A 54,977-nucleotide genomic window follows, 5' to 3' on the forward strand; every position below is an offset into this window, starting at 1 on the left:
ATGTGTTAAGCACGCCGCCAGCGTTCGTCCTGAGCCAGGATCAAACTCTCCGTGAATGTTTTCCCGTAATCGGGACGACACCACGAGAGCGGAACCAGGAAGAGGAATAATCCTCCCGGTTCACAGCGTCCTCGCTGTGCGCCTGCCCCAGAGGGACAGGACTTTTTCAAAGGAACCTCGTCCCGACCGATCAGCCGGAGACGGGGTATCAACATATCTGGCGTTGATTTTTGGCACGCTGTTGAGTTCTCAAGGAACGGACGCTTCCTTTGTACTCACCCTCTCGGGCTTTCCTCCGGGCGCTTCCCTTCGGTCTTGCGTTTCCGACTCTATCAGACCGTTTCCGTATCCGATTTCCTCGGTGCTTTCCAGGTTTCCGCTTTCGCGTTTCCCTTTCCGGCGAGTCCGACTCTATCAGATCCTTTCGGGCCTGATTCCCAGTCGGTGGGGATTGTCTTTCGGCCTTTGAGTTCTTTAGCTCTCGCGGCCTTTCGACATTCACTACGCTAGCCGATTCCCTCCGCAACTCATAATCGAGCTTCGCGAGTTCGAATTCAGGCATGCGGGCACGCCGAATTCGCCCCCGCTGAGGGGAGGTCGTAGGTAGTGGGTTGGCCACTTCCGGCTGCAGGCTGAACGCCGTACCCGGGTCAAGCGGCTCGGGCTACATTACGGACCCCCCAGAGTCGAGTCAAGTTGAGCGGCGGCGGGGGGTATGGGCCCGATAAGGGCTCACGGTGGGGTCGTTGGCGACCCAGAAGCGCCACGGGTGGACGCCCCCGTCGCCGGCCACTCCGGTGCGTGGACCGTTGCGTACCTGGTCGGAGCTGACGACGGCTCCTGTCAGCAGGGTCAGCGGACCCCCCTCGGGAGCGCAGGCATCGGCTCCGTCGAGGGACCGGTCCACGCCCAGCGCCGTCGCCAGGCGAGCGGGCCCTTTGGCCAGTTCCTTGTCATTACGGGCCGAGAGTCGACGTTTGCGAGCGAGCTCCGCGCCCTCGACGACCTCGCCGCCCCTCAGCAGGACCCCACTGGGTCTGCCCTCGGGACCGCACACCAGGTTCATGCAGAACCACATGCCGTAGGTGAAGTAGACGTACACATGCCCGGGCGGACCGAACATCACGCCGTTGCGGGCCGTGCGGCCGCGATAGGCGTGGGAGCCGGGATCGTCCGGGCCGTCGTACGCCTCGACCTCCGTGAGGCGGAGTTCGATCGGACCGTCCGGTGTGGTGCGCACGAGGACCCGCCCCAGGAGGTCGGGGGCCACCTCCAGCACGGGGCGGTCGAAGAAGTCACGCGTCAGGGGCGTACGGTCAGGGGCCGCGATCATGGCGTCCGAGCGTAGTCCAGTGACAACGGACGCGCGGGACGCGCGGGTGCCGACGGGTGGTCAAGGAGCGTTCCCCTTGCAAGGGTGAGAACGCGGAACCGGCCGCGGTCGGATCGCGTTTGTAGGGATCAGGGATCCAGACGCAGTACTTACTACGGAGCACAGGCGTTGCCTGGGGAGGTTTGAGACATGGGGTTCAAGCGGCTGCTTGCGAGCCTGGGAGCCGGCGGGGCTTCGGTCGAGACGGTGCTGACCGAGGTCAACGTCGTTCCGGGCGGTGTCGTGCAGGGTGAGGTGCGGATCCAGGGCGGATCCGTGAACCAGGCCATCGAGGGGCTGTCGGTGGGGCTCCAGGCCAAGGTCGAGGTCGAGGGGCACGACGACCAGGAGTACAAGCAGAACATCGAGTTCGCGAAGCTGCGGCTCGGCGGGGCCTTCGAACTCCAGGCCGGTGCCGTGCACGCGGTTCCGTTCGGGCTCGACATTCCGTGGGAGACCCCGATCACCACGATCGACGGCCAGAGCCTGCGCGGTATGCACATCGGTGTGACCACGGAGCTGGAGATCGCGCGTGCCGTGGACTCCGGGGACCTGGACCCCATCAACGTGCACCCGCTCCCGGCGCAGCAGGCCATCCTGAACGCCTTCATCCAGCTGGGCTTCCGCTTCAAGAACGCGGACATGGAGCGCGGCCACATCCGGGGCAGCCGGCAGCACCTGCCGTTCTACCAGGAGATCGAGTTCTTCCCGCCGTCGCAGTACCGCGGGCTGAACCAGGTGGAGCTGAGCTTCGTCGCGGACGACCGGGAGATGGACGTCATCCTGGAGATGGACAAGAAGCCGGGCCTCTTCAGCGAGGGCAGCGACTCGTACCGCTCCTTCCAGGTGGGCCTGCACGACTTCCAGAACACGGACTGGGCCGCGTACCTGAACCAGTGGCTGTCCGAGGTCGGCAGCAAGCGCAGCTGGTTCTAGGCTCGGATCGAGAAATTCCGCCGTTCAGGAGGTACTGACGTGACCGAGCTCAAGAGGGCGCCGCTTCCGCACGACTTCCATCCGCCCGTTCCGGCCTTCACGGTCACCAGTGAGGACGTCGCGTCGGGCGCGGTGCTGAAGGACGCCCAGGTCTACGCGGCCGGGAACACGTCGCCGCAGCTGAGCTGGGAGGGTTTCCCCGCCGGGACCAAGAGCTTCGCCGTGACGTGCTTCGACCCGGACGCCCCGACGGGCAGCGGGTTCTGGCACTGGGTGGTGTTCGACATCCCGGCCTCCGTCACCGAGCTGGTGACGGGAGCGGGCACCGGCAAGTTCGAGGGCCTGCCCGACGGCGCGGTCCAGGTGCGCAACGACTACGGGACCAAGGACTTCGGTGGCGCCGCGCCGCCGGCCGGGGACCCCGCGCACCGTTACCTCTTCACGGTGTACGCCGTGGATCAGGAGAAGCTCGGCCCGGACGCTGAGGCGTCGCCGGCCTATGTCGGATTCAATCTGCGGTTCCACACGCTGGCCCGCGCCCATCTGATGGGCGAGTACGCGGCTCCCGCGTAAAGCGTCACAGACGGACGTTCACTGAACGTTTGCCCGCCTCTGGTCTTGGAAGTGATCAGAGGCGGGCATTTTTATTGCGTTGTCCATCTCGGCGTGCCCGGCCAGAGTTGATCCAAGCCCGCCAGGGGGTGGGCCGGTGCGTACGGGAGGTGGGCAGGATGCGGGACACGCTGGTTCTGAACGCGAGCTTCGAGCCGCTGTCGACGGTGACGTTGAACCGAGCCGTCGTTCTGGTGCTCCAGGACAAGGCCGTCGTCGAGCAGGCCCACCCCGAACTGCGTATGCGCGGCGCCGCTCTCGACATACCCGTGCCGCGGGTGATCAGGTTGTGCAGGTATGTCAGGGTGCCTTTCCGAAGACAAGCCCCGTGGTCGAGGCGCGGTGTCCTCGTACGCGACCGCCACCGCTGCGCGTACTGCGGCAGGCGGGCGACGACGGTCGACCACGTGGTACCCCGCGCGCAGGGTGGTCAGGACTCCTGGCTGAACACGGTGGCGTCGTGCGCCGAGGACAACCACCGCAAGGCGGCGCGTACGCCGGAGCAGGCGGGAATGCCGCTGCTCAGGCAGCCGTTCGAGCCGACGCCCGCGGACGCGATGCTGCTGACACTGGACCGTGACGACCTCGACGCGCTGCCGGAGTGGCTGGTGCAGCCCGCGGCCTAGAGCCGGTCGCGTCGGGCGGGTCGTACGGCGAGGGGGACCGTCTCCGGTCGGAGACGGCCCCCCTCGCCGTACGTCGTCATCAGTCGGTGACGGACGGCTTCTCTCGGCGCTCGGAGCCGCCGCTGCCCGAACCGCCGCCCATGGGACCGAAGTTGCCCATGGCACCGCTGAGTCCCTTGAGGGCGTCGCCGATCTCGCTGGGCACGATCCAGAGCTTGTTGGCGTCGCCCTCGGCGATCTTGGGGAGCATCTGGAGGTACTGGTAGGCGAGGAGCTTCTGGTCCGCGTCGCCGGCGTGGATGGACTCGAAGACCGTGCGGATGGCCTGGGCCTCGCCCTCGGCGCGCAGGGCGGCGGCCTTGGCCTCACCCTCGGCGCGCAGGATCGCGGACTGCTTCTCACCCTCTGCGGTGAGGATCTGCGACTGGCGGATGCCCTCGGCGGTGAGGATCGCGGCGCGCTTGTCACGGTCGGCGCGCATCTGCTTCTCCATCGAGTCCTGGATGGAGGTGGGCGGCTCGATCGCCTTGAGCTCCACGCGGTTGACGCGGATGCCCCACTTGCCGGTCGCCTCGTCGAGGACACCGCGCAGGGCCGCGTTGATCTCCTCGCGGGAGGTGAGGGTCCGCTCCAGGTCCATGCCACCGATGATGTTGCGCAGCGTGGTGACGGTGAGCTGTTCGATCGCCTGGATGTAGCTGGCGACCTCGTAGGTCGCGGCGCGGGCGTCGGTGACCTGGTAGTAGATGACCGTGTCGATGTTGACGACCAGGTTGTCCTGGGTGATCACCGGCTGCGGCGGGAAGGGCACGACCTGTTCACGCAGGTCGATGCGGTTGCGGATCGAGTCGATGAACGGGACCACGATGTTCAGGCCCGCGTTGAGGGTTCGCGTGTACCGGCCGAACCGTTCGACGATGGCGGCGCTGGCCTGTGGGATGACCTGGATGGTCTTGATCAGGGCGATGAATACCAGCACCACCAGAATGATCAGGACGATGATGATGGGTGCCATCGATAACTCCCCGTACCCTTCTGCGCCTCGGTGTTTCCGAAAGATCTTATGGTTGTTGAAGATCTTGCTGGACGAGTCTGACAGACCGTCGTCTGCCGCGTGGGGCGTTCGGTTCAGTTGGCGTCGTGCGAGGTCACATGACGATCGCCGTGGCTCCTTCGATGTCCACGACGTCCACCTCCTGGCCCACTTCGTAGGCCTGTCCGCCGTCCAGGGCGCGCGCGGACCAGATCTCTCCGGCGAGCTTGATCCGGCCGTCGCCCGAACCGTCGACCCGCTCCAGGACGACGGCCTGTCTGCCCTTCAACGCCTCGACGCCCGAGACGAGTTGGGGCCGTTGTGAGCGGTGCCGGGTCGCGACGGGGCGTACGACCGCGATGAGCGCGACGGAGACCGCGCAGAAGACGAGCACCTGGAGGACGACACCGCCGCCGAGACCGGCCGTGACCGCGGCAGCCGCGGCGCCAGCGGCGAGCATGCCGAACTCCGGCATCGCGGTCACCACGAGCGGGATGCCCAGCGCGGCCGCGCCGACCAGCCACCACACCCATGCGTTGATGTCGTTCACGCGGTCATGGTAGGTCCGCGGGTCCGTTCGGCGACAGGGCGCAGTCCGGGTGGAGAAGGGGGCTCGTACCGGATCCCGCGGAGCGGGTGCTTCTCACGGGGCGGTTCGGGCCGGCTGATCCGTGCGGGTCAGGCCATCGGGAGTCCCTGCGCGGTCCAGCGCTCGCCGACCTGTTCGACGACGAGGGGGAGGCCGAAGCAGCGGGAGAGGTTGCGGGAGGTGAGTTCGAGCTCGAGGGGGCCCGCGGCGAGCACCTTGCCCTGGCGGATCATCAGGACGTGGGTGAAGCCCGGGGCGATCTCCTCGACATGGTGCGTGACCATGATCATGGACGGGGCGATCGGGTCGCGGGCGAGGCGGCCGAGGCGGCGTACGAGGTCCTCGCGGCCGCCGAGGTCGAGGCCGGCGGCGGGCTCGTCGAGCAGGAGCAGTTCCGGGTCGGTCATCAGGGCGCGGGCGATCAGGGTGCGCTTGCGCTCGCCCTCGGAGAGGGTGCCGAACCTGCGGTCGAGGTAGTCGCTCATGCCGAGGCGGTCGAGGAAGGCGCGGGCGCGCTGCTCGTCGATGTCCTCGTAGTCCTCGTGCCAGCCCGCGGTCATGCCGTAGGCGGCGGTGAGCACGGTCTGTAGAACGGTCTGGCGCTTGGGCAGCTTCTCGGCCATGGCGATACCGGCCACGCCGATGCGCGGGCGCAGCTCGAAGACGTCGACCTTGCCGAGGGTCTCGCCGAGGATGGTGGCGGTGCCCTGGCTGGGGAAGAGGTAGCTGGAGGCGAGGTTGAGGAGGGTCGTCTTGCCGGCGCCGTTCGGGCCGAGGATGACCCAGCGTTCCCCCTCCTTGACCGACCAGGAGACCTGGTCCACCAGAGCCCGGCCCTCGCGGACCACGGACACGTCCTCCAGCTCCAGTACATCGCTCATGAGCGCGTTGTCTCCCATTGCAGTCTCGGCCGTCGCTTACGTCTGTGGACGCAGCCCCCAGGGAAAACCTACGCCACCGGTCGGGCGCTCCTGTCCATCGGCCGGTCCTTAGGGTGGGGGCATGCTCTCGGAACCACGTTCAGGACGCTTGACCGCATGGGGAAATGCCCTTTTGGCCGGTTTTGTATCTCCGGATGACGCGGTCCTCGCCATCGTCGGCGAGGACGCGGTGCACCGGGTCGAGGGGCTGCCGGGCGAGACCGGGCCCGTCGGGCTCACGCTCGCCCTCGGCCGGCTGCGGGCGCTCGGCGTCACCGGGCTGCGGATCGCACTGCCCGCGCCGGGGCACCCGCTCGGGCTGAGCGGGCCGCCGGAATTCAACGCGCGCGCCCTCGACGCCGAGGAGGCGGTCGTCTGCCACGGCGGCGCGCTGGGGCTCGTACCGGAGGTGTACGAGGCCGGGCCCGCCGGTGACGTCCACGTCGAGGTCGTCTGGCACTGCCTCCCGGTGCGGGAGGCGCCGCCCGCCGACGTGCCGTCCCTCGGTGAGGCCGAGCGCGAGCTGGCCGAGGCGCTGCGCGACGCGACGGAGGTCCTGTCGCGGCTGGACGTGGCCGGGTCGGGGCCGGTCGCGGAGGCGGCGGTGGAGGCGTACCGGGCGCGGGCCGAGCGGGGGCGCGAGGTGCTGGCGCCCGGGTATCCGCCGCGTGCGGTACGGGTGTTGGAGCTCGCCCAGCGGGTGGGTCTGCTGATCTCCGTCGCGTACGAGAACGGGCACGGCGGGGCGGTGAGCGCGTCGGAGATGGCGGCTCGGGCGGAGGCGCTGCGGCCGGTGGAGCGGACGGCCCGGCGGGCGCAGGTGGCGGCGTACAACGCGTTCGTGGAGGAGCGCGAGCGGGGCGTGCGCTGAGCACTGCGTGCGCTGGGCAGGGGTGCACTGGGCCGGGGTGCACTGCGTGCGCTGAGCGGGGGGGGCTGCGCAGGGGTGCGCTGGGCACTGCGTGCGCTGGGCACTGCGTGCGCTGGGCACTGCGTGCGCTGGGCGGGGGAAGCGCGTGCGGGTTCGCTTCGCGCGACGCCGATTCGCCCGAAGGGCTCGTCCTCAAACGCCGGACGGGCTGGATATGCGCGCCTGCGCTGGGCGGGGGAAGCGCGTGCGGATTCGGTTCGCGCGACGCCGATTCGCCCGAAGGGCTCGTCCTCAAACGCCGGACGGGCTGGAAATGCGCGCCTGCGCTGGACACTGCCTGCGCTGAGCGGCGGAAGCGCGTGCGGGTTCGCTTCGCGCGACGGGCTGGATATGCGTGCCTGCGCCGGGAACTGCGTGCGCTGGGCGGGGGAAGCGCGTGCGGGTCGGGCTCATGGCGCAGGGCCCCGCGGATGTCCGTGGGGCCCTGCGTGGTGGGGTGCTCAGCCGTTCAGACCCGTGTTGCCGAACGCCGGGTTCAGGAGGCCGACCACGTTCACGCTGTCGCCGACGACGTTGACGGGGACGTGGACCGGGACCTGCACCAGGTTGCCCGAGACGACGCCCGGCGACTGCGCGGCCCCGCCCTGGGCACCCGCGTCGGCCACGGCCGCACCGGCCGAGGCTCCCGCGGCGATACCGGCGACGGTGAGGGCCATGGCGGCCTTCTTGGCGATGTTCATGAGAAACGTTCCTCCTGCGATTGCGGTTCCGACCCGGCCGCGGGTCGTACGTTGAGCAACGCGGGAGGACGCCTCATGGCACGCGCACGCCGGCTGAAGTGACCGTTCGGGCCATTCGAACGATGTACGGATGGCCCGATGGGTGGATAGGCCGACAACACCTGACCGGCCCCTCGGGAGCGCCCGAGAGGCCGGTGGTCATGACGAGTGCGGCACGGTCCTCAGTGGTTGAGGCCGAGGTTGCCGAAGGCCGGGTTCAGAACCCCGATCACGTTCACGCTGTTGCCGACCGCGTTCACGGGGATGTGGATCGGCGCCTGGATGACGTTGCCCGAGACGACACCCGGGGAGCCCGCCGCCTGGCCGCCCGCCCACGAGCCGTCCGTCGCGGAAGCCATACCGGCACCGGCGGCGACCAGGCCGCCCGCCACCATCGCGACAGCCGTGGCCTTCTTCAGGTTCTTCACTTCTGAGCCCTCCCTAGCGATCACCGCGGCAGATCACCGCGGCACGCACTGGAGAACGGCCAGGGTCCCCGGAGGATGCGCCATCCGGGTGACATACACCCGACGGTATGAATCTCATCCCGGAGCGGAACCCTCCGAATTGCCGCGGTCAGCCCGCCGCTCCATGTCGTACGGCCCACAGCGCGGCCTGCGTCCGGTCGGCGAGGTCGAGCTTCATCAGGATGTTCGAGACATGCGTCTTGACGGTCTTCTCGGAGAGGACGAGCGCGCGTGCGATCTCCCGGTTGGACCGGCCGTCGGCGATCAGGCCGAGCACCTCGCGTTCCCGCTCGGTGAGCGAACCTCCCCTTCCCTGACCGGAGTTGGCCTCCTCCTGGGACAGCAGGACGTCCGCCACCTCGGGTTGCAGCAGGATGTGCCCGGCGTGCACGGAGCGGATGGCGCCGGCGAGGGCGTCGGGATCCACGTCCTTGTAGACATAACCCGCGGCGCCCGCGCGAAGGGCCGGGACGACCGTGCGCTGCTCGGTGAAGCTGGTGACGATCAGCACGCGTGCGGGGTTGGCGAGTTCACGGAGTCTGCGCAGTGCGTCGATGCCGTCCAGGCCCGGCATCTTGACGTCCATGAGGACGACGTCCGGCTTCAACTCCTCAGCTCGGGCGACCCCTTCGGCGCCGTCGGACGCCTCTCCCACGACCTCGATGTCGTCCTGCACCTCGAGGAAGGTGCGCAGGCCCCGGCGGACCACCTGGTGGTCGTCGACGAGCAGCACCTTGATTGCTTCAGCCACCAGGGACCTCCATCTCGATCGTGGTGCCCTTTCCGGGCGCCGATTCCACGGTCAGCGTGCCGCCGACCCCGCTCGACCGGTCACGCATGGAGACCAGGCCGAGGTGGCGTCCCGCGGTGCGTATCGCCGTCGGGTCGAAGCCTTCGCCGTCGTCCCTGACGCGCAGCGCGGCGCCCGGTCCGCGCTTCTCCAGGAGGACGTCGACCCGGGCCGCTCCGGAGTGCCGCAGCGCGTTGTGGAGCGCTTCCTGCGCGACCCGCAGGACGGCCTCCTCCTGGGCCGCGGGCAGGGCGCGCACGCCCAGGCCGGTGAACGTCACGCGCGCGGAGTGGGCGCGGTCGAGCACCTGGATCTGGGTGCGCAGCGTGGCCACGAGACCGTCCTCGTCGAGGGCGGCGGGGCGCAACTCGATGACGGCGGCGCGCAGTTCCTCGGTGGCCTCGGCGGCGAGCGCGGCCACCTGGTGCAGTTCGCCCTTGGCGCGCGCGGGGTCGCGGTCGACGAGGGCGGCGGCGGCCTGTGCCGTCAGACGCAGGGAGAACAGCTTCTGGCTGACGGCGTCGTGCAGTTCGTGGGCGAGCCGGGAGCGCTCCTCGGCGATGGTGAGTTCGCGGCTGCGTTCGTACAGGCGGGCGTTGGTGAGGGCGATCGCCGCGTGCTGGGCGAGGATGGTGAGGAGTTCCTCGTCGTCCTCGGTGAAGCCGCATCGGCCGTCGGGCCTGGTGCCGTTCTTGTTGGCGAGGAACAGGGCCGCGATGGTCTCGTCGCCGTCGCGGACGGGCAGGCCGAGGAAGTCGGACATGTCGGGGTGGGCGGCGGGCCAGCCCTCGAAGCGGGGGTCCCTGCGCACGTCGGCGAGACGCTCGGGGCGGGCCTCGTGCAGCATCGCGGCGAGGATGCCGTGCTGGCGCGGGAGCGGGCCGATGGCCTTCCACTGGGCGTCGCTCACGCCGTCGACCACGAACTGGGCGAAGCCGCCGTGGTCGTCCGGGACCCCGAGCGCCGCGTACTGCGCGTCGAGCAGCTCGCGGGCCGAGGCGACGATCGTCTTGAGGACGTCGCGCACCTCCAGGTGCCTGCTCATGGCCAGCAGCGCGGTGCTCACCGCGTACAGACCGGACCGGGGACCTTGGCTCATGACCCCAACGTACCCGTGGGCTGTGACAGTGCGTATCCGACCTGTGGTGGCCGCTCCTGGGCCGCTGGGCCTAGGCCGAAGGGCCCCCGGCCGTCGGGACCCGCGTACGAGGCGGCGGGGGCGGTCCGGTTCCTACGTTGAGGACGCCCGCCGGAAGCGGCGGTGCTGGGACGAGGGGACGGACGTCATGCCGGTAGCGGTCATCACGGGGGCTTCGAAGGGGCTGGGGCGGGCGCTCGGCGCGGCCCTGGCGCGGCGCGGGTGGGATCTGGTGCTCGACGCCAGGACCGCCGATGTTCTTGAGGGGACGGCGAAGGCGCTGTCCGGGTACGGGACCCGGGTGGTGGCGCTGCCCGGGGACGTCACGGACGCCGGGCACCGGGCGGCGCTGGTGGCGGCGGCCCGTGGGCTCGGCGGCGTCGATCTGCTGGTCAACAACGCGAGCGCGCTCGGCGCCGAGCCACTGGTCCCGCTGGAGGATCTGGCCCTGGGCGGGCTGCGGCGGGCTCTGGAGGTCAATGTGGTCGCGGCGCTGGGCCTGGTGCAGGAGGCGCTGCCGCTGCTGCGGGCCGCCGAGGCGGGCGCGGTCGTCGCGGTCAGCTCGGACGCGGCCGCCGAGGCGTACCCGACGTGGGGCGGTTACGGGGCGTCGAAGGCCGCTCTCGACCAGCTCGCGGCCGTGCTCGGTGAGGAGGAGCCCGGCCTGCGGGTCTGGTCCGTGGATCCCGGGGACATGGCCACGGACCTGTACGCGGCGGCCGTGCCGGACGGCGGGGGGCCGCGGCCGGCGCCGGAGGGTGTGGTGCCCGCCTTCCTGAGGCTGCTCGACGAGCGCCCGGCCAGTGGCCGCTACGCGGCGCCGGCGCTTCTGGAGGAGCGGTGAGGACGCTGGGGCGGGTCCCGGAGGAGTTGTCGGCGCGGGTGCCGGCCGAGCAGCGCGGGCCCGGCCGGGACCGGGATTCCGTACGGCTGCTCGTCTCCCGGGGCGGGGAGGTGTCGCATCACACCTTCGCCGAGCTGCCCCGGCAGCTGCGGGCCGGGGACCTCCTCGTCGTGAACACCTCCCCCACGTTGGCCGCCGCGGTCGACGGACGCGTCGGGCACGCGCGCGTGGTGGTCCACTTCTCCACCCGGGGTGACGACGGACGGTGGGCCGTGGAGCTGCGGGATCCCGACGGGAGGGGTACGACGCGTCCGCGGACGGGCGGCCCGGCGGGGGCGGAGGTGCGTCTCGCGGACGGCGTACGTCTCGTACTGGAGGAGCCGCTGACGGCGGGCGGCACGCGGCTGTGGTGGGCGCGGGTGCCGGATCCGGACGTGATCGGGCTGCTGCGGCGGCACGGGCGTCCCATTCGCTACTCCTATACAGAGAGGGACCAGCCGCTCTCCGTCCATCAGACGGTGTTCGCGCTGCCGTCCGCCGACGGCGCGGGGAGCGCCGAGATGCCGAGTGCGGCGCGGCCCTTCACCACGCGTCTGGTGACGGAGCTGGTGAGCCGGGGGGTGGGGTTCGCTCCGATCAGGCTGCACACGGGGGTCTCCTCTGCCGAGGCCCACGAACCGCCCTCCAGGGAGTGGTACGAGGTGCCGGAGGCGTCGGCGCGTCTGATCAACGCGGCGAGGGCGGGGGACGGGCGGATCGTCGCGGTCGGTACGACGGCCGTGCGCGCGGTCGAGTCGGCGGCGGGCCCCGGCGGGGTGGTCCGCGCCCGCCGGGGATGGACGGATCTCGTGGTGACCCCGCGGCGGGGCGTACGGGTGGTCGCCGGGCTGCTGACCGGGCTGCACGAGCCGGAGGCCTCCCATCTGCTGATGCTGGAGGCCGTCGCGGGAAGGTCCGCGGTCGAGCGTGCCTACGCCGCCGCCGTGAGGGGCCTCTACCTGTGGCACGAGTTCGGGGACTCCCACCTCATCCTCCCGGAGGAGAACGCTCACCGTGGGCGTTGCTCCAGCAACTAACGGTGAGAACGATCTAAGGGCCGTGTGAGCCCGCACATAGGGCGCACATCACGTACGAACGGACATAGGAGATAAACGGCCCCTCGATGAGCGGGGCAGACGTGCCACTATGTCCCGATTTGCCCCCTGTGGACCTACTACTCGCCGTCGTACGTCACACCTTTGCCACAGGATTTTGCGGCCGCTAACAATGGCTCCAGTCGCTCAACGCCGCAGGTTCTTACCCGCAGCGTTTGATCCGGAAACGAAGTGTCCCCACCGGACCGAGAGCGGCATCCGCGCTATTCGAAGAGGTCCATCAGTTATGCCCAAGAACATCATCACTCCTGGTCATAGTCCGAAGCTGACCAAGGTCCACAAGCTTTCGATCGCCGGTATCGCCACCCTCGGTGCAGCGACCCTGGCGTTCACCGCGACGCCCAGTGGTGCCCACACCACCACGAACGACGCCGCCGTGTCGCAGGCTCCGGTCGCCTTCGGTCAGCAGCCCATCAAGGACGTCAAGGCCAGCATCACCGACCAGATGGCCGGCGCCAGCCTGAAGGCCCAGAGCATCGCGGCGAAGAAGGCCGCCGACGCGGCCGTCGCCAAGAAGAACGCCGAGCTCGCCCGGAAGACCGCCGCCGCGAAGGCCGCCCAGGAGGCGCGCGTCAAGGAGCAGGCCGCGAGCCGCTCGGTGCAGCGCGTCCAGTTCGAGACGGTCGCCGCCAAGTCGTACACGAACAACCTCGACGGCTGGATCCACGAGTCGCTCGACATCATGAAGAAGCACAAGATCCCCGGCTCGTACCACGGGCTGTACAAGAACATCATGCGGGAGTCGTCCGGCAACCCCCGTGCCATCAACGGCTGGGACATCAACGCCATCAACGGCATACCCTCGAAGGGCCTGCTGCAGGTCATCCCGCCGACCTTCAAGGCCTACCACGTGCCCGGTACCTCGTGGAACATCTACGACCCGGTCGCCAACATCACCGCCGCGTGCAACTACGCGGCCGACAAGTACGGCTCGATGGACAACGTGAACAGCGCGTACTGAGGCAGGGCGCGGACCTCTCCGCCGTACGCCGAAGGGCGGCACCCCCACCGGGGTGCCGCCCTTCGCGCATCTCCGCGCGACTACTTGCGCATGACCTCGGGCTCGTGGCGGCGCAGGAAGCGGGCCACGAAGAACCCGCAGAGCACGCCGAGGGCGATCAGGGCGACCATGTCCATGACCCAGACGCCGGCCGTGTGGTTCCACAGCGGGTCCGTGCTCGTCGGATCGTCCTGGTTCGGGAAGATGTTGTTGAAGTCCAGCGTGGCCCCGGACGCGGCGACGGCCCAGCGGGCCGGCATCAGGTACGAGAACTGGTTGACGCCGATGGTGCCGTTCAGGATGAAGAGGCAGCCGGTGAACACGACCTGGACGATCGCGAACATGACCAGCAGCGGCATCGTCTTCTCGGCGGTCTTCACCAGCGAGGAGATGACCAGGCCGAACATCATCGACGCGAAGCCCAGCGCCATGACCGGCAGGGTCAGCTCGACCTTGGGCAGACTCGTCAGGATCAGGCCCTTGTCCGGGACCGTGCGGCTGCCGAAGCCGATGGCACCGACCAGCGCGCCCTGCAGCAGCGTCACCACGCCGAGGACGATCACCTTGGACATCAGATACGCGGAACGCGACAGCCCCGTCGCGCGCTCCCGTTCGTAGATCACCCGTTCCTTGATCAGCTCACGGACGGAGTTGGCCGCGCCCGCGAAGCACGCGCCGACCGCGAGGATCAGGAGCACCGTCGTCGCCGTGCCGTTCGCCACGTGCACGCCCGATTTGGTGACGATCGGGTTGACCAGCAGGGTCTTGTCCGAGTCGATGAGCAGGCTCACCGAGCCCAGCACCGCCGGCAGGATCACCGTCAGCGCCAGGAAGCCCTTGTCGGACGCGATCACCGAGACGTACCGGCGGATCAGGGTCGTCAGCTGGGAGCCCCAGCTCTGCGGCTTCGGCGGCTTCATCGCCTGCTGCTGCGGCACGTTGACCGACTGCGGGGCGACCGCGTCGATGTCCGCGGCGTACATCTGGTAGTGCTGCGAGCCCTTCCAGCGGCCCGCCCAGTCGTAGTCGCGGTAGTTCTCGAAGGCGGAGAAGACATCGGCCCAGGTCTCGTAGCCGAAGAAGTTCAGCGCCTCCTCGGGCGGGCCGAAGTACGCCACCGAGCCGCCGGGGGCCATCACGAGCAGCTTGTCGCAGATCGCCAGTTCGGCCACGGAGTGCGTGACCACCAGGACCGTACGGCCGTCGTCGGCGAGGCCGCGCAGCAGCTGCATGACGTCGCGGTCCATGCCCGGGTCGAGGCCGGAGGTCGGCTCGTCCAGGAAGATCAGCGACGGCTTGGTCAGCAGCTCCAGGGCCACCGAGACGCGCTTGCGCTGGCCACCGGAGAGGGAGGTGACCTTCTTCTCCTTGTGGATGTCCAGCTTCAGTTCGCGCAGCACCTCGTTTATGCGCGCCTCGCGCTCCTCGCCCGTGGTGTCGGCGGGGAAGCGCAGCTTGGCCGCGTACTTGAGGGCCTTCTTGACGGTCAGCTCCTTGTGCAGGATGTCGTCCTGCGGGACCAGACCGATGCGCTGCCGCAACTCGGCGAACTGCTTGTACAGGTTGCGGTTGTCGTAGAGGACGTCACCCTGGTTGGCCGGGCGGTAGCCCGTGAGCGCCTTCAGGAGCGTCGACTTGCCGGAGCCGGACGGGCCGATGACCGCGATCAGCGACTTCTCGGGCACGCCGAAGGAGACGTCCTTGAGGATCTGCTTGCCGCCGTCGACCGTGACGGTCAGGTGACGGGCGGAGAAGGACACCTCGCCGGTGTCGACGAACTCCTCCAGCCGGTCGCCGACGAGACGGAACGTCGAGTGGCCCACGCCGACGATGTCGTTCGGGCCGAGCAGCGCCGAGCCGCCCTTGGCGATCGGCATGCCGTTGACGTACGTGCCGTTGTGCGAGCCCAGGTCACGGATCTCGAAGCGGCCGTCCGGCGTCGCGTGGAACTCGGCGTGGTGGCGCGAGACTTGGAGGTCGGAGACGACCAGCTCGTTCTCCAGCGCACGGCCGATGCGCATCACCCGGCCGAGGGCCAGCTGGTGGAAGGTCGTCGGGCTGCGGTCTCCGTAGACCGGCGGCGCCCCCGCGGCGCCACCGGTTCCCTGCTGTCTCGGCACCTGCCCCGCGGGCTGCTGCGGCTGGTGGCCCTGCTCGGGCGCCTGCTGCTGCGGCGGTGCCTGCTGGGCCCAGCCGGGGCCCGCGCCCTGTGCGGCGTACGGCTGTTGTGCGGCCGGGGCCGCGGCGCCGGACAGCTTCAGGCCCGGACCGTCGGTCGCGTTGCCCAGGTGCACGGCCGAACCGGGCCCGATCTCCATCTGATGGATCCGCTGCCCCCGCACGAACGTGCCGTTGGTGCTGCCGTGATCCTCGATGACCCAACTGCGGCCGCTCCAGCTGATCGTGGCGTGACGCCAGGACACCCTGGCGTCGTCGAGCACGACGTCCCCCTGCGGATCACGTCCCAGGGTGTAGGACCGGGACGCGTCGAGCGTCCAGGTCCGTCCGTTCAATTCCAGTACGAGTTCCGGCACTCCATGCCCCACTGAGTTGTCCCCCGAGTTACCCCCATCACAGGGAGTCTAGGGATGTCGAACATCGGGGGGAACTATTTCAGGAGCAGCCCCCTGACCGAAAGCCGGGCCCCGCGAAGACCGGGTACGGGTGGGTTGCCCGTTTCCGTTGACGGGGTTGATACCGGACCGGAGAGTGGTAATCCCACGCGAGGGGGACATCCATGGTGGTGGTACCGCGGCGCGGATCGGGGGGTCTGACGATGAGCATCGACACCGTGGGGCGTGGCAGGCGCGTGCCGTGGGGAGATGTGCTGCTGTCCGCGATCGCCTCGGTGAGCTGGGCGCTGATCGCGATGGCGGGCACGGCCGCGCTCGGGCTCCATCTGGTGGGCGCGGACAGGGCCGGCTCGCTCGGGCCGATGACCGCGGCCGTGGTGGCACTGGCGGCGAACGGAGCGGTCGAGCCGTCCGGCAACGTGTCGGCCTTCGGGCTGAAGGGCGCAGAGGCGCACACGGCCATCCAGATCACGCCATTGGGTGTGGCACTGGTCGGCGCGCTCCTGCTCTCCTACTTCTTCCTGCGCTCCTTGCGCGGGGCGGGAGTTGTGATCGCGCCGTCCGAACTCCTGGCGCGCGCGGGCGCGGTGGTCGTCCTGTTCGTGGCCACCCTGGGCGGGCTCGCCTGGGCCGGTCACGACGTCATCACCATCGACGGGAGCGGGCTCGGTCTCGACAGGGTGACGGGCGGGGGCGGGCTGGGGAAGATCACCGACAAGCTCCCGGGCGGGCTCGGCGACCTCGGTGGGCTGCTGCCGGGGAAGATCGACGACCTCGTGGACGCGAAGGCGGCCGTGGGATTCACCGTGGACACGGTGCCCACGCTGCTCGGCGGCGCCGCCTGGGCCGCCGGAATCCTGGTGATCTCCCTGCTGGCCTCCCGGCGCACCCCCCTGCCGCGCGGTTGGGAGGGTGTGCACCGGACGGTACGGCCGGCCGCGTCCGCGCTGGTCACGGTGGCACTCGTGGCGGTCGTCGCGGGGCTCGCGGCGGCGGCGTACGCGGCGATCGGCGACCCCCACCCCAAGCTGATCGCGGGCGCGGCGCTGCTCGGCGCGCCCAACGGGGTGTGGCTCGGTGTGCCGGTCGGTCTCCTCGTCCCCTGGGACGGCCGGGCCACCGGCGAACTCGCCAAGCTGCTGCCCGACCCCCTGGACAGGTTGCTGAGCGTCGACTCCGACCGGCCCGTGACCCTGGGCCGTCTGGCCGAACTCGACGGGCGGGTGTGGCTGTTGGGGGTCGCGGCCGCGCTCATGATGCTCCTCGCGGGCGTACTCGCGGCCACGCGTACGCCATTTGTACGGCGGCGGGGCGCCGCTTCCGGGGGGATCCCGGATACTCCCGACGCACGAGGCGTGGGGACTCTCGGGTTCGCGGGTCGCTGCGCTCTTCGGCTGGGGATCGCGACGGCACTGGCACTGCCGCTGCTGGCGTGGCTGACGGACGTGTCCGTGGACGCCTCGCTGTCGGTGTTCGGCATCGACGCGTTCGGTGCCGGGATCCAGTTGCACGGCCGACTGGGTGTCGCACTGTTGTTCGGCGCGGCGTGGGGCGCGGGCGCGGGGGCGGTGGGTGCGCTGCTGGCGTGCGCGAGCGGGGCCGCGGGACGGCGGGCGGCGCCCCTGGCACTGGGTGACGCCGGCGCCACGGCCGCCCCGCTCCATCCGGACCCGGCGTACGGTCCCGGTCTCCCGCCGCGGCCCGGACCGTACGCGCCCGGCGCGCCGTACCGGCCCGCGAACCCCGACACCAATCCGTATCTGCGGCTGCCGGACGAGCTGCGCGAGCCGCGGGGCGGACATCCGTCCGAACGCGAGCGCTCGCCCGACGACGTGTACGGCGCGCCGACGGTCGCCCGGCCGCTTCCGCAGCCGCCCGGACCGCGCAGGCGGCCACCTGGGCAGAGCGTGCCTCCTCCCCCGCTGGCCCCGCCCGACCAGGGGCAGCCTCCGCCGCCCGGACCGCGGCGGCGTGACTGAGCCCGGGCGCCCGCCGTGCGACGGGACGGCCTCGGCCGGGACAGAGCCATGGCCGCCGGACCCGCCCGCGCGAGCTGGACGTCGGCTCGGGGAAACGCGCGCGACACCACTCCGACACCCAGAGTTCCCTGTCCGCTGGACGGACCGCGGGGGCGGAAGGCACTGGGTGCCGGATACGGTGGAAGCACCATGAGCGCTACGCAGACCCCCGATATCCCCACCCTCCTTGTCAAGATCTTCGGCAAGGACCGGCCGGGCATCACGGCCGGACTCTTCGACACCCTCGCCGCCTTCTCCGTCGACGTGGTCGACATCGAGCAGGTCGTCACCCGTGGCCGGATCGTGCTGTGCGCGCTCGTGACCGAGCCGCCCTCCGGTCTGGAGGGCGATCTGCGGGCCACCGTGCACAGCTGGGCCGACTCGATGAAGATGCAGGCGGAGATCATCTCCGGCCTCGGTGACAACCGGCCGCGTGGCATGGGGCGTTCGCACGTCACCGTGCTCGGGCATCCGCTCACCGCCGAGTCGACGGCCTCGATCGCCGCCCGGATCACCAAGACCGGCGGGAACATCGACCGTATCTTCCGGCTCGCCAAGTACCCGGTGACGGCAGTGGAGTTCGCCGTGTCCGGTGCGGAGACCGAGGCGCTGCGCACCGCGCTGGTGACGGAGGCCGCGGCGCTCGGGGTCGACATCGCCGTGGTCGCGTCGGGGCTGCACCGGCGGGCCCAGCGGCTGGTCGTCATGGACGTGGACTCGACGCTGATCCAGGACGAGGTGATCGAGCTCTTCGCCGCGCACGCCGGGTGCGAGGACGAGGTCGCCGAGGTGACGGCGGCCGCGATGCGCGGGGAGCTGGACTTCGAGGAGTCGCTGCACGCGCGCGTGGCGCTGCTGAAGGGGCTCGACGCCTCGGTGGTGGCCAAGGTGCGCGAGGAGGTACGGCTGACGCCCGGCGCGCGCACCCTGATCCGTACGCTGAAGCGGCTCGGCTTCCAAGTCGGCGTCGTGTCGGGCGGGTTCACCCAGGTCACGGACGACCTGAAGGAGCGGCTGGGGCTCGACTTCGCGCAGGCCAACACGCTGGAGATCGCCGACGGCAAGCTGACCGGCCGGGTCACCGGGGAGATCGTGGACCGCGCGGGCAAGGCACGGCTGCTGCGCCGGTTCGCGGCGGAGGCGGGGGTGCCGCTCGTGCAGACCGTGGCGATCGGCGACGGTGCCAACGACCTCGACATGCTCAACGCGGCGGGTCTTGGTGTCGCGTTCAACGCCAAGCCCGTCGTACGGGAGGCCGCGCACACCGCGGTGAACTTCCCCTTCCTGGACACCGTGCTGTATCTGCTGGGGGTCACCCGCGAAGAGGTCGAGGCGGCGGACATGCATCTGGGCGACCACTGAGAGTGTGTTCCCACAGCGCGGTCGGGAGCGCGCGCTCCTGACCGCCGTCCGGCCTCCGACGCCCACTCCTGACCGGTACGACAGGGGCCCGGCACCGTCGTGACTGTGCCGGGCCCCTGTCGTCCGCGCGGGTGGGTTACTCGGTCGGTGCCCAGTAGTCGATCAGCGTGGTCACGCCGGGCTCCAGGGATTTCCAGGAGCCGTCGAAGGACAGCACGGCGAAGGCGGCGGTGGGGAAGCCGCGCTCGGTCATCCGGGCGCGGGCCTCGCCCTCGGCCTGGCCCGCGAGTACGTCGGCGAGGCCCTGGATGCCGGGATTGTGCCCGATCAGGAGCACGTCCTGCGCGTCGTCCGGGGTTTCGTTGAGTACGGCGATCAGCTCGCCCGGCGAAGCCTCGTAGAGCCGCTCCTCGTAGACCGTTTTCGGCCGGTGCGGGAGCTCATGGACGGCGAGCTTCCAGGTTTCGCGGGTCCGGACCGCGGTGGAGCAGAGGGCCAGATCGAAGGGGATGCCGGTGTCGGCCAGCCTGCGTCCGGCGACGGCCGCGTCCGTGCGGCCCCGGTCAGCGAGCGGCCGCTCGTGATCGGACACCTGCGGCCAGTCGGCTTTCGCATGCCGGAAGAGGACAATCCTGCGGGGTTCTGCGACGCTCATGAGTCCCAGCTTCGCATGAAACACGCCATGTGGCTCAAGGAGTTGACGGGCTCCCTCACCACGGGAATCCCGCCGTTCGGCACGGTGCGCGAGGGGCTCGGCACCGTGCGTGAAGGCGGGTCAGGAAGCCTGGTGCTGGACGGTCTGCTGGAGGCGCTCGAAGAGGTGGGTGAGCGCGGGGTCGCCGGCCGCGGCGTGCGCGTCCGCCGGGTTGAGCAGCAGGAGCAGCAGGGTGGCGAAGGCCAGGGCCGGCAGGGCGAGCGCCCACCAGGGCAGACGGATGTCGACGCGGCCCGGGGTCGCCGGGTGGGGCCGGGTGTGCGTACGGGCCGACATGCCGCCTCCGTGGGTCTTCGCGTGGTCCGTGTTCCGCGTCCTCGCGGCCACATCTCGAAGTTACGGAATCCGGGTGCGTCAACCCATCCGGTGATCCACCCACTTGACCCTGACACTCACCCCCTAGGGGACAGGGGGGCTAGCCCCACCATCGCCGTCCCCGGGGGGCGCGGGCGGGGTCACGGTGACGCGAGGGTCGCGATGACGGCGATGATCACGGTGATGGCGAGGAACGTGCCGAAGACGAGCAGCATCTTCTTCTGGCCGTTCTGGGGGTTCGGATCGAGCACTGGCATGGCCCCAGTCTCGCACCCTTCGACCGGTCTCCCGTGCGTGGGGGCGGCCGTCCAGCGCGAGTCGCCCGGCCGTCGCGTCCCGCCGTCCCGTCCTGCCGTCCGGAGTCCCGCCGCCCGGAGTCCGGTCGGCCGTGCCCGCGCCGCCCGTGCCCGCGCCGCCCGCGTCCGCGCCGCCCGCGGTCCGGTCGGGGCGCCTGGAGCCCCGTACCCCTGACGACGTGCCCGGGGCGGTGTCCCACGACGCCGGGGCGGCCGAGCCGGTAGCCACGACCCCTGGGCGGACCGGTACCCGTGGACACCGCCGGGTCCCCGCCGGCGGCGCCCAGGACCGCCCGTACGGGCACCCGGGGGCCTCGGGGCCGCTCACCCGGGCCTGCCTTCCGCCGGTGTCCCGGGCCTCCTTCTGCCGGTGTCCCGGGGCCCCATGTCCTCAGGCCCGGGCCCCGTGTCCCCTGAGGACACGGTGCCTGGGCCCCATGCCCTCAGAGGCGGAGCGCGGAGGTGGCCTCGTCCTCGACGGTGCGGTCGCGGCCCGCCAGGACACCCACCGCGATCTGCGGGACCATCAGCGCGGCCATCAGCGCGATCGGCAGGCCCCAGCCGCCGCTGTGCTGGTAGAGCACGCCCACGAGCAGGGGGCCCGGGATCGAGAGCAGATATCCGGTGCTCTGCGCGAAGGCCGAGAGCTGGGCGACGCCCGCCCCGGTGCGGGCCCGCATGCCGACCATGGTGAGGGCGAGCGGGAAGGCGCAGTTGGAGACGCCGAGCAGCAGGGCCCAGACCCAGGCGCCGGCGGCCGGGGCGGCGTAGAGACCCGCGTATCCGGCGAGTCCGCAGACGCCGAGCGCGGCCACGATGGGCCCCTGGTGGGGCAGCCGGGTGGCCAGCCGGGGGATGACGAAGGCCAGCGGCACGCCCATCACCATCGTGACGGCCAGGAGCAGTCCCGCGGTGCCCGCGGAGACGCCCGCGTCGCGGAAGATCTGCGGCATCCAGCCCATCGTGATGTAGGCGGCGGTGGCCTGGAGCCCGAAGAAGACGGCCAGGGCCCAGGCGGTACGGCTGCGGGTGATGCGCAGCCCCTCGGGCTCGTGGGGGGCGGCGTCCGCGACGGGCGTGCGCCCACCGCCCGGGGAGCCGGCGTCCCGGGTGCGCACGAGCGCGATCCACGGCAGTACGGCGACCCCGGCGAGGCCCGCCCACACGGCGAGCCCCGAGCGCCAACTGCCGCCCAGGGCGTCGGTCATGGGCACGGTCAGGGCGGCCGCCGCCGCGGTGCCCAGGGCGAGCGCCATCGAGTAGAGGCCGGTCATGGAGCCGACGCGGTCCGGGAACCACCGCTTGACGATCACCGGCATGAGGACGTTGCTGACGGCGATGCCCATGAGCGCGAGGGCGCTGGCGGCCAGGAAGCCGGCCGCGCTGCCGGTGTACGGGCGGATCGCGAGCCCCGCCGTGATGGCGGCCATCCCGGCGCAGACGACCGCGCCGGGCCCGAAGCGGCGGGCGAGCCGCGGCGCCATGACGCCGAAGACGGCGAAGCAGAGCGGTGGCACGGAGGTGAGCAGTCCGGCGACGCTGCCGCTCATGCCGAGTCCGTCGCGCACCTCTTCGAGGAGGGCGCCGAAGCTGGTGATGGCGGGACGCAGGTTGAGGGCCGCGAGGACGATGCCCACGATCACCAGGCGCGTCGTCCACGCCCTCGGGGACGCGTGCGGGGACGCCGTCCCGCCGCTGGACTCCTGAGCCGCGACGTCGCGTATCGGTGGGGGCGTGGTCGTCCGGGATTCCTCGATGGCCATGGCGCCATCATAGAATCATGGGATGATTGGCTGTCCAATCTCGCTGCGTTAATCTCCGGAATCCCCGGCCCCGCGCGACGACGACACCCGGGCCCGTACGTACGAAGGACCGCCATGCCGCTGAGCCACCCCCGCCGTTCGGCGCTGTCCGAGCAGGTCATCGCCGAGCTGCGGAACCAGATCACCTCCGGCGAGTGGCCGGTCGGCTCCCGCATCCCGACCGAACCGGAGCTCGTCGAACAGCTGGGCGTCGCCCGCAACACGGTCCGGGAGGCCGTCCGCGCGCTCGCCCACAACGGTCTGCTGGACATCCGTCAGGGTTCGGGCACCTATGTCGTGGCGACCAGCGAACTCGCGGGCGTGATGCACCGGCGCTTCGCCGACGCCGATCCCCGGCACATCGCCGAACTGCGCTCCACCCTGGAGTCGAGCGCCGCGAAGCTGGCCGCCGAGCGGCGCACCGAGCGCGACCTCAAGCAGCTCGACGCGCTGCTGGCCCGCCGCGAGGACGCCTGGGAGTCCGGTGACACGGAGGCCTTCGTGACCGCCGACGCGACCTTCCACCTGGCGGTGGTGGCCGCGTCCCACAACGACGTCATGACGGCGATGTACGCGGACCTGGGCGAGGTGCTGCGCGACTGGCTGCGCGACGACGTCGGCGAGGAACTGACGCCGGAGACGTACATGGACCACGCACGGCTGGTCGACGCGATCCGCGGGGGTCACGCGGAGGCGGCGGCGGAGGAGGCCGCGGGCTACCCGTTCCAGTGCCGCCCGTGGCTCAGGCGACCCGCTTCCGGTGGCTGACCCACACCGAGCGGACCTCCTTCCAGCACCGGCCCTCCATCCGCACCGTCATCGCGGGTCCCGCCTCGACCGGGACGCTGTCGGTGTCGATGTCCCACCAGCGGTCGCACTCGATGTGCAGACTGACCTGGTCCGTCCCCGGATAGGGGTTGTGACAGTAGGCGACCGCGTGGGAGCCGGCGACCGTCGTGCGGCACGCGGCCCCGAACGGCTGGGGCACGGCGGTGCTCTCGTGCCGCCCTCGCACGTCGGGCATCGCGTCGTACGGCAACGCGACCATCAGGGTGACGGCGGCGAACACCGGGGCAAAACGGCGGGACAGGCGCACAAGGGGGACCTCCTCGGCCGTACGGCTGCGGGGCGGTGCGTACTCCAATCGTGCGTGGTGGGGCGCCCGTGCCGCCCGGCCGGCTGGGCCGAACGGGCGACGCCCCGCTCCCCGCGCGAGGCGGGGAACGGGGCGTCACGGCCGAACGGGACGGTCCTCTTCGTGCGAGGCGCGGGACGGCCGATTTCCGTACGGGGACGGCGGTGCGAGCGTCACGCGCCGATCGCGTGCAGACCGCCGTCGACGTGGATGATCTCGCCGGTGGTCTTCGGGAACCAGTCGCTCAGCAGGGCGACGACGCCCTTGCCGGCCGGCTCCGGGTCCTTGAGGTCCCACTCCAGGGGGGAGCGGTCGTCCCACACGGCGGCCAGCTCGCCGAAGCCCGGGATGGACTTGGCGGCCATCGAGCCGAGCGGGCCGGCGGAGATCAGGTTGCAGCGGATGTTCTGCTTGCCCAGGTCGCGGGCGAGGTAGCGGCTGGTGGCCTCCAGGGCGGCCTTGGCCGGGCCCATCCAGTCGTACTGCGGCCAGGCGAAGGACGCGTCGAAGGTGAGGCCGACGACCGAGCCGCCGTTCTGCATCAGCGGAAGGCAGGCCATGGTCAGCGACTTCAGGGAGAACGCCGAGACGTGCATCGCGGTGGCGACCGACTCGAAGGGCGTGTTGAGGAAGTTGCCGCCGAGGGCGTCCTGCGGCGCGAAGCCGATGGAGTGGACGACGCCGTCCAGGCCGCCCAGCTCCTCGCCCACGATGTCGGCCAGCCGCCCGAGGTGCTCGTCGTTGGTGACGTCCAGCTCGATGACCTTGGTGGGCTTGGGGAGCTTCTTGGCGATGCGCTCGGTCAGCGTGGGCCGCGGGAAAGCGGTCAGGATGATCTCGGCGCCCTGCTCCTGGGCCTGCTTGGCGGCGTGGAAGGCGATGGAGGACTCCATCAGCACACCGGAGATCAGGACGCGCTTGCCCTCGAGAATTCCACTCATGGTGATCAGTGACCCATTCCCAGTCCGCCGTCAACCGGAATGACGGCTCCAGTGATGTACGAGGCGTCGTCCGAGGCGAGGAACCGCACCGTCGCGGCGATCTCCTCGGGCCGCGCGTACCGGCCGAGCGGCACCTGGGCGACGATGCCCGCACGCTGCTCGTCGGTGAGCACCTTGGTCATGTCGGTGTCGACGAAACCGGGCGCGACGACGTTGAAGGTGATGTTCCGCGAGCCGAGCTCCCGCGCGAGCGAACGCGCGAAGCCGACCAGGGCGGCCTTGGACGCGGCGTAGTTCGACTGACCCGCGGAGCCCAGCAGCCCGACGACCGACGAGATGAGGACGACGCGCCCCTTCTTGGCACGGAGCATGCCGCGGTTGGCGCGCTTGACGACCCGGAAGGTGCCCGTGAGGTTCGTGTCGAGGACGGAGGTGAAGTCCTCCTCGGACATGCGCATCAGGAGCTGGTCCTTGGTGACACCGGCGTTGGCGACCAGGATCTCGACCGGACCGTGCTCGGCCTCGATCTCCTTGTAGGCCTGCTCCACCTGCTCGGTGTCGGTGATGTCGCACTTGACGGCGAGGCAGCCCAGGGCGGTGAGGGCGGCCGGCGGCTCACCCGAGCGATACGTGATCGCGACTTTGTCGCCGGCATCGGCGAACGCGCGGGCGATGGCGAGGCCGATGCCCCGGTTGCCTCCGGTGACGAGAACCGAGCGGCTCAACGGATCACCCTTTCGATAGCAGTCTCAAACCCCTGCATGACAGGCGCCTTCCCCGAAAACCTATCGGTCCGGTCCGCCTCCCGGAGAATCGGTCCCCGACAGTGGCGCGGGGGGCTCGCTGTCGGGTCCCTACAGAAAGCCGCCTCCGGACGACGGAAAGATCCGGCCTCGGCCGGGACAAAGCCATGGCCGCCGGACCCGCCCGCGCGACATGATCGGACCCGACAGGCCACGACAGCAGGGAGACCTCCGTGCCTCATTCCATCGACGAAGCCTTCACGGCACTGCCGCTGCGGGCCCTGGCCGACGCCGCGCTCGCGCGTGCCCGTGCCCTGGGCGCCGAGCACGCGGACTTCCGGTTCGAACGGGTGCGCAGCGCGTCCTGGCGGCTGCGCGACGCCAAGCCCGCGGGATCGTCGGACACCACGGACCTGGGGTACGCGGTGCGCGTGGTGCACGGCGGGACCTGGGGGTTCGCGTCGGGTGTGGATCTGACGATGGACGCGGCCGCGAAGGTCGCCTCGCAGGCGGTGGCGATGGCGAAGCTGTCCGCCCAGGTGATCAAGGCGGCGGGCTCCGACGAACGCGTGGAGCTGGCCGGCGAACCGGTGCACGCCGAGAAGACCTGGATCTCGTCGTACGACATCGACCCCTTCTCCGTACCCGCCGAGGAGAAGGCCGCGCTGCTCTCGGACTGGAGTGCCCGGCTGCTGGCGGCCGACGGCGTCAACCACGTCGACGCCTCGCTGCTGACCGTGCACGAGAACAAGTTCTACGCCGACACCGCGGGGACCGTCACCACGCAGCAGCGCGTCCGGCTGCACCCGCAGCTGACCGCCGTCGCCGTCGACGAGTCGAGCGGCGAGTTCGACTCGATGCGCACCATCGCGCCGCCGGCCGGGCGCGGCTGGGAGTACCTGACGGGCACCGGCTGGGACTGGGACTCCGAGCTGGAGCGGATCCCCGAGCTGCTCGCCGAGAAGATGCGGGCACCGAGCGTCGAGTCGGGGCTGTACGACCTCGTGGTCGACCCCTCCAACCTGTGGCTGACCATCCACGAGTCCATCGGCCACGCCACCGAGCTCGACCGCGCGCTGGGCTACGAGGCGGCGTACGCGGGCACCTCCTTCGCCACCTTCGACCAGCTCGGCAAGTTGAGGTACGGCTCCGAGCGGATGAACGTCACCGGTGACCGCACCGCCGAGCACGGCCTCGCGACCATCGGGTACGACGACGAGGGCGTCGAGGGCCAGTCCTGGGACCTGGTGAAGGACGGCACGCTCGTCGGCTACCAGCTCGACCGGCGGATCGCCCGGCTGACCGGCTTCGAGCGCTCGAACGGATGCGCCTACGCCGACTCCCCCGGGCACGTGCCCGTGCAGCGGATGGCCAACGTGTCCCTGCGGCCGGACCCCGCGGGGCTCTCCACCGAGGACCTGATCGGGGGTGTGGACCGCGGCATCTACGTCGTCGGCGACCGGTCCTGGTCGATCGACATGCAGCGCTACAACTTCCAGTTCACCGGGCAGCGGTTCTTCAAGATCGAGAACGGCCGGATCACCGGTCAGCTGCGCGATGTCGCGTACCAGGCGACGACGACCGACTTCTGGGGGTCCATGGCCGCGGTGGGCGGTCCGCAGACGTACGTCCTGGGCGGTGCCTTCAACTGCGGCAAGGCCCAGCCGGGCCAGGTCGCGGCGGTCTCGCACGGCTGCCCGTCCGCCCTCTTCAAGGGCGTCAACATTCTGAACACGACGCAGGAGGCCGGTCGATGAGCGCGCACACCAACAAGGCGAACAAGCCGCACGAGGTCGTCGAGCGTGCCCTCGGACTCTCCCGCGCGGACGGCTGTGTGGTGATCGCCGACGAGCACTCGACCGCGAACCTGCGCTGGGCGGGCAACGCGCTGACCACGAACGGGGTGACCCGGGGGCGCACGCTCACCGTCGTCGCGACCGTCGACGGCCGCGAGGGCACGGCGTCCGGGGTCGTCTCGCGCGCGGCGGTGACCGCCGACGAGCTGGAGCCGCTGGTGCGGGCCGCGGAGGCGGCGGCACGCGGCGCGGGTCCCGCCGAGGACGCCCAGCCGCTGGTCACGGGCGTACCGGAGTCGCCGGACTTCACGGACGCGCCCGCCGAGACCTCCTCCACCGTCTTCGCGGACTTCGCGCCCGCGCTCGGCGAGTCGTTCGCACGCGCGCGGGCGGGCGGGCGGGAGCTGTACGGCTTCGCCAACCACGAACTGGTCTCCAGCTACATCGGTACGTCGACGGGGCTGCGTCTGCGGCACGACCAGCCCAACGGGACGCTGGAGCTCAACGCCAAGTCGCCGGACCGTACGCGCTCGGCGTGGGCGGGGCGCTCCACCCGTGACTTCAAGGACGTCGATCCGGCGGCGCTCGACGCCGAGCTGGCCGTCCGGCTGGGCTGGGCCGAGCGGCGCGTCGACCTGCCGGCGGGGCGCTACGAGACGCTGCTGCCGCCGACCGCCGTCGCGGACCTGCTGATCTACCAGATGTGGTCGGCGGCGGCCCGGGACGCGGCCGAGGGCCGGACGGTCTTCAGCAAGCCGGGCGGCGGCACCCGCGTCGGCGAGAGGCTCACCGAGCTGCCGCTGACGCTGCGCAGCGACCCGAACGAGCCGGGACTGGAGTGCGCGCCCTTCGTGCTCACGCACTCCTCCGGCGACGACGCGTCCGTGTTCGACAACGGGCTCCCGCTGTCCGCGACGGACTGGGTGCACGAGGGGACGCTGGCCCGTCTCTCCACCACCCGGCACAGCGCGGGCCTGACCGGGCTGCCCGTCGCGCCGACGATCGGGAACCTGATCCTGGACGGCGGCGAGGACCGCTCCCTGGAGGAGATGGTCGCCGCCACCGAGCGGGGTCTGCTGCTGACCTGCCTCTGGTACATCCGCGAGGTCGACCCGGCGACGCTGCTGCTGACCGGCCTGACCCGGGACGGCGTCTACCTGGTGGAGAACGGCCAGGTCGTCGGCGAGGTCAACAACTTCAGGTTCAACGAGTCGCCGGTGGACCTGCTGGGCCGGGCGACGGAGGCCGGGCGTACGGAGAAGACCCTGCCGCGCGAATGGAGCGACTGGTTCACCCGTGCCGCGATGCCCGCGCTGCGGGTGCCCGACTTCAACATGAGTTCGGTCAGCCGGGGCGTATAACCTCGTACCTGATTCACGAGACCACTCAAGGAGATACGAGAACCGTGACGGACATCGTCGACGAACTGAAGTGGCGGGGGCTGATCGCCCTCTCCACGGACGAGGACGCATTGCGCAAGGCGTTCGCGGACGGTCCCGTCACGTTCTATTGCGGCTTCGACCCGACCGCGCCCAGCCTGCATCTCGGCAACCTCGTGCAGATCCTCACGATGCGCCGGATCCAGCGGGCGGGCCACCGCCCGCTGGGCCTGGTGGGCGGTGCCACCGGTCTGATCGGTGACCCGAAGCCGAACTCCGAGCGCACGCTGAACTCGCCCGAGGTCGTCGCCGAGTGGGTGGGGCGGCTGCGCGCGCAGATCGCCCCGCTGCTGGACTTCGAGGGCCCGAACGCCGCGGTGATGGTCAACAACCTGGACTGGACCCAGGGCATGTCGGCCATCGAGTTCCTGCGCGACATGGGCAAGCACTTCCGGGTCAACAAGATGATCGCCAAGGAGGCCGTCTCACGGCGGCTCAACTCCGACGCGGGCATCAGCTACACGGAGTTCAGCTACCAGATCCTTCAGGGCATGGACTTCCTGGAGCTGTACCGGCGGTTCGGCTGCACCCTGCAGACCGGCGGCAGCGACCAGTGGGGCAACCTCACCTCGGGCACGGACCTGATCCACCGGGTCGAGCCGGAGGCCGTGGTGCACGCGCTCGGCACCCCGCTGATCACCAAGGCGGACGGCACCAAGTTCGGCAAGACGGAGTCCGGCACGGTCTGGCTGGATCCCGAGATGACCACGCCGTACGCGTTCTACCAGTTCTGGCTGAACGCGGACGACCGGGACGTCTCCAAGTTCCTGCGGATCTTCAGCTTCCGGTCCCACGAGGAGATCGAGGAGCTGGAGCGCCAGACCGAGGAGCGCCCGCAGGCCCGCGCGGCACAGCGCGCGCTGGCGGAGGAGCTGACCACGCTGGTGCACGGCGCCGACCAGACGGACGCCGTGATCGCCGCGTCCAGGGCCCTGTTCGGCCAGGGCGAGCTGGCGGAGCTCGACGCGAAGACGCTGGCCGCGGCCCTCTCCGAGGTCCCGCACATCCAGGTCGCCGAGCTCGGCCCCGTGGTGGACCTCTTCGCGGAGGTCGGCCTGGTGGCCAGCAAGTCCGCCGCGCGCCGCACGGTCAAGGAGGGCGGTGCCTACGTGAACAACGCGAAGGTCACCGCCGAGGACGCGGTGCCCGCCCAGGAGGACCTGTTGCACGGGCGCTGGCTGGTGCTGCGCCGCGGCAAGAAGAACCTGGCCGCGGTGGAGGTCACGGGCGCCTGAGCACGCGCGCACGCACGACCGAGGGGGCGGCCCCGTCACGGGCCGCCCCCTCGGTCGTACCGTCAGATCTCCGTGCCCTCAGGCCCGCTGCCTGCTGCCGCGCAGCGACATGTAGACCATGTCGCCCAGGAAGACGATGACGATGGCGGCCACCAGTTGCAGCGCGTGCCGGCCCCAGTCGATGCCCCGGGTCTCCGCGATGCCGAGCCAGCCCGCGATGGCGTTGCCGACGATCGCGCCGATGATGCCGAAGATGGTGGTCAGCCAGAGCGGGCTGTGCTGCTTGCCCGGAAGGATCGCCTTGGCCAGCAGGCCGAGCACGAAGCCCACGATGATCGCCCACAACCAGCCCATGTCTGCCTCCTAGTACGGCTCCGCGTGAGCAGTACGCCCAGTCTCGGTCCGGCCGTCATACGGCGCATGTCGGGCTCCGCCATACGCGGTACGGCGCAGGAGGTCCCCTCGGGCCGGACCCGCCCCGGTCTCGAAGGCGGCGCAGGCGCGGCGTAACGTGGAACCTGTTCGGGCTCGCCTCCTGAGCGGCTCCGGGCGGGTACGGGCCGGGGAGAGTCCGACACAGGCAGGTGGTGGCACATGCTGCGGAAGCAGAGCGGCGGTCAGGTCTTCCGGATCACCGGGGCCAGGCAGGGGCTCGACGAGGACGTCCGCGGCAGACAGCGCCGTTACATCATCTCGATGTCCGTCCGCACGGTCTCCGTGATCCTCGCCGCCACCCTCTGGAACGTCGAGCGGCACGTCGCGATCGTCGCGCTGGTGCTCGGGATCCTGCTCCCCTACGTGGCCGTGGTCATCGCCAACGCCGGCCGCGAGAACGCGCCGTCGCTCCCCTCCACCTTCGTCACCCTTCCCGGCCCCGCGATGATCTCCCCGCCCCGGCCGGACGCCTTCGCGAAGCCGGTTCCGGAGGATGTGGCCGCCGACGCCGGGACGCGGCCGGGGGCCGCCCGAGCCGGCGCGCAGGACTCCGAATCACCCCTCGCCTGACCACGGACGATCCGCCGAAAACGGAATCCGTCCGCGCGCCAAGCTCAAGAAAAGCTCAGATCAATCATGTTGTTCCGGTGCCGGGCAGCGGGTTACCCGTGACATACTTCGTACGCGCTCCGCATCCCCCGTCGGAGCGACAGACCGACGCCGGGCAGCTCCCCCCGTGGCTGCTCGGCGTCGCCTTTTGGGAGCCGTTCCAGGACCGGATCGGGGCCAGCCCGAAGGACGGTCCGGGGCCCGCCAGAAGAGTGGTCGACGGCCCGTCGAGAATCCGTTTCCGGCCCTCCGCGCGGTCCTCCGGGGCTCGTTCGAAGCGGGTCCCGCGGCCGCCTAGGGTTGAGGCGTGAACTTCCCGCTCTTCGACGCGTCGCCCGCTCCCTCCACTCCGCAGTGCTCCGCCAAGGCCTGCCGCGCCGACGCGGTGTGGGTGCTCGCCTGGAACAACCCGAAGCTGCACACACCCGAGCGCCGCAAGACCTGGCTCGCGTGCGACGAGCACCGTGAGCACCTGTCCCAGTTCCTCGGTGTGCGGGGGTTCCTGAAGGACGTGGTCCCGCTGGCGGACTGGGTGGCGCCCGACGCCTGAGCCCGCTCCGGGACCCCTCGGAAGGGCCCGCTCAGCCGCCGATCGCCGACATCGGGCGCTCCGGCTGGAGGAACGACGGATCGTCCAGCCCCGAGCCCGCCTTCTTGCCCCACATCGCCAGGCGCCAGGCGCGGGCGATCTCCTCGTCGGGAGCCTCCGAGCGCAGCGCGGCGCGCAGGTCGGTCTCCTCGGTGGCGAACAGACACGTGCGTATCTGGCCGTCGGCCGTGAGACGCGTACGGTCGCAGGCCGCGCAGAACGGGCGGGTGACGGAGGCGATCACACCCACGCGGTGCGGGCCGCCGTCGACGAGCCAGCGCTCGGCGGGGGCGGAACCGCGCTCGTCGGTGCCTTCCTCGGTGAGCTCGAAGCGCGTACGCAGCGAGTCGAGGATGTCGCCCGCGGTGACCATGCCCTCGCGCTTCCAGCCGTGCTGGGCGTCCAGGGGCATCTGCTCGATGAAACGCAGCTCGTAGTCGTGGGCGACGGCCCAGGCGAGCAGGTCCGGGGCCTCGTCGTCGTTCAGGCCCGGCATCAGGACCGTGTTGACCTTGACCGGGGTCAGGCCCGCGTCGTGGGCGGCTTCGAGGCCCGCGACGACGTCGTGGTGACGGTCCCGGCGGGTGAGTGTCTTGAAGACGTCGGGGCGCAGCGTGTCCAGTGACACGTTCACCCGGTCCAGTCCCGCCGCCTTCAGGGCGGCCGCGGTGCGCTTGAGGCCGATGCCGTTGGTGGTCAGGGACATCCGCGGGCGGGGCGTGAGCGCGGCGACCCGCTCCACGATGCCCACCAGGCCGGGGCGCAGCAGCGGCTCACCGCCGGTGAAGCGGACCTCGGTGATGCCGAGACGGGTGACGGCGATGCCGATGAGCCGGACGATCTCGTCGTCCGTGAGCAGATCGGGCTTGGACAGCCATTGCAGGCCCTCTTCGGGCATGCAGTAGGTGCACCTGAGATTGCACTTGTCCGTCAGGGAGACGCGCAGGTCGGTGGCTACTCGGCCATAGGTGTCGATGAGCATGTGGGCCCCCTCCCTCGATGCGGATCATCCTTACCCGGCACGATCGAGCCTACGTGACAGGACGGACATCCAGAGCGGCCGGATCCCACGAGGTACGACGCGGCCGCGTCGTAGGGATCTACGACGCGGCCGTCGGAGGGGGGTGTCAGTGCGCTCCGGTGCCGGTCAGGGAGCGGACCTCCAGCTCGGCGTACTTTCCGGTGTCGGGCTCCTCCTTGGACAGCAGGGTGCCCAGCCAGCCCAGCAGGAATCCGACCGGGATCGAGATGATGCCGGGGTTCTCCAGCGGGAACCAGTGGAAGTCGACGTCCGGGAACATCGAGGTGGGTTTGCCGGAGACGACGGGCGAGAACAGCACCAGGCCGACCGCCGTGACCAGGCCGCCGTAGATGGACCAGAGGGCGCCCGGGGTGGTGAACCGCTTCCAGAAGAGGCTGAAGAGGATCGTCGGCAGGTTGGCGGACGCCGCGACCGCGAAGGCGAGGGCGACCAGGCCGGCGACGTTGAGGTCGCGGGCGAGGGCGCCCAGGAGGATGGACACGGCGCCGATGCCGACCGTCGCGTACCGGGCCGCCCTGATCTCGTCCTTCTCGTCGGCCTTCCCCTTCTTGATGACGTTCGCGTAGATGTCGTGCGCGAACGACGAGGAGGAGGCCAGTGTCAGGCCCGCGACGACCGCGAGGATCGTGGCGAAGGCGACGGCGGAGATGGAGGCGAGCAGGATGGCGCCCCAGTCGGAGTCGACGCCTCCCAGGTGCAGGGCCAGCAGGGGCGCGGCGGTGTTGCCCGCCTTGTTGGAGGCGATGATCTCGTCGGGTTTGATCAGCGCGGCGGCGCCGAAGCCGAGGGCCAGGGTCATCAGGTAGAACGCGCCGATGAGGCCGATCGCCCAGTTCACGGACTTACGCGCGGTCTTCGCCGTGGGCACGGTGTAGAAGCGGATCAGGATGTGCGGAAGGCCCGCGGTGCCCAGGACCAGGGCCATGCCGAGGGAGAGGAAGTCCAGCTTGGTCGTGGAGGTGGCGCCGTACTTCAGGCCGGGCTCCAGGAAGGGCGCGCCCTTGCCGCTGTTGTCGGCGGCCTTGCCGAGCAGGTCGGAGATGTTGAAGTTGAACTTCAGCAGGACCAGGAAGGTGAGCAGCAGCGCGCCGATGATCAGCAGGACGGCCTTGACCATCTGCACCCAGGTGGTGCCCTTCATGCCGCCGATGGTCACGTACACGATCATCAGGACGCCGACGAGGGCGACGATGGCGACCTTGCCGCCGTCGCTGGTGATGCCGAGGAGCAGCGAGACCAGGACGCCGGCGCCGGCCATCTGGGCCAGCAGGTAGAAGATCGACACGACGATCGTGGAGGTGCCGGCGGCCGTCCGTACCGGGCGCTGGCGCATGCGGTAGGCCAGGACGTCGCCCATGGTGTAGCGGCCGGAGTTGCGCAGCGGTTCGGCGACCAGCAGAAGGGCCACCAGCCAGGCGACGAGGAAGCCGATGGAGTACAGGAAGCCGTCGTAGCCGAAGAGTGCGATGGCGCCGGCGATGCCGAGGAACGAGGCCGCGGACATGTAGTCGCCGGAGACGGCCAGTCCGTTCTGGAATCCGGTGAACTGGCGGCCGCCCGCGTAGAAGTCGGCGGCGTCCTTGGTCTGGCGGCCGGCCCACACGGTGATGACGAGGGTGGCGGCGACGAACACCGAGAACAGGGTGATGATCAGTGGCCGGTGCTGGCTCGCCTCGCCGGCTGCGAGCAGGGTCGGTACGGAGCTCATGCGCCGCCCTCCATCCGTGACTTGATCGCCTCGGCCTTGGGGTCGAGCTGCGCGGCGGCGTGCCGCGAGTACCACCAGGCGATGAGGAACGTGGTGAGGAACTGGGCGAGCCCGAGGACCAGGGCGACGTTGACGTTGCCGGCCACCTTGGTGCCCATGAAGTCGCCCGCGTAGTTGGAGAGCAGGACGTACAGCAGGTACCAGGCGATGAAGCCGACGGTCAGGGGGAAGGCGAAGGAGCGGTGCGAGCGGCGCAGTTCGGCGAACTCGGCGCTCTGCTGCACCTCCGCGAACTCCTCGGTCGAGGGCAGCCCGGGATCGGCCTTCGAGGGGGGCGGTGCGTCGGTAGCCACGGAGTCTCCTCGCGTTGCGGGTGCGGATGTGACGGTGGGCGGGGCGAGTTGGGACTCGCGGACCGGGACGGGTCGGGCACGGACGTTGTGTGAACCTCACAGTGGCACGGATCACGTTGACCGGGCGGGGTGGTTGTGCGTCGGGGGTGATCCGCCGGGAGCCCGAGCGGGCTCGCGCTCCCGTCCAAGGTCACGGCGCCACGCGTGGACCGGTTCAACTCCCCCGAGTTCTTTCGGAAGTCATCTCCGGAAAACGTTGCTGGCCAGCTCGGACGGGGGATAGCTTCGGCCTGCACCACTCGTCATGTACCTGCCCGAGCGCCCTACGTGTTCGGGCGGCTTTCGTTCCGGATGATGTGGAGACCCCATGGCTCATCTGCGATCCAGACGCCGGCTCGCCCTCGCGGTACCGGTCGTCCTGTCGCTCACCGCCTCGCTCGGCTTCCTGCCGGGCGCCGCGTCGGCCGCACCACTCACCGCGTCCGCCGCCACCCGCGCGGACGGCCCCAATTTGGCGTACGTGGTCAACACCAGGACGGACCACCGCACGATCGCGTCGGTGAAGAAGGCGATCGCCGCGGCCGGCGGCAGTGTCGTCATCGCCTACGAGCAGATCGGCGTGATCGTCGTCCACTCCGCCGACCCGGACTTCGGCCCGCGGATCCGCGCCGTGCGCGGGGTGCAGTCGGCGGGTGCGACACGGACGGCGCCGCTGGCTCCGGCGGGGACGACGGACGAGGGCGCGGCGAAGGTGCTGTCGGCCGCGGAGGCCGCCAAGGTGTCCCGGAGCGCCACGGCCGCCCAGGAGCCCCTGGAGGCCGACCAGTGGGACCTGCGTGCGATAGGCGCGGACAAGGCGGCGAAGACCGACCCGGGCAGCAGGAAGGTGACGGTGGCCGTGATCGACGTGGGTGTCGACGACACCCACCCGGACATCGCACCGAACTTCTCCGCCTCCCAGTCCGCGAACTGTGTGGGCGGCAAGCCGGACACCACCTACGGCGCCTGGCGTCCGGTGGACGCCGACCACTATCACGGCACGCATGTCGCGGGTGAGATAGCCGCCGCCCGCAACGGCGTCGGCGTCGCGGGCGTCGCCCCGGGCGTGAAGGTCTCGGGCATCACGGTCGCCGAGCCGGACTCCACCCAGCTGTTCTACCCGGAGAGCGTCGTCTGCGCCTTCGTGTTCGCCGCCGACCACGGCGTGGAGATCACCAACAACAGCTACTACGTGGACCCGTGGCTCTACAACTGCATGGACGACCCCGACCAGCGGGCGATCGTCGACGCGGTCGACCGGGCCCAGCTGTACGCCCAGCGGAAGGGCACGCTCAACGTCGCCGCGGCGGGCAACTCCAACGACGACCTCGACGCGGACGCGCTCTCCGACGCGTCCAGCCCCGACGACTCGACGCCCGTCCCCCGCACCGTCGACCCGCACAAGTGCTTCGACGTGCCGACCCAGCTGCCGGGTGTCGTCACCGTGAGCTCGACCGGTGTCACCGGGGCCAAGTCGTACTTCTCCAGTTACGGCAAGGGCGTCATCGACGTCGCGGCGCCCGGCGGTGACAGGTTCCAGATCCCGGACACCCCGTCGAAGGACGGCCGCATCCTGTCCACCCTGCCGAACAACAAGTACGGCTTCCTTCAGGGCACCTCGATGGCGACACCGCACGTCGCGGGCGTGGCCGCGCTGCTGAAGTCCAAGTACCCCTGGGCCGGCCCCGCCACGCTCCAGCGGCTCCTGAAGGCCGAGGCGGACAACCCCGGTTGCCCGACCGCCCCGTACGACGGGAACGGTGACGGCGTCGTCGACGCCACCTGTGTCGGCAACAAGCACGTGAACGGGTTCTACGGGGCCGGGATCGTCAACGCGCTGCGGGCGGTCAGGTAACCCGGGACCGCGGGGCCTCCCGTACGTCCACCGACGGGGCGAACACCGCGATGACAGGGGCGCGGTGACGGACCCTCACACGCACCACCGGTGCCATGGCCGCCCGCCGGGGGCGGCCGTGGCACCGGCCGGCAGCGGCCCGCGCCAAGGGCCTGGGCCTCACCGGAGCCGAAGGTGACGGCGACGGCGACGGCGACGGCGACGGCGACGGGAACGGCAATCTCGTCGCCGGGCACGCGTCGCCCACCTGGCACACTGCCCGTATGACGCGGTCGGCTGCTGGTACGGAGTTCGTGTGGGCCGCGCTGGGCGGGGACCCCGCGCTGCTGTCCCGGCTTTCGACGGTCACCCGGGCGGGAACGCTCACGTCCCGGCTGCCCGTGGCGGAGTTGGCGCGGGCGTGCGTGGGGGCGTGCGCGCTCGCCGCCGCCGAGCTGACCGCCGTCCGCACCGGCGGGGACGTTCCCGGGGTGCGGGTCGACGACGGGGCCGTCGCCACCGCGTTCGTCAGCGAGCGGCATCTGCTCGTCGACGGACGGGCCCCGGTGAACTTCGCGCCGCTGTCCCGGTTCTGGCGGACCGCCGACGGCTGGGTGCGCACGCACGCCAACTATCCCCACCACCGGGCGCGGCTGCTGGAGGCGTTGGGACTGGACGCGGACGCTTCCGTGGAGACGGTCGCAGCCTGCCTCGCCGAGCGTTCCGCCGCGGAGGTGGAGGACACCGTGTACGCGGCGGGGGGCCTGGCCGTCGCCCTGCGTACGGCCGCGGAGTGGGCGGCGCACGAGCAGGGGGCGGCCGTCGCGCGCCGGCCCCTGCTGAGCCGGGAGTCCGTCGCGGAGGCGGACCCGTCCGCGCCGTCCGCGCCGGCGCGGCTCTCCGGTGATCCGCTGCGACCGGCGGCCGGCGTGCGCGTGCTGGACCTCACCCGGGTCATCGCGGGCCCGGTCGCCACCCGCACGCTCGCCCTGCTGGGCGCCGACGTCCTGCGCGTGGACACACCCTGGCTGCCCGAGGACCCCGACGCGCACGCCGACACGGGCTTCGGGAAACGCTCCACGAGGCTCGACCTCGGCGTGCGCGCGGACCGCCGTACCTTCGAGGACCTGCTCGCCGGGGCCGACGTCGTGGTCACCGGGTACCGGCCCGGCGCCCTCGACCGCTTCGCCCTCGCACCGGAGGCGCTGGCGGTGCGGCGGCCCGGCCTGGTGGTGGCGCAGTTGTCGGCGTGGGGCCGGTACGGGCCGTGGTCCGGGCGGCGGGGGTTCGACAGTCTGGTGCAGGTCGCCACCGGGATCGCGGCGATCGAGGGGTCCGCCGGGCGGCCGGGTGCGCTGCCCGCGCAGGCCCTCGACCACGGCACGGGGTATCTGCTGGCCGCCGCGGTGCTCCGGTCGCTCACCGAGCGGTCCCGGGAGGGCGGGACGCGGCTCGTCCGGCTGGCGCTCGCCCGGACGGCCGCGTGGCTGGTCGACGGGCTCCCGCGCCCGGCCGAGGAGCGCTCGGAGGCCTCGTACGACCCGGGTCCCTGGCTCACCGGGACCGACAGCGACCTGGGCCGGCTCACGTACGCGCGGACGCCCGTCTCCTTCACCGGCGGTCCGGCCGACTGGGCGCGGCCACCGGGGCCTTGGGGGACGGATGCGGCCCGGTGGGCCTGAGCCGCGGGCCGGTCCGGGTGACGGTGTGCCCGGCGTGCGGTGCACACCGGGCCGGATGCCGTCCCTACCTTGCTCGCGCGGCTACGACCAGACCACGGCCACAGCCACGGCCACAGCCACAGCCACAGCCACAGCCACAAGGATCCGTGGACCGGGCGCCGGGCCAACGCCCCTCAGGGGAACGTGAGCTGACGGGTCGCGATCTGTCGGACCGTCAGCAGCCGTTGGTGACGATCACCTTGAGGGCGTTGCGCTCGTCCATCGCCTTGTAGCCCTCGGGCACGCCCTCCAGATCGACGGTCCGGTCGAAGACGGGCGAGGGGTCGATGGTGCCGTCGAGGACGTCGGCCAGCAGCTCCGGGATGTACGCGCGCACCGGTGCGACACCGCCGCGCAGCGCGATGTTCCGGTCGAACATGACGCCCAGGTCGAGGCCCGTTCCACTGCCGTGCGGCACCCCGACGAAGCCGATGGCGCCGCCGTCGCGGGTGATGTTCACGGCCGTCCGCATGGACTGCTCGGTGCCGACCGCCTCCACGACGGCGTGCGCGCCCTGCCCCCGGGTCAGTTCGCGCACCGCCTCGACGGCCGCCTCGCCGCGCTCGGCGACGACGTCCGTGGCGCCGAAACGGCGCGCGATGTCCGTACGCGCCTCGTGGCGGCCGAGCGCGATGATCCGCTCGGCGCCGAGCCGCTTGGCGGCCAGAACGGCGCACAGACCCACGGCGCCGTCCCCGACGACCGCGACGGTGGCGCCCTTGCGGGCCCCCGCGCCGAGGGCCGCGTGGTGGCCGGTGCCCATGACGTCGGACAGCGTCAGCAGCGCCGACAGCAGACGGTCGTCGGAGGCCGCCTCCTTGGGCAGCTGGACGAGGGTGCCGTCGGCGAAGGGGACCCGCACGGCCTCGCCCTGTCCGCCGTCGTAGCCCACGGCGCCCCAGAAGCCGCCGTGCTCGCACGAGGTGGTGAGCCCCTCGCGGCAGTAGTCGCAGACGCCGTCGGACCACATGAAGGGCGCGACGACGAGGTCGCCCCGCCGCACACCGGTCACGTCGGAGCCGGTCTCCTCGACGATGCCGAGGAACTCGTGCCCGATCCGCTGCCCGGGCTTGCGCGCCGCCTCACCGCGGTAGGCCCACAGGTCGCTGCCGCAGATGCAGGACCGCAGCACCCTGACGACCGCGTCGGTCGGCAGCTGCACCACGGGCTCGGGCACGTCCTCCACGCGCATGTCGAAAGGGGCGTGGATGGTGGTGGCGCGCATGACGAGGATCCTTCTCGGCTGATCGGCTGGGGTGAGATGCGCTCAGGGGGTGGTTGAGCGCATCTCACCGTACGCCGCCCTCGGCGCGATTCTCACCCCGAGGGTGTCCAGTACCCCGCTGACCAGCAAGAACTGGGCGGCGATGTAGGTCGACATGATCCAGAAATCCGGTCTCGGGAGCTGTGGCCAGTCGGCGACCCCGGTGGCGATGAGCGTGTCCGAGACCATGAAGAGCGCCCCGCCGGCGGCTGCGAGGGGTCCGAGGCCGGTGGCCCCGTACGCCATCGCGGTCAGGAGCAGGCTGTAGCCCGCGACGGGGCCGCGCAGGCCGGCGGGCAGGCCGGGCCAGAGCAGGGTGACCGTGGCGGCCAGGGCGACGGCGTAGGCGGCGAGCAGCGCCCCCCGCGCCCGGGTGGCCGGCCGGAGCGGGGCGGCCCTCCGGAAGAGCACGAGATAGCAGACGTGTCCGGCCGCGAAGGAGGCCATCCCCACCAGGAAGGCCGGGTCGGCGTCGGACAGCAGCAGGACGTCGCCGCCCCAGCCGCAGAGCACCGCGGCGACCAGGAGCCGCGGTCCGCCCCGGGCGACCGTGTGGGCGGCGAGCAGCGGCATCAGGAGGGGCTTGGCGACGAGGTGCCCCGGTGTGAACCCGGCGGCCAGCGAGACGAGGTCCACGAGGGCCGCCGCGCCGAAGGCGACGAGCAGCACGCGCGCGTGCCGTGGGTTCACGCGGCGGGCTCCGTGACCGGCTCCCGCTCGGCGGCCGTCGGGGCCGGCTGCCAGCCGGGGCCGCGGAAGACCCGTCCCGCGCGCTCGCGCCAGCTCGTCGCCGCCCTCAGGTCCCTGGCGATGGCGGCGTACTCGTGGGTGGCCACGCGCAGCGGGTTGTAGGTGGCGATGTTCTTGGTGAGGCCGTAGACGGGCCGCTCGGTCTCCGCGACGAAGGACCCGAAGAGCCGGTCCCACACGATGAGGATCCCGCCGAAGTTCCGGTCCAGATAGCCGCCCTGGGAGGCGTGGTGCACCCGGTGGTGCGACGGCGTGTTGAGGACGAACTCGAACCAGCGGGGCATCCGGTCGATCCGCTCGGTGTGGATCCAGAACTGGTAGACGAGGTTCGCGGACGAGCAGAACGCGAGCGCCGCCGGGTGCACGCCGAGGGCGATCAGCGGTACGTAGAAGGGCCAGACGGTCCAGCTGGTCCAGGGCTGGCGCAGCGCGGTGGTGAGGTTGAACTTCCGGCTGGAGTGGTGGACGACGTGGCAGGCCCACAGGACGCGGATGACGTGGTGTCCGCGGTGCGACCAGTAGTAGAAGAAGTCCTGCCCCAGCAGCATCAGCGGGACGGTCCACCACAGCACGGGTACCCGCAGCGGCGTCAGTTCGTAGATCGCCGTGTAGAGCGCGACGATCGGGATCTTCCACAGGAAGTCGAAGACGAGGCTGCCCAGACCCATGCCGACGCTGGTGGCGGCGTCCTTCGCCTCGTACCCCGCGTCCTCCTCGTCCGGATGGATCCTGACACTCACCATCTCGATCACGGTGAGCAGCACGAAGGCGGGTATCGACCACAGCACGACATCGGGCAGGTTCGGCATGGATGCACCGTAGGACGGCGGATCGGCCGCGGCTAGACGTTGTTACCGACAAGTATTACCGGCGGTACGCGCTTGCTTCTTGGTGATCTCCGCCAATGAGCGGCCCGCGCCGGCCGATGTGGGCGTGACACGCGGCGCGCCTTCACCGGTCGTCCACCGCCACGGCCGCTCATGTCCCGGTCGCCCCCAGCAGCACTCCCGCCAGATACGTGACCCCCATCGCCAGCGCCCCGCCCGCCACGTTCCGCAGGACCGCGTGGCGCGGGTCCGCCGAGCCCAGGCGGGCGCTCACCCAGCCGGTGACGAACAGGGAGGCGAGGACGGAGACCACGGTGACGGGCAGACGCAGGCCGCTCGGCGGCAGGACGATCGCCAGCAGCGGCAGCAGGGCGCCCACCGTGAAGGACAGGAAGCTGGCCCAGGCCGCGTGCCACGGGTTGGTGAGATCGTCGGGGTCGATGCCGAGCTCCACGCGCGCGTGGGCCCTGAGCGCGTCCCGTTCGGTGAGCTGCTGTGCCGCCTCACGGGCCACCTCACGCGACAGGCCGCGCTGCTCCAGGAGTTCGGTCAGCTCGTCGAGTTCGGCCTCGGGCTGCTCACGGAGTTCGCGTCGCTCCGTCGCCAGCGCGGCCTTCTCGGAGTCCAGCTGGGTGGAGACCGAGACGTACTCGCCCGCCGCCATCGACATCGAGCCGGCCAGCAGGCCCGCGAGCCCCGCCGTCAGCAGTGCGTTGCGGTCGTCCGTGGCGCCCGCGACACCGACGACGAGACCCGCGGTGGAGACGATCCCGTCGTTGGCGCCCAGGACCCCGGCCCGCAGCCAGTTCAACCGCGATCCGAGGGCTCCTTTGTGGGCCTCGTCGTGCGTCGCTTCGGTCACACGGCGAGGATCGCACCCCGTGCCTCACCACACGCGCACCGACCCTCCCTTCGCGAACACCGGGCTCGTCGCGTCGGCGGGCGGTTCGCCGAGCGGCTCGGCGAGTTCCGCCACGGTCGGTCCCGCCTTGGCCGCGAGCGGGGCGAGACGCTCCAGGTCGAAGCCGTACACCCGGGCCGCGTTGCCGCCGACCATGGCCGCGACCTCCTCCCGCGGCACGCCCGCGTAGGCGATCCGCAGCCCCTCGCGCGAGTAGGGGTGGGTGCCCTCGTCGTGCGGGTAGTCGCTGCCCCACATGATCTTGTCGAGGCCGATGCGGTCGCGCAGCGGCACCTCGTGCGGGCGCATGAAGCTCGCGCCGACCCAGCAGTTCTCGCGCCAGACCCGGGAGGGCCGCTCGCCCATCGAGGCCCCGAGCCCGGCGCCGAACTTGGCCTCGGCGGTGGACGCCTTCGTCCCGGCGGCGACCAGTCGCCCGTGGTAGTAGTCCAGCATGTCGAGCACCCCGGGGATCCAGCCCGAACCCTGCTCGGTCAGCACCAGTCTCAGTCCGGGGTGCCTGCGGAACGCGCCGCCGAACACCAGGTGCCACAGCGCCCGGTGCGAGAACCATGTCGTCTCCACCATGAAGACCGCCCGTGCGGCGGGCTCGTCGCCCAGCGGCGGCGACGCGGAACCCGCGTGGTGGTTCACGGGCACGCCCAGCTCGGCGCAGACCGCCCAGATCGGGTCGTACGCCGTCGAGTACAGCTCGGGCAGGCCCGACCCCGGGGGCGTGCCGGGCAGCAGGAGACCGCCTCCGAGGCCCGCGCCGACCGCCCAGCGGATCTCCCGCACGGCCTCGTCGACGTCGTTCAGGAGGATCTGGAACACGCCCGCCCTGCGCCCCGGCGCGGCCGCGCAGAAGTCGGCCAGCCAGCGGTTGTGGGCGCGCAGCCCGGCCCACCGCTGTGCGAACTCCTGTCCCGTCGGCGCCGGTGCCGTCAGGGACGCGGACGGGAAGAAGGGCGGGATGGTGTTCGGGAAGACGACCTCGGCGACGATCCCGTCCCGCTCCAGTTCCGCGAGGCGCCGTTCGGAGTTCCAGTTCCGGTCCGCGGTGTCGGCGAGGAGGTCCTGGTACGGGTTGACGTACGTGGCCGCCCACGCGTCGAACGCCTCGTGGTGCTCCTTCGCCAGGTAGGGCCGGTAGTCGAGGAGATCGGCGCCCGCGTGACAGTCGGCCGAGATCACCGTGTACCGGTCGTCGTCCGGGGACGCCGCGGGAGTGCCGGGGGCCGGTGGGGTCATGGGGTGGCCCCCAGTACGGGGAAGTCGTGGTCCGTGAGCCAGTGGCGGCCCACCTCGCGCGAGCGTGCCCAGGACGCCGTCACGGCCGCCTGGTCCTCGGACTGGCCGAGGTCGGCCGGGGTCGGGCCGATGCGCCGGGCGAGCGGGGCCAGTTTCTCCGTGTCGAAGCCGAATACCTCGGCGGCCGCGAGACCGAGCATGCGGCGGGTCTCCGCCACCGGGATGTCGTGGAACGTTCTCGACAGCCACGCGCGCGTGTCGGGCCAGGTGCCCTCGGGATGCGGGAAGTCGCTGCCCCACAGGATGTTGTCGACGCCGATCTCGTAGCGCTGGGCGAGTTCGCGGCGCTTGGTGTTGGTGGCGCAGACGAACACCTGCCGGTCCAGGTACTCGTGCGGGGGCCGCTTCAGCTCCGCGAACGGCGACAGCTTCTTGCCGCCGTGCGCGCCGAGGTAGAGGCGGTCCATGAACCAGAGGAGGTTCGGCAGCCACCAGCAGCCCGACTCCGCGACGCCGAACCTGAGGCCCGGGTGCCGCTCGAAGACCCCCGACCAGAGCAGGAACCACAGCGGACGCGCCGGCCACCAGGTCACCTCGCTGACGTAGATGCCGAGGTGGTCGCCGTACTCGTGGCGCGGCGCCGCACCGGAGTGCGTGACCACCGGGAGTCCGCACTCGGCGGCCGCAGCCCACACGGGGTCGTAACGGCGGTCGTGGTAAGGCTCCTTGTCGACCCACATGGCGGGGATCATCAGGGCGCCGAGCCCCGACTCCTTGGCGCGGTACACCTCCGCGACGACCCGGTCGGTCTCCGCCGTGACGGGCAGCAGCGCGACCCCGCGGTGCCGTTCGGGGTTCTCGCCCACGAACTCCGCGAGCCAGCAGTTGTGCGCCTGCGCGCCCGCCATGCCGAGCGCCGGGTCCTGGTCGCCGGAGAGGCCGAGGCCCACGCCGAAGGGGGCGGCCGTCCGGCTGTCCACGGCGTCGGCGTCCGGGAAGACCACCTCCCCGGCCACCCCGTCGCCGTCCAGCTCCTTCAGGCGCTGTCCGGTGTCCCAGCCGCCGCGCAGGCCCTCCTCGTTGTCCCGGAACCACTGGTCCGCGAACGCCTCGTTGCGGATGCCGAGCCGTGTCATCTCCTCGCGGCGCCGGTCCCGGCCCGCGAGGAACTCGTCGAAGTCCCGGTGGAAACGGGAGTCGAGATAGGGCCGGTACTCCTCGGTGGGGAGCCCGGCATGGCAGTCGGAGGAGATGATCAGATACGGTTCCCGGTCGGTCATCGCCCGCCTCCTCAGTCCAGGACGAAGTGTTCGAGGTACGAGGGGTCCGCGCGGTCGAGCATCGACTGCGAGCGCGCGCGGATCTGCCGGTCGCTGTGCTCGCTCTCCGGAAGCAGCCAGAAGCGGTCCGCGCCGATGCCCTCCGCCACCAGGTCGGCGACGTCCTCGACCGGCGTGAACCGCACCTCCCGGCCCGCCTCCCGCATCGCCGCCTCCCACTGGTCGAGGCTGCGGTACGGGGTCCTGCGCGGGCGCTGCTTCGCGTACCGCGACGGCCGGTTGCGGTACGACTCCCACAGCCCGGTCCGGAGCATGTGCGGCCCGGGGAAGAGCACGGACGCCCCCACGCGCGCGTGCTCCGCCTTCAGATGCGCGTAGAGGGACTCGGTCATCGTCACGACGGCGGCCTTGGTGACGGCGTAGACGGAGGCCGTGGGCAGCGGGGCGATCCCGCCGTCACCGGACGAGGTGTTGACGACGTGCCCCGGCTCTCCCCCGGCGATCATCCTCGGCACGAACGCCTGGATGCCGTGGAAGACGCCCCAGACGTTGACGGCGAAGGCCCACTTCCAGTCGTTCGGGTCGTGCTCCCACATACGGCCCTCGGCGCCGGAGCCGACCCCGGCGTTGTTGCACAGGACGTGTACGGCGCCGTACCTCCCGTAGACGTCCTCGGCGAGTGCGACGACGTCCGCGCGCTCCCCGACGTCGACCACGCGCGCGTGCACGTCCGCCCCGTCCTGACGCAGCGCGCTCGCGGCCTTCTCCAGGGCGGCCTCCTCCACGTCCGCGAGGACCACCTTCAGACCGTCGGCCGCGAACCGCCGCGCCATGGCCAGCCCGATGCCGCTCGCGGCGCCGGTGACGACGGCGACCTGTCCCGCCCCGAGCCGCATCAGACGCTCCCCTCGGGCGGCCCGTCGAGGAGCTGCCGCGGATCGTCGTAGCGCTGGTGGACGTAGGGCAGCAGGGCCGACGGGTCGACGCGCTCGACGACCCTGCCCCGCTGGTCGGTGGTCTTCTCGCCGAGGGTGATCCCGACGAGTTCACGGACCGGGAGGTCGGCCACCGGGTCGTACATCGACTCGCGCAGGACGACGTCACCGGTGACGCGCTCCAGCCGGCGCACCTTCTCCTCGCGGACGCAGTGCACGAGGACGGGGTCGGCGTCGAAGCCGGAACCGTCCACCGAGGGCAGGAACTTGAAGTAGAAGTCGGTCTTCCGAGCGGGCTCGGGCAGCGGCAGGTCCCCGCTCACCGCGCCGCGCACCTCGACGAAGGCGATACCGTGCCGGGCGAGCGCGGCGCGCACCACGAGCCCTTCCCGCTCGACGGTCACCGCGCCGAGCTTCTTGGGCTCGCCGAAGACCTCGCGGCCGCCGGTCAGGGCGCGTTCGTGGGTCATGGGCATCACCAGCGGATACCAGCCCTCGACCCCGTCGTGCGCCGCGGCGACGGCGAACGAGCCCGCGCCCAACGGGTATCCGGGCAGGTCGACCTTGCTGATGTTCACCCGCACCAAAGGCCGCGCGGTGGGTTTGAGCGGGGGCGGCAGGACCGCCGCGACCGCGTCCGGATCGCTCTCCCAGACGGCCACCACACCGGTGGACCAGATGTCGGGGAGCCCGCCGCCCGCGGCGCGCGCGGCGGCCATCTCCGCCTCGCTCCGCGCGCCGTACCTCACTCGTGCCATGTCGTACCGCCCTTCTCTGATGGGCCGTCAGCTGTAACACAGTTACAGCAGACCTCGCGCAGGGTAAATACGCGTGCACGTAACGGACTTGGGGGCGCCATGGCGAGACCGGCAGTCAGCCGCGAGACGGTCCTCGACACCGCCGGGGCCCTGGTGAGGCAGCACGGCCCGGACGCCCTGACGATGCGCAGGCTCGCGGCCGAACTGGGTACGGCGGTCACCTCGATCTACTGGCACGTCGGCAACCGCGAGTCCCTGCTCGACGCACTGGTCGAGCGGACCGTCGCCGACCTCGGCGAGATCCGGCCCAGCGGTCGCACCCCCGCGGCGCGGGTCGTGTCGGTGGCCCGCGTCCTGCGCCGGCAGCTGCGTGAGCATCCGCACCTCATCGCGATGGTGCACGAACGCGGGCTGACGGAACGGATGTTCCTGCCCGCACAGCAGGCGCTGGTGCGCGAGGTGCACGCGGCGGGGCTGCGGGGCGCGCGCGCCGCCCGGGTCGTGCGGGCCGTGCAGTTCCAGGTCGTCGGACACGTCCTGGTCGAGCGCAACCGCGAGCGCGCCCCGGCGCAGCATCCCGGCGAGGAGGAGCTGTGGGGCGCGCGCACCGCCGAGCACGACCCGGCGCTCGCGCGGGCGCTGGCGGGACCGGTCGACACCGAGCGGCTGTTCACGGCGTCCGTCAAGGCGCTGGTGGCCGGGTTGTTGACGCCGTAGGGGGCGGCCCGGCCCCGACGGGCGCGCGGAGTCCGGGGACGGGGCTGTCGGTCGTGGCCCGTATCCTCAATGACCATGCTCGAAGACCTGACGACCGCAGCGTCCCCAGCCCCCTGGCCGGCCGCGTATCCGCAGGGGTACGCGGTCGTCGACGTGGAGACCACCGGCCTGGCCCGGGACGACCGGATAATCTCGGCCGCCGTCTACCGGCTGGACGCGCGCGGTGAGGTCGAGGACCACTGGTACACGACGGTCAACCCGGAGCGGGACCCGGGCCCGGTGTGGATCCACGGTCTGACGAGCGACGTGCTCGACGGCGCCCCGCTCTTCCAGGACATCGCCGAGGAGTTCGCCGCCCGGCTCGACGGCCGCGTCCTCGTCGCGCACAACGCCGTCTTCGACTGGTCGATGATCGCGCGGGAGTACGCGCGCGCCGCGCGCGAGGCGCCGGTGCGTCAGCGGCTGTGCACCATCGCGCTCTCCAAGGAGCTGGGCCTTCCGCTTCCCAACCACAAGCTGGAGTCGCTGGCGGCGCACTTCGGCGTCGTGCAGCAGCGCGCGCACCACGCGCTGGACGACGCGCGGGTACTGGCCGAGGCGTTCCGGCCGAGCCTGCGGGCGGCCGCGCGCGAGGGGATCCGGCTGCCCCTGCTGGAGTGCCGACCGCTCAAGGAGTGGTCGGACGGTCCGGCGGCGCCCCGCATCGGACGGCAGTCCGGCGGGTACGGGGGCGGCTCCTCCGGAGGTGGGTACGGGGGCGGGTACGGGTCCGCGGGCGGCTATCCGTCGGGGAGTTGGCGCCCCTCACGCAAACGTCCCGCATGCCCCTATCCCAACCCGGGTCGGTACGAAGCGGGTGAACCACTCAAGCAGGGCATGCGGGTGGCGTTCTCCGGCGACACGTCCGTCGACCGCGAGCTGCTGGAGGACCGCGCCGTCGAGGCCGGCCTGCATGTCGCGACGAGCCTGTCCCGGCTGACCAGCCTGCTCGTCACGAACGATCCGGACTCCAGCACGTCCAAGGTGGTCAAGGCCAGACAGTTCGGCACGCCGGTGATCGACGAGGCGGCGTTCGGCCAGCTCCTGCGGGACGTGGCACCGGCTCCGGGGAAGTGACCGGGCACGGTCGGCGCACGCCCGGGCGACCGGCGCGCCGCGGACCGACCGGCGCACGGGCGGCCGACGGGCATACGGGCGATTGACCGACGTACGGGTGATTGGCGCGCGACTCGCCCGGCGCCCGCTCGCCGGTGCCGCGTCGGCCCCGCACCCTGTGGCGCATGGCGAATTGTGAAGTATGCGGCAATGACTACGGCATGACGTTCGAGGTGCACGCGCAGGGCGCCGTGCACGTCTTCGACTGCTTCTCCTGCGCGATCCACCGGATGGCCCCGATCTGCGAGCACTGTCGTGTCCAGATCATCGGCCAGGGGGTCGAGGTCGAGGGCCACTGGTTCTGCGGAGCCCACTGCGCCCGCGCGGAGGGGCGGGTGGGGATCGTCGACAAGGTGTGAGCAGGGCACGGCCCTCGGCGGGACCCTCCCGTCGAGGGCCGAATCGTGCCGAGTACCGTCAATGGGGTGTACCGCTTCCTGTTGTCCCGGCAGTGGGTGATCCTCACCCTCGTGGCCCTCGCCCTCATCCCGACGATGATCAAGCTGGGCTTCTGGCAGCTGCACCGGCATGAGCACAAGGTCGCGCTGAACGCGGTGATCTCGGCCTCGCTGTCCGCGAAGCCGGTGCCCGCCGAGTCGCTCACCGCGCCGGGACAGCGCGTCGCGCACGACGACCTGTACCGCCGGGTGACCGCCAAGGGGAGCTACGACACCGCGCACGAGGTCGTCGTACGGCGCCGCACCAACGCCGACGGCGAGGTCGGCTTCCACGTCCTGACCCCCTTCGACCTGGACGACGGCCGGGTGCTGATGGTCAACCGGGGCTGGATCCCGGCGAACGGCGTGCAGACCGCGTTCCCGAGGATCCCGGCGCCCGCGAAGGGCGAGGTCACGGTCACCGGGCGGCTGATGCCGGACGAGACGACCGGCGCCAGCGGTATCAAGAACGTCACGGGGCTGCCCGACCGTCAGGTCATGCTCATCAGCAGCGGGCAGCAGGCGAAGAGCCTCGGCAGACAGGTCCTGGGCGGTTACATCGAGCAGACCGCGCCCGCGCCCAAGGGCGACTCGCCCGAGCTGCTGCCCGATCCCGAGCACAACGACATCGGCCCGCACATGGCGTACGCGATCCAGTGGTGGCTCTTCTCCGCGGGCGTCCCCGTGGGCTGGGTGGTCCTGGTCCGCCGCGAGCGCCGGGAGCGCGCGAGCGCCGCCACCGCCGAGACCGCCCCGGAACCGGCCCCGGCCACCGTGTAGACCACGCGGACCGGTCCCGGCCGTTCACCCGCGCGGCCCCCGCGGGAACGGCCCCGGTCCGTGCCGCCGGCCGCCGGCGGAAGCGGTTGTCCCCGCCCGGCGTCGTGCACGGCCCCCGCTCCGACGCACTCCCGCATCACCCGGTCGGCCCCCGACCCGATTGGCCCCGGCCCCTGCCGGGAACCCGCCCCACGTGCACCCACGTATCGAGGACTACGCGCTCATCGGGGACGAACAGACGGCCGCACTGGTGGGCCGGGACGGGTCGATCGACTGGCTATGCGTGCCACGGTTCGACTCGGCCGCCTGTTTCGCCGCGATGCTCGGCGACGAGAACAACGGCCACTGGCGGATCGCGCCCAAGGGGGCGGGCCCCTGTACCCGGCGCGCGTACCGGCCGGACTCCCTGGTACTCGACTCGGAATGGGAGACGGAGGACGGCTCGGTCCGGGTGACCGACTTCATGCCGCAGCGTGACAAGGCCCCCGATCTCATCCGCATCGTGGAGGGCCTCAGCGGCCGTGTCACGGTGCAGAGCACCCTGCGGCTGCGCTTCGACTACGGCTCGGTCGTGCCGTGGATGCGCAAGTCGGACGGCCACCGGGTGGCGGTCGCGGGACCGGACTCCGTATGGCTGCGCAGCGAGCCCGAGGTACCGACCTGGGGCAAGGACTTCCGTACGCTCTCGGAGTTCACCGTGGAGGAGGGCGAGAAGGTCGCCTTCGTCCTGACCTGGCACCCCTCGCACTGGTCGCGGCCGCCGCTCATCGACCCGTTCGAGGCGCTGCGGTGCAGTGTCGCCGACTGGCAGGCGTGGGCGGCGCGCTGCCGCTACGAGGGCCCGCACCGGGACATCGTGGTCCGCTCCCTGATCACCCTCAAGGCCCTCACCTACGCGCCGACGGGCGGCATCGTGGCGGCCCCCACCACCTCGCTCCCGGAGGAGCTGGGCGGCGTCCGCAACTGGGACTACCGCTACTGCTGGCTCCGCGACTCCACGCTGACCCTCGGCGCGCTCCTGGCGGCCGGGTACCACGAGGAGGCCGAGGCCTGGCGCGACTGGCTGCTGCGCGCGGTCGCGGGCGACCCGGCAGACCTCCAGATCATGTACGGGCTCTCCGGCGAGCGCCGGCTGCCCGAGTTCGAGCTGCCGTGGCTGCGCGGCTTCGCCGGTTCGTACCCGGTCCGGATCGGCAACGAGGCGGTGAAGCAGCTACAGCTGGACGTGTACGGCGAGGTCATCGACTCGCTCGAACTGGCCCGGCGTTCCGGCCTGCCGTCCAAACCGCACATGTGGCGGTTGCAGTGCGCGCTGATGGACTTCCTGCGGACCGCCTGGCGGCAGCCCGACGAGGGGATCTGGGAAGTCCGCGGTCCCCGTCGCCACTTCGTGTACTCGAAGGTGATGGCGTGGGTGGCCGCCGACCGCGCCGTGCGCACCCTGGAGGCCGAACCGGGGCTCACCGGCGACCTGGAAGGCTGGCGCGAGATGCGCGACGAGGTGCACAAGGAGGTGTGCGAGCGCGGGTTCGACGCCGAGCGGAACACCTTCACGCAGTCCTACGGTTCACGTGAGCTGGACGCGTCGCTGCTGCTCATCCCGCGCGCCGGTTTCCTGCCGCCGGACGATCCGCGGGTCGTCGGCACCATCGACGCGGTCCGCGCGGAACTCGAACGCGACAACTTCCTGCTGCGCCGCTACAGCGAGGAGGGCACGGACGTCGACGGCCTGCCGGGCGGCGAGGGCGCCTTCCTCGTCTGCTCGTTCTGGCTCGCCGACGCGCTGCACATGACGGGCCGCACGCAGGAGGCCCGCGAACTGTTCGAGCGGCTGATCAAGCTCGCCAACGACGTCGGGCTGCTCGCCGAGGAGTACGACCCCGTGGGGCGCCGCCAGCTCGGCAACTTCCCGCAGGCCTTCAGCCATCTCGGCCTGGTGGGCACCGCGTTCAACCTGTTCGGAGGTGAGAGCCCCAAGACGACGGGAGGGGCCGAACAGATCGAATGACGGGGTGAGGGAGGATGGGTGCCATGGATCTTGGACTGAAGGACCGTGTGTACGTCGTCACGGGAGCCACCCGTGGTCTGGGCAACGCCGCCGCGCGCGAGCTCACCGCGGACGGCGCGAAGGTGATCGTCTCGGGGCGCGACGAGAAGAGCGCCGCCGACGCCGCTTCCGCGCTCGGCCCGAACGCGGTCGGGGTGGCCGCCGACAACGCCGACCCCCGGACCCCGGCCCGGCTGATCGCGGCGGCGCGCGAGCACTTCGGCGGGTTCGACGGCATCCTCATCAGCGTCGGCGGGCCGCCGCCCGGGTTCGTCGCGGACACCACGGACGAGCAGTGGACGGCCGCGTACGAGTCCGTGTTCCTGGGCGCGGTCCGGCTGGCCCGCGCGGCCGCCGCGGAGCTGGGTGACGGCGGCGTCGTCGGTTTCGTCCTGTCGGCGTCCGTGCACGAGCCGATCCCGGGCCTGACCATCTCCAACGGTCTGCGTCCGGGCCTGGCCGGCTTCGCCAAGTCCCTCGCCGACGAGCTGGGCCCGCGGGGCATCCGGGTGCTCGGTCTGCTCCCGTCCCGCATCGACACGGACCGCGTCCGCGAGCTCGACGGCCTCTCCGCCGACCCGGAGGCCACCCGGGCGGCCAACGAGGCCCGCATCCCGCTGCGCCGGTACGGCGCCCCGGAGGAGTTCGGCCGGACGGCGGCCTTCCTGCTCTCCCCCGCGGCGTCCTACCTGACGGGCATCATGCTGCCGGTGGACGGCGGCATGCGGCACGGGTTCTAGCGGCGGCGGTCGACGGGGGCTCGGCGTGCCCCGTCCTCGCGCGGCAGGCGGCGGGGCGGCCGGGCGGAGAGCCCGGTCCGCCGCCGTCCGAATCAACTCACGCGTTCCGCGCGGTGCTTGACCCCGCGCAGGCGCACCTCCGCGGGGAACGCGGCGAGGCCCGCCGAGTCGCGAGCGTGCGCGAGCGCCTCCGTCGTGAGCAGGTGCAGCGTGTGTCCGGGGTCCACATGGGGTTCCAGCAGCAGCTGCACCCGTGCGCCCGGAGCGTTCCGCCTCCCGGTCAACCGCACCTGGGCGTGCGCGACACCGTCCAGGCGTCCGGCGTCCTCCGCCAGTACGCCCTCCAGGGCCCGGCCACGCAGCAGGGCGCCCTCACCGTCGCCGACGTCGACCAGCACCTCGGTCAGCCGGCGCCTGCGCAGCACGGCCGCCAGCCACCACAGGGCGAGCAGGACGAGCACCGCGAGCCCGGCGATGACGGCCGGCCACCACCAGCCCTGGTCCCGCCAGCGGGTCCGCCCGGCGTCGCTCAGCAGCACGTCGTGCGGCCCGTCGTGGATCCACCACGAGGGCGACCGCACACCCAGTCCGATCGCGAGCACGGAGCCGCCGAGAACGACCAGGGCGAGCCCGACGACTCCCAGCAGCACCCGGTTGACGATCCTGAGCACCGTCCTCACCCCTTCCGTCCGGGACGCCTCACGTGCACCGAGAGCCCGGGGGGCCGGGAGAGACCCAGCCCCCTGATGCCGTCGGCGAGCGTGGCGTCCAGATCGGCACGTACGTCGTCGAGTTCACGGAAGTGCGAGACCGCGTGGACGTCCACCGTGCGCCGCCCCGGCCGGACCCTGGCCGACTGCACGCCGGAGACCTCCATGGCCCGGTCGCGCAGTGCCGTGGCGGCGGCGTCCCGGTGCAGCCCGGCGCGTACGTCGTGGTGGGTGCGCCGCATCGGCAGGACGCCGCGCAGTCCCGGGGTCACCGCGAGGACGATCAGCCAGAGCCCGAGGGCCGTGGCGATCCCGGCGCCGACGAGCATCCAGGTGTCGTCCAGGGGGCGTTCGGCCAGTTGCCGGGCGAGAGACCTGCGCCAGTGCAGCGCGGGCCGGTGGCCCCGGACGGCCGCGACGTCGTACAGGAAGACGCCCGCGCCGATCAGCAGGACCAGCGCGACGATCCCCGCGGGGACGCGGCGCAGCGACCAGAACCGTCCCTGGCCGCCGTCCTCCTCGCCGAGGGTGCGCGCGGGGTCGTGGACGTCCGCCCGCGCGGACCGGTCGAGCTCGTCCGCGGGCGGTTTCTCCAACACGGGCAAGCGTCGGGTCGTGCTGTCGGAGCCCTGAGGCTCGCTCATTGCGTCCTCCCCTGTGCCACGCCGGGTACCGGTACCAGGTGCAGCCGTTCCACCTGGACGGTCACCTCCGGCACTTCCATCCCCGTCAACGCGCTTACCCGCTCCGCGACATGACAACGCACCGCTTTGCAGCGGGCGCCGATGTCGGCGGGGTAGGCGAGTTCGAGGTGGAGCTGGACACGGGCGCTGTCGTGGCGGACGAGGACCGTCGCGTGCGGAGGCGCGGCGGCCGGGGGCAGTGGCCCGACGGCCTCGCGGGCCGCCTGAGCGGCGGTCTTGGCCACGACCCGGTCGGCGATCCGGGTCGCGCCGCGCTCGGCCGCCGCGACCACCGCCGTGGGCAGCCGGGTGTCACCGGGCGTACCGGTCACGGGTGTCACCGCCGCCGGTCGTCACGCGGACGGAAGAAGGCGCCGAGGTCCACGTCCCCTTCGAGGAAGCGGCCGACGACGAAACCGACGGCGCCCAGGGCGGCCACGAGCAGGAAGGCCCCGAATCCCCCGAAGTACCCGGCGAAGCCCAGCGCCATTCCGGCGATCATGCCGATCACGGCCAAGCTCATGTGCGCTCCTCAGCAGTTCGGTGGCCGGTCAGATCACTGGAGCCGCGACTCGGGCTCCTCGTCCTCTTCGTCGGGAAGCTTCACGTCGCTCACGGCGATGTTGACCTCGACGACCTCAAGGCCCGTCATGCGCTCCACGGCCGTGATCACGTTCTCCCGCACCGCGCGGGCCACGTCCGCGATCGACACCCCGTACTCGACGACGATCTCCAGGTCGAGCGCGGTCTGCACCTCGCCGACCTCGGCCTTCACACCCCTGGCGACGGACTTCGAGCCGCCCGGGACCCGGTCGCGCACCGCTCCGAAGGTACGGCTCAGCCCGCTGCCCATGGCGTGCACGCCGAGCACGTCCCTGGCCGCGAGTCCGGCGATCTTCTCCACGACACCGTCGGCGATGGTCGTCCGCCCCCTGGTGGCGGGATCGCCGCCGCCGCGACGGGTGGGCTTGCGGGTCTGGGGCGTCTCGCCCTCGGGGTTGTCCGTCCGGTTCCGCTCCGTCATGTCGGTCATCGCCGCACGTCCCTTTCGGTCGTCCTCCTCCGCCCACACTAAGTGCGCCCTCGCGATTGCGCGCCAGGGATGCGGCAGGCTGGTGGAATGACGGCGGACCGATGGACACGGGCGGTAAGACAGCAGCTCGGGCTGGGGCGGCTGCTCCCTCTCGGCCACCACCGCGACGGAGCGTGGATCACCGAGGAGGCGGCCGGCGCGGTGCTGCGGCGTGCGGCGGCCGCCGTCCCCGGGGTCCGCCTCGACGCGCTGCGGGTCTCCCTCACGGATCCGGAGACGACGTACGAGCCCGCCGTGCCGTCTCCGCCCGGCGCGCTGCCGCCCGGTCCGCTCCGCGTCACCGGGGAGTTCGCCGCGTCGGCGGGCCCGTCGGCACCGGGCGGCGAACCGCTCCCCGCGGCGGCGGCCCGGTTGCGTTCCGCCCTGGCCGCGGCGGCGACGGAGCGTCTGGGGCTCATGGTGACGGAGGTGGACCTGCGGGTGACGGACCTGCTGGACACCGACGGCCCGTCCCCTTCGGGGGGCCGGGGCACCCTCGACCCGACCGATGGGCCGGACCTGACCGGTGCCCCCGATCCGACCGGTACCCCCCGTCCGACCGGCGGGTCGGACGGGGGAGGTGGGCCGGGTCCGCTCGGTGGATCGGGGCCGCTCCGCGGAGCAGGTCCGACCGGCGGAGCGGGAACGCTCGGTGGAGCGGGGCCGACCGGTGGAGCAGGTCCGACCGGCGGAGCGGGACCGCTCGGTGGATCGGGGCCGCTCGGCGGAGCAGGTCCGACCGGTGGAGCGGGACCGCTCGGTGGATCGGGGCCGCTCGGCGGAGCAGGTCCGACCGGTGGAGCGGGACCGACCGGTGGATCGGGGCCGCTCGGCGGAGC

The 54,977-nt window shown here is 71.5% G+C and carries 57 protein-coding genes; 24 read left to right on the top strand and 33 right to left on the bottom strand.

The annotated features are described in order from the left end of the window. Positions 1–691 precede the first annotated feature (691 nt). Positions 692–1,333 (bottom strand): DNA-3-methyladenine glycosylase, encoded by a 642-nt coding sequence (locus ACFV2J_RS32280; RefSeq protein ID WP_385082966.1) that lies wholly within the window; start codon positions 1,331–1,333, stop codon positions 692–694. A 189-nt stretch (positions 1,334–1,522) separates the two neighbouring features. Here ACFV2J_RS32280 and ACFV2J_RS32285 point away from each other — a divergent pair, with 189 nt between their 5' ends. The 3 genes from ACFV2J_RS32285 to ACFV2J_RS32295 all read left to right on the top strand — a co-directional run bounded on the left by ACFV2J_RS32285 (position 1,523) and on the right by ACFV2J_RS32295 (position 3,546). Next, entirely contained in the window at positions 1,523–2,308 is a 786-nt protein-coding gene (locus ACFV2J_RS32285; protein WP_385082968.1) for a sporulation protein, read from the top strand. 39 nt (positions 2,309–2,347) lie between these two features. After that, positions 2,348–2,881 (top strand): YbhB/YbcL family Raf kinase inhibitor-like protein, encoded by a 534-nt coding sequence (locus ACFV2J_RS32290; RefSeq protein ID WP_385082970.1) that lies wholly within the window; start codon positions 2,348–2,350, stop codon positions 2,879–2,881. A 158-nt stretch (positions 2,882–3,039) separates the two neighbouring features. Continuing rightward, entirely contained in the window at positions 3,040–3,546 is a 507-nt protein-coding gene (locus ACFV2J_RS32295; protein WP_148007559.1) for an HNH endonuclease, read from the top strand. A gap of 79 nt (positions 3,547–3,625) precedes the next feature. On the opposite strand, the gene ACFV2J_RS32300 is transcribed toward ACFV2J_RS32295, so the two are convergent. The 3 genes from ACFV2J_RS32300 to ACFV2J_RS32310 all read right to left on the bottom strand — a co-directional run bounded on the left by ACFV2J_RS32300 (position 3,626) and on the right by ACFV2J_RS32310 (position 6,049). After that, entirely contained in the window at positions 3,626–4,561 is a 936-nt protein-coding gene (locus tag ACFV2J_RS32300) for an SPFH domain-containing protein (protein WP_168527422.1), read from the bottom strand. A gap of 133 nt (positions 4,562–4,694) precedes the next feature. After that, positions 4,695–5,129, bottom strand: coding sequence for an NfeD family protein (locus ACFV2J_RS32305; protein WP_385082972.1), 435 nt, complete (start codon positions 5,127–5,129; stop codon positions 4,695–4,697). 128 nt (positions 5,130–5,257) lie between these two features. Then, positions 5,258–6,049, bottom strand: coding sequence for an ABC transporter ATP-binding protein (locus ACFV2J_RS32310; protein WP_168527423.1), 792 nt, complete (start codon positions 6,047–6,049; stop codon positions 5,258–5,260). 121 nt (positions 6,050–6,170) lie between these two features. Here ACFV2J_RS32310 and ACFV2J_RS32315 point away from each other — a divergent pair, with 121 nt between their 5' ends. Continuing rightward, entirely contained in the window at positions 6,171–6,959 is a 789-nt protein-coding gene (locus tag ACFV2J_RS32315; protein ID WP_385082974.1) for a hypothetical protein, read from the top strand. A 500-nt stretch (positions 6,960–7,459) separates the two neighbouring features. Here ACFV2J_RS32315 and ACFV2J_RS32320 read toward each other — a convergent pair whose 3' ends face one another. From ACFV2J_RS32320 to ACFV2J_RS32335, 4 genes are all read right to left on the bottom strand, one after another. Continuing rightward, the gene (locus ACFV2J_RS32320) at positions 7,460–7,699 is read right to left on the bottom strand and encodes a chaplin family protein (protein WP_385082976.1); all 240 of its coding nucleotides are present in this window, start codon (positions 7,697–7,699) and stop codon (positions 7,460–7,462) included. A 221-nt stretch (positions 7,700–7,920) separates the two neighbouring features. Beyond that, a complete protein-coding gene (locus ACFV2J_RS32325; RefSeq protein WP_168527425.1) occupies positions 7,921–8,166 on the bottom strand; it encodes a chaplin in 246 nt (81 codons plus the stop codon). Between the two features lie 148 nt (positions 8,167–8,314). Next, positions 8,315–8,956 carry a response regulator gene (locus tag ACFV2J_RS32330; protein ID WP_385082978.1) on the bottom strand — a complete coding sequence of 214 codons (642 nt, stop codon included), beginning with the start codon at positions 8,954–8,956 and terminating at the stop codon, positions 8,315–8,317. Then, a complete protein-coding gene (locus ACFV2J_RS32335) occupies positions 8,949–10,094 on the bottom strand; it encodes a GAF domain-containing sensor histidine kinase (protein WP_385082979.1) in 1,146 nt (381 codons plus the stop codon). The genes ACFV2J_RS32330 and ACFV2J_RS32335 overlap by 8 nt, the downstream gene beginning before the upstream one ends. A gap of 187 nt (positions 10,095–10,281) precedes the next feature. On the opposite strand from ACFV2J_RS32335, the gene ACFV2J_RS32340 reads away from it, so the two are divergent. The 3 genes from ACFV2J_RS32340 to ACFV2J_RS32350 all read left to right on the top strand — a co-directional run bounded on the left by ACFV2J_RS32340 (position 10,282) and on the right by ACFV2J_RS32350 (position 13,092). Next, positions 10,282–10,977 (top strand): SDR family NAD(P)-dependent oxidoreductase, encoded by a 696-nt coding sequence (locus ACFV2J_RS32340; RefSeq protein WP_385082980.1) that lies wholly within the window; start codon positions 10,282–10,284, stop codon positions 10,975–10,977. After that, complete coding sequence (locus ACFV2J_RS32345; protein ID WP_385082981.1) at positions 10,974–12,053, top strand: S-adenosylmethionine:tRNA ribosyltransferase-isomerase; 1,080 nt, start codon at positions 10,974–10,976, stop codon at positions 12,051–12,053. Before ACFV2J_RS32340 ends, ACFV2J_RS32345 begins: the two co-directional genes overlap by 4 nt. Positions 12,054–12,357: 304 nt before the next feature. Next, on the top strand, positions 12,358–13,092 hold the full coding sequence (locus ACFV2J_RS32350; RefSeq protein ID WP_385082982.1) for a transglycosylase SLT domain-containing protein: 735 nt from the start codon (positions 12,358–12,360) through the stop codon (positions 13,090–13,092). 80 nt (positions 13,093–13,172) lie between these two features. On the opposite strand, the gene ACFV2J_RS32355 is transcribed toward ACFV2J_RS32350, so the two are convergent. Next, positions 13,173–15,665: an FHA domain-containing protein gene (locus ACFV2J_RS32355; RefSeq protein WP_385082984.1), complete on the bottom strand. Its 2,493-nt coding sequence runs from the start codon at positions 15,663–15,665 to the stop codon at positions 13,173–13,175. Between the two features lie 242 nt (positions 15,666–15,907). Between ACFV2J_RS32355 and ACFV2J_RS32360 the strand changes: the two genes are divergently transcribed. Both ACFV2J_RS32360 and serB read left to right on the top strand, forming a co-directional pair. Then, on the top strand, positions 15,908–17,683 hold the full coding sequence (locus ACFV2J_RS32360; RefSeq protein WP_385082986.1) for a streptophobe family protein: 1,776 nt from the start codon (positions 15,908–15,910) through the stop codon (positions 17,681–17,683). Positions 17,684–17,872: 189 nt separating this feature from the next. Next, positions 17,873–19,084, top strand: coding sequence for a phosphoserine phosphatase SerB (serB, locus tag ACFV2J_RS32365; RefSeq protein ID WP_385082987.1), 1,212 nt, complete (start codon positions 17,873–17,875; stop codon positions 19,082–19,084). A gap of 136 nt (positions 19,085–19,220) precedes the next feature. On the opposite strand, the gene ACFV2J_RS32370 is transcribed toward serB, so the two are convergent. The 4 genes from ACFV2J_RS32370 to ACFV2J_RS32385 all read right to left on the bottom strand — a co-directional run bounded on the left by ACFV2J_RS32370 (position 19,221) and on the right by ACFV2J_RS32385 (position 22,173). After that, positions 19,221–19,739: a SixA phosphatase family protein gene (locus ACFV2J_RS32370; protein ID WP_385082988.1), complete on the bottom strand. Its 519-nt coding sequence runs from the start codon at positions 19,737–19,739 to the stop codon at positions 19,221–19,223. Between the two features lie 120 nt (positions 19,740–19,859). After that, positions 19,860–20,075 carry a hypothetical protein gene (locus ACFV2J_RS32375; RefSeq protein WP_385083008.1) on the bottom strand — a complete coding sequence of 72 codons (216 nt, stop codon included), beginning with the start codon at positions 20,073–20,075 and terminating at the stop codon, positions 19,860–19,862. Between the two features lie 179 nt (positions 20,076–20,254). After that, positions 20,255–20,371, bottom strand: coding sequence for an SGM_5486 family transporter-associated protein (locus ACFV2J_RS32380; protein WP_385082990.1), 117 nt, complete (start codon positions 20,369–20,371; stop codon positions 20,255–20,257). Between the two features lie 482 nt (positions 20,372–20,853). Beyond that, a complete protein-coding gene (locus tag ACFV2J_RS32385; protein WP_385441960.1) occupies positions 20,854–22,173 on the bottom strand; it encodes a CynX/NimT family MFS transporter in 1,320 nt (439 codons plus the stop codon). Positions 22,174–22,287: 114 nt separating this feature from the next. Between ACFV2J_RS32385 and ACFV2J_RS32390 the strand changes: the two genes are divergently transcribed. Further along, a complete protein-coding gene (locus tag ACFV2J_RS32390; protein ID WP_385082992.1) occupies positions 22,288–22,980 on the top strand; it encodes a FadR/GntR family transcriptional regulator in 693 nt (230 codons plus the stop codon). On the opposite strand, the gene ACFV2J_RS32395 is transcribed toward ACFV2J_RS32390, so the two are convergent. The 3 genes from ACFV2J_RS32395 to fabG form a co-directional block, all read right to left on the bottom strand. After that, the gene (locus tag ACFV2J_RS32395; protein ID WP_385083009.1) at positions 22,955–23,308 is read right to left on the bottom strand and encodes a hypothetical protein; all 354 of its coding nucleotides are present in this window, start codon (positions 23,306–23,308) and stop codon (positions 22,955–22,957) included. The genes ACFV2J_RS32390 and ACFV2J_RS32395 overlap by 26 nt on opposite strands. Before the next feature lie 212 nt (positions 23,309–23,520). After that, positions 23,521–24,288, bottom strand: a complete 768-nt coding sequence (gene fabI, locus ACFV2J_RS32400; protein WP_385082994.1) for an enoyl-ACP reductase FabI — start codon at positions 24,286–24,288, stop codon at positions 23,521–23,523. Between the two features lie 5 nt (positions 24,289–24,293). After that, positions 24,294–25,013: a 3-oxoacyl-[acyl-carrier-protein] reductase gene (gene fabG, locus ACFV2J_RS32405; RefSeq protein ID WP_385082996.1), complete on the bottom strand. Its 720-nt coding sequence runs from the start codon at positions 25,011–25,013 to the stop codon at positions 24,294–24,296. Positions 25,014–25,264: 251 nt separating this feature from the next. Between fabG and ACFV2J_RS32410 the strand changes: the two genes are divergently transcribed. From ACFV2J_RS32410 to tyrS, 3 genes are read left to right on the top strand one after another with little or no spacing between them, the layout of a single operon-like run. After that, entirely contained in the window at positions 25,265–26,788 is a 1,524-nt protein-coding gene (locus ACFV2J_RS32410) for a TldD/PmbA family protein (protein WP_385082997.1), read from the top strand. Beyond that, entirely contained in the window at positions 26,785–28,188 is a 1,404-nt protein-coding gene (locus ACFV2J_RS32415) for a metallopeptidase TldD-related protein (protein WP_385082998.1), read from the top strand. The genes ACFV2J_RS32410 and ACFV2J_RS32415 overlap by 4 nt, the downstream gene beginning before the upstream one ends. A 44-nt stretch (positions 28,189–28,232) precedes the next feature. After that, the gene (gene tyrS, locus ACFV2J_RS32420) at positions 28,233–29,501 is read left to right on the top strand and encodes a tyrosine--tRNA ligase (RefSeq protein WP_385083000.1); all 1,269 of its coding nucleotides are present in this window, start codon (positions 28,233–28,235) and stop codon (positions 29,499–29,501) included. A 78-nt stretch (positions 29,502–29,579) separates the two neighbouring features. Here the strand turns inward: tyrS and ACFV2J_RS32425 are convergent, their stop codons facing one another. Beyond that, a complete protein-coding gene (locus ACFV2J_RS32425; RefSeq protein ID WP_385083001.1) occupies positions 29,580–29,855 on the bottom strand; it encodes a GlsB/YeaQ/YmgE family stress response membrane protein in 276 nt (91 codons plus the stop codon). A gap of 240 nt (positions 29,856–30,095) precedes the next feature. Here ACFV2J_RS32425 and ACFV2J_RS32430 point away from each other — a divergent pair, with 240 nt between their 5' ends. Both ACFV2J_RS32430 and ACFV2J_RS32435 read left to right on the top strand, forming a co-directional pair. Then, positions 30,096–30,506, top strand: coding sequence for a DUF3099 domain-containing protein (locus ACFV2J_RS32430; protein WP_385083003.1), 411 nt, complete (start codon positions 30,096–30,098; stop codon positions 30,504–30,506). Between the two features lie 346 nt (positions 30,507–30,852). Beyond that, positions 30,853–31,095, top strand: a complete 243-nt coding sequence (locus ACFV2J_RS32435) for a hypothetical protein (RefSeq protein ID WP_385083004.1) — start codon at positions 30,853–30,855, stop codon at positions 31,093–31,095. A 31-nt stretch (positions 31,096–31,126) separates the two neighbouring features. Here ACFV2J_RS32435 and moaA read toward each other — a convergent pair whose 3' ends face one another. From moaA to ACFV2J_RS32450, 3 genes are all read right to left on the bottom strand, one after another. Further along, on the bottom strand, positions 31,127–32,116 hold the full coding sequence (moaA, locus tag ACFV2J_RS32440; protein ID WP_385083005.1) for a GTP 3',8-cyclase MoaA: 990 nt from the start codon (positions 32,114–32,116) through the stop codon (positions 31,127–31,129). A 145-nt stretch (positions 32,117–32,261) separates the two neighbouring features. Then, complete coding sequence (locus tag ACFV2J_RS32445) at positions 32,262–33,884, bottom strand: cation acetate symporter (protein ID WP_153291341.1); 1,623 nt, start codon at positions 33,882–33,884, stop codon at positions 32,262–32,264. Next, positions 33,881–34,237 (bottom strand): DUF485 domain-containing protein, encoded by a 357-nt coding sequence (locus ACFV2J_RS32450; RefSeq protein ID WP_153291340.1) that lies wholly within the window; start codon positions 34,235–34,237, stop codon positions 33,881–33,883. The genes ACFV2J_RS32445 and ACFV2J_RS32450 overlap by 4 nt, the downstream gene beginning before the upstream one ends. A 367-nt stretch (positions 34,238–34,604) precedes the next feature. On the opposite strand from ACFV2J_RS32450, the gene ACFV2J_RS32455 reads away from it, so the two are divergent. Then, positions 34,605–36,131 (top strand): S8 family serine peptidase, encoded by a 1,527-nt coding sequence (locus ACFV2J_RS32455; RefSeq protein ID WP_385083006.1) that lies wholly within the window; start codon positions 34,605–34,607, stop codon positions 36,129–36,131. Between the two features lie 263 nt (positions 36,132–36,394). Further along, complete coding sequence (locus tag ACFV2J_RS32460) at positions 36,395–37,792, top strand: CoA transferase (protein ID WP_385441990.1); 1,398 nt, start codon at positions 36,395–36,397, stop codon at positions 37,790–37,792. Between the two features lie 214 nt (positions 37,793–38,006). Here the strand turns inward: ACFV2J_RS32460 and ACFV2J_RS32465 are convergent, their stop codons facing one another. The 8 genes from ACFV2J_RS32465 to ACFV2J_RS32500 form a co-directional block, all read right to left on the bottom strand. Beyond that, entirely contained in the window at positions 38,007–39,056 is a 1,050-nt protein-coding gene (locus tag ACFV2J_RS32465) for a zinc-dependent alcohol dehydrogenase family protein (protein ID WP_385086910.1), read from the bottom strand. 42 nt (positions 39,057–39,098) lie between these two features. Next, positions 39,099–39,785, bottom strand: coding sequence for a lysoplasmalogenase (locus ACFV2J_RS32470; RefSeq protein WP_385441971.1), 687 nt, complete (start codon positions 39,783–39,785; stop codon positions 39,099–39,101). Next, on the bottom strand, positions 39,782–40,654 hold the full coding sequence (locus tag ACFV2J_RS32475) for a sterol desaturase family protein (protein WP_385086907.1): 873 nt from the start codon (positions 40,652–40,654) through the stop codon (positions 39,782–39,784). Before ACFV2J_RS32475 ends, ACFV2J_RS32470 begins: the two co-directional genes overlap by 4 nt. A gap of 169 nt (positions 40,655–40,823) precedes the next feature. Beyond that, entirely contained in the window at positions 40,824–41,534 is a 711-nt protein-coding gene (locus ACFV2J_RS32480) for a VIT family protein (RefSeq protein ID WP_385086904.1), read from the bottom strand. Between the two features lie 24 nt (positions 41,535–41,558). Next, positions 41,559–42,824, bottom strand: coding sequence for an amidohydrolase family protein (locus ACFV2J_RS32485; protein ID WP_385086901.1), 1,266 nt, complete (start codon positions 42,822–42,824; stop codon positions 41,559–41,561). Continuing rightward, positions 42,821–44,104, bottom strand: coding sequence for an amidohydrolase family protein (locus ACFV2J_RS32490; RefSeq protein WP_385086899.1), 1,284 nt, complete (start codon positions 44,102–44,104; stop codon positions 42,821–42,823). Before ACFV2J_RS32490 ends, ACFV2J_RS32485 begins: the two co-directional genes overlap by 4 nt. A gap of 11 nt (positions 44,105–44,115) precedes the next feature. Then, positions 44,116–45,000 carry an SDR family NAD(P)-dependent oxidoreductase gene (locus tag ACFV2J_RS32495; RefSeq protein WP_385086896.1) on the bottom strand — a complete coding sequence of 295 codons (885 nt, stop codon included), beginning with the start codon at positions 44,998–45,000 and terminating at the stop codon, positions 44,116–44,118. Next, a complete protein-coding gene (locus ACFV2J_RS32500; protein WP_385086893.1) occupies positions 45,000–45,797 on the bottom strand; it encodes an acetoacetate decarboxylase family protein in 798 nt (265 codons plus the stop codon). The genes ACFV2J_RS32495 and ACFV2J_RS32500 overlap by 1 nt, the downstream gene beginning before the upstream one ends. A gap of 99 nt (positions 45,798–45,896) precedes the next feature. Here ACFV2J_RS32500 and ACFV2J_RS32505 point away from each other — a divergent pair, with 99 nt between their 5' ends. From ACFV2J_RS32505 to ACFV2J_RS32530, 6 genes are all read left to right on the top strand, one after another. After that, positions 45,897–46,514, top strand: a complete 618-nt coding sequence (locus tag ACFV2J_RS32505) for a TetR/AcrR family transcriptional regulator (protein WP_385086890.1) — start codon at positions 45,897–45,899, stop codon at positions 46,512–46,514. Between the two features lie 75 nt (positions 46,515–46,589). Further along, positions 46,590–47,630, top strand: a complete 1,041-nt coding sequence (locus tag ACFV2J_RS32510; protein WP_385086887.1) for a DEDDh family exonuclease — start codon at positions 46,590–46,592, stop codon at positions 47,628–47,630. A 164-nt stretch (positions 47,631–47,794) separates the two neighbouring features. After that, positions 47,795–48,028 carry a hypothetical protein gene (locus tag ACFV2J_RS32515; RefSeq protein ID WP_168527454.1) on the top strand — a complete coding sequence of 78 codons (234 nt, stop codon included), beginning with the start codon at positions 47,795–47,797 and terminating at the stop codon, positions 48,026–48,028. 66 nt (positions 48,029–48,094) lie between these two features. Next, on the top strand, positions 48,095–48,886 hold the full coding sequence (locus ACFV2J_RS32520; RefSeq protein WP_385086884.1) for an SURF1 family protein: 792 nt from the start codon (positions 48,095–48,097) through the stop codon (positions 48,884–48,886). Positions 48,887–49,079: 193 nt separating this feature from the next. Next, positions 49,080–50,894: a glycoside hydrolase family 15 protein gene (locus tag ACFV2J_RS32525; protein ID WP_385086881.1), complete on the top strand. Its 1,815-nt coding sequence runs from the start codon at positions 49,080–49,082 to the stop codon at positions 50,892–50,894. A gap of 23 nt (positions 50,895–50,917) precedes the next feature. Beyond that, positions 50,918–51,673, top strand: a complete 756-nt coding sequence (locus tag ACFV2J_RS32530; protein ID WP_385086878.1) for an SDR family oxidoreductase — start codon at positions 50,918–50,920, stop codon at positions 51,671–51,673. A gap of 92 nt (positions 51,674–51,765) precedes the next feature. Here ACFV2J_RS32530 and amaP read toward each other — a convergent pair whose 3' ends face one another. The 5 genes from amaP to ACFV2J_RS32555 are packed head-to-tail and all read right to left on the bottom strand — an operon-like array spanning position 51,766 to position 54,099. Beyond that, positions 51,766–52,344 carry an alkaline shock response membrane anchor protein AmaP gene (gene amaP / locus ACFV2J_RS32535; RefSeq protein ID WP_385086875.1) on the bottom strand — a complete coding sequence of 193 codons (579 nt, stop codon included), beginning with the start codon at positions 52,342–52,344 and terminating at the stop codon, positions 51,766–51,768. A 5-nt stretch (positions 52,345–52,349) separates the two neighbouring features. After that, positions 52,350–53,027: a DUF6286 domain-containing protein gene (locus ACFV2J_RS32540; protein WP_385086872.1), complete on the bottom strand. Its 678-nt coding sequence runs from the start codon at positions 53,025–53,027 to the stop codon at positions 52,350–52,352. Continuing rightward, the gene (locus ACFV2J_RS32545) at positions 53,024–53,407 is read right to left on the bottom strand and encodes a hypothetical protein (RefSeq protein ID WP_385086869.1); all 384 of its coding nucleotides are present in this window, start codon (positions 53,405–53,407) and stop codon (positions 53,024–53,026) included. The genes ACFV2J_RS32540 and ACFV2J_RS32545 overlap by 4 nt, the downstream gene beginning before the upstream one ends. Continuing rightward, complete coding sequence (locus ACFV2J_RS32550; RefSeq protein ID WP_385086866.1) at positions 53,404–53,589, bottom strand: hypothetical protein; 186 nt, start codon at positions 53,587–53,589, stop codon at positions 53,404–53,406. Before ACFV2J_RS32550 ends, ACFV2J_RS32545 begins: the two co-directional genes overlap by 4 nt. Before the next feature lie 33 nt (positions 53,590–53,622). Continuing rightward, positions 53,623–54,099, bottom strand: a complete 477-nt coding sequence (locus ACFV2J_RS32555; RefSeq protein ID WP_385086864.1) for an Asp23/Gls24 family envelope stress response protein — start codon at positions 54,097–54,099, stop codon at positions 53,623–53,625. Between the two features lie 87 nt (positions 54,100–54,186). On the opposite strand from ACFV2J_RS32555, the gene ACFV2J_RS32560 reads away from it, so the two are divergent. Then, positions 54,187–54,977: hypothetical protein (locus tag ACFV2J_RS32560; protein WP_385441985.1), on the top strand; the 791-nt coding region annotated here is incomplete at its 3' end.

The organism is Streptomyces sp. NPDC059668 (assembly GCF_042734135.1).
GTDB lineage: Bacteria > Actinomycetota > Actinomycetes > Streptomycetales > Streptomycetaceae > Streptomyces.

What these genes read in the sequence shown, in the direction of transcription:
- ACFV2J_RS32280 (WP_385082966.1), bottom strand. Translation starts at nt 1,333, where the DNA reads ATGATCGCGGCCCCTGACCGTACGCCCCTGACGCGTGACTTCTTCGAC.
- ACFV2J_RS32285 (WP_385082968.1), top strand. Translation starts at nt 1,523, where the DNA reads ATGGGGTTCAAGCGGCTGCTTGCGAGCCTGGGAGCCGGCGGGGCTTCG.
- ACFV2J_RS32295 (WP_148007559.1), top strand. Translation starts at nt 3,040, where the DNA reads ATGCGGGACACGCTGGTTCTGAACGCGAGCTTCGAGCCGCTGTCGACG.
- ACFV2J_RS32300 (WP_168527422.1), bottom strand. Translation starts at nt 4,561, where the DNA reads ATGGCACCCATCATCATCGTCCTGATCATTCTGGTGGTGCTGGTATTC.
- ACFV2J_RS32310 (WP_168527423.1), bottom strand. Translation starts at nt 6,049, where the DNA reads ATGAGCGATGTACTGGAGCTGGAGGACGTGTCCGTGGTCCGCGAGGGC.
- ACFV2J_RS32315 (WP_385082974.1), top strand. Translation starts at nt 6,171, where the DNA reads ATGCTCTCGGAACCACGTTCAGGACGCTTGACCGCATGGGGAAATGCC.
- ACFV2J_RS32320 (WP_385082976.1), bottom strand. Translation starts at nt 7,699, where the DNA reads ATGAACATCGCCAAGAAGGCCGCCATGGCCCTCACCGTCGCCGGTATC.
- ACFV2J_RS32335 (WP_385082979.1), bottom strand. Translation starts at nt 10,094, where the DNA reads ATGAGCCAAGGTCCCCGGTCCGGTCTGTACGCGGTGAGCACCGCGCTG.
- ACFV2J_RS32340 (WP_385082980.1), top strand. Translation starts at nt 10,282, where the DNA reads ATGCCGGTAGCGGTCATCACGGGGGCTTCGAAGGGGCTGGGGCGGGCG.
- ACFV2J_RS32350 (WP_385082982.1), top strand. Translation starts at nt 12,358, where the DNA reads ATGCCCAAGAACATCATCACTCCTGGTCATAGTCCGAAGCTGACCAAG.
- ACFV2J_RS32360 (WP_385082986.1), top strand. Translation starts at nt 15,908, where the DNA reads ATGAGCATCGACACCGTGGGGCGTGGCAGGCGCGTGCCGTGGGGAGAT.
- serB (WP_385082987.1), top strand. Translation starts at nt 17,873, where the DNA reads ATGAGCGCTACGCAGACCCCCGATATCCCCACCCTCCTTGTCAAGATC.
- ACFV2J_RS32370 (WP_385082988.1), bottom strand. Translation starts at nt 19,739, where the DNA reads ATGAGCGTCGCAGAACCCCGCAGGATTGTCCTCTTCCGGCATGCGAAA.
- ACFV2J_RS32375 (WP_385083008.1), bottom strand. Translation starts at nt 20,075, where the DNA reads ATGTCGGCCCGTACGCACACCCGGCCCCACCCGGCGACCCCGGGCCGC.
- ACFV2J_RS32380 (WP_385082990.1), bottom strand. Translation starts at nt 20,371, where the DNA reads ATGCCAGTGCTCGATCCGAACCCCCAGAACGGCCAGAAGAAGATGCTG.
- ACFV2J_RS32385 (WP_385441960.1), bottom strand. Translation starts at nt 22,173, where the DNA reads ATGGCCATCGAGGAATCCCGGACGACCACGCCCCCACCGATACGCGAC.
- ACFV2J_RS32390 (WP_385082992.1), top strand. Translation starts at nt 22,288, where the DNA reads ATGCCGCTGAGCCACCCCCGCCGTTCGGCGCTGTCCGAGCAGGTCATC.
- fabI (WP_385082994.1), bottom strand. Translation starts at nt 24,288, where the DNA reads ATGAGTGGAATTCTCGAGGGCAAGCGCGTCCTGATCTCCGGTGTGCTG.
- ACFV2J_RS32415 (WP_385082998.1), top strand. Translation starts at nt 26,785, where the DNA reads ATGAGCGCGCACACCAACAAGGCGAACAAGCCGCACGAGGTCGTCGAG.
- ACFV2J_RS32425 (WP_385083001.1), bottom strand. Translation starts at nt 29,855, where the DNA reads ATGGGCTGGTTGTGGGCGATCATCGTGGGCTTCGTGCTCGGCCTGCTG.
- ACFV2J_RS32430 (WP_385083003.1), top strand. Translation starts at nt 30,096, where the DNA reads ATGCTGCGGAAGCAGAGCGGCGGTCAGGTCTTCCGGATCACCGGGGCC.
- moaA (WP_385083005.1), bottom strand. Translation starts at nt 32,116, where the DNA reads ATGCTCATCGACACCTATGGCCGAGTAGCCACCGACCTGCGCGTCTCC.
- ACFV2J_RS32445 (WP_153291341.1), bottom strand. Translation starts at nt 33,884, where the DNA reads ATGAGCTCCGTACCGACCCTGCTCGCAGCCGGCGAGGCGAGCCAGCAC.
- ACFV2J_RS32455 (WP_385083006.1), top strand. Translation starts at nt 34,605, where the DNA reads ATGGCTCATCTGCGATCCAGACGCCGGCTCGCCCTCGCGGTACCGGTC.
- ACFV2J_RS32460 (WP_385441990.1), top strand. Translation starts at nt 36,395, where the DNA reads ATGACGCGGTCGGCTGCTGGTACGGAGTTCGTGTGGGCCGCGCTGGGC.
- ACFV2J_RS32465 (WP_385086910.1), bottom strand. Translation starts at nt 39,056, where the DNA reads ATGCGCGCCACCACCATCCACGCCCCTTTCGACATGCGCGTGGAGGAC.
- ACFV2J_RS32475 (WP_385086907.1), bottom strand. Translation starts at nt 40,654, where the DNA reads ATGCCGAACCTGCCCGATGTCGTGCTGTGGTCGATACCCGCCTTCGTG.
- ACFV2J_RS32485 (WP_385086901.1), bottom strand. Translation starts at nt 42,824, where the DNA reads ATGACCCCACCGGCCCCCGGCACTCCCGCGGCGTCCCCGGACGACGAC.
- ACFV2J_RS32490 (WP_385086899.1), bottom strand. Translation starts at nt 44,104, where the DNA reads ATGACCGACCGGGAACCGTATCTGATCATCTCCTCCGACTGCCATGCC.
- ACFV2J_RS32495 (WP_385086896.1), bottom strand. Translation starts at nt 45,000, where the DNA reads ATGCGGCTCGGGGCGGGACAGGTCGCCGTCGTCACCGGCGCCGCGAGC.
- ACFV2J_RS32500 (WP_385086893.1), bottom strand. Translation starts at nt 45,797, where the DNA reads ATGGCACGAGTGAGGTACGGCGCGCGGAGCGAGGCGGAGATGGCCGCC.
- ACFV2J_RS32505 (WP_385086890.1), top strand. Translation starts at nt 45,897, where the DNA reads ATGGCGAGACCGGCAGTCAGCCGCGAGACGGTCCTCGACACCGCCGGG.
- ACFV2J_RS32510 (WP_385086887.1), top strand. Translation starts at nt 46,590, where the DNA reads ATGCTCGAAGACCTGACGACCGCAGCGTCCCCAGCCCCCTGGCCGGCC.
- ACFV2J_RS32515 (WP_168527454.1), top strand. Translation starts at nt 47,795, where the DNA reads ATGGCGAATTGTGAAGTATGCGGCAATGACTACGGCATGACGTTCGAG.
- ACFV2J_RS32530 (WP_385086878.1), top strand. Translation starts at nt 50,918, where the DNA reads ATGGATCTTGGACTGAAGGACCGTGTGTACGTCGTCACGGGAGCCACC.
- ACFV2J_RS32540 (WP_385086872.1), bottom strand. Translation starts at nt 53,027, where the DNA reads ATGAGCGAGCCTCAGGGCTCCGACAGCACGACCCGACGCTTGCCCGTG.
- ACFV2J_RS32550 (WP_385086866.1), bottom strand. Translation starts at nt 53,589, where the DNA reads ATGAGCTTGGCCGTGATCGGCATGATCGCCGGAATGGCGCTGGGCTTC.
- ACFV2J_RS32555 (WP_385086864.1), bottom strand. Translation starts at nt 54,099, where the DNA reads ATGACCGACATGACGGAGCGGAACCGGACGGACAACCCCGAGGGCGAG.